This is a genomic window from Actinomadura craniellae (assembly GCF_003289645.1).
Taxonomy (GTDB): Bacteria; Actinomycetota; Actinomycetes; order Streptosporangiales; family Streptosporangiaceae; genus Actinomadura_D; species Actinomadura_D craniellae.
This window is the reverse complement of sequence record NZ_QLYX01000014.1, coordinates 1-57671: the sequence shown is the minus strand read 5'-3', so window position 1 is coordinate 57671 and position 57671 is coordinate 1. Positions and strand designations below refer to the sequence as shown.

General features: G+C 73.4%; 45 protein-coding genes and 1 pseudogene (1 of these 46 running past the window's edge). 26 read left to right on the top strand and 20 right to left on the bottom strand.

Annotated elements, in window-relative coordinates; translation table 11 throughout:
* Positions 1-941: the 5' portion of a helix-turn-helix transcriptional regulator gene (locus tag DPM19_RS26000; protein ID WP_199485287.1), read on the bottom strand. 16 nt of this gene lie to the left of the window's left edge; only the first 941 of its 957 coding nucleotides appear in the window; it begins with the start codon at positions 939-941; the stop codon falls past the left edge of the window.
* 74 nt (positions 942-1015) lie between these two features.
* Here DPM19_RS26000 and DPM19_RS25995 point away from each other — a divergent pair, with 74 nt between their 5' ends.
* The 3 genes from DPM19_RS25995 (at position 1016) to DPM19_RS25985 (ending at position 3505) form a co-directional block, all read left to right on the top strand.
* Entirely contained in the window at positions 1016-1990 is a 975-nt protein-coding gene (locus DPM19_RS25995) for an ATP-binding cassette domain-containing protein (protein WP_111870794.1), read from the top strand.
* A 41-nt stretch (positions 1991-2031) separates the two neighbouring features.
* A complete protein-coding gene (locus DPM19_RS25990) occupies positions 2032-2781 on the top strand; it encodes an ABC transporter permease (RefSeq protein ID WP_199485286.1) in 750 nt (249 codons plus the stop codon).
* 133 nt (positions 2782-2914) lie between these two features.
* A complete protein-coding gene (locus DPM19_RS25985) occupies positions 2915-3505 on the top strand; it encodes a superoxide dismutase family protein (protein ID WP_111870667.1) in 591 nt (196 codons plus the stop codon).
* Between the two features lie 9 nt (positions 3506-3514).
* Here the strand turns inward: DPM19_RS25985 and DPM19_RS25980 are convergent, their stop codons facing one another.
* Positions 3515-5764, bottom strand: coding sequence for a terpene synthase family protein (locus DPM19_RS25980; RefSeq protein ID WP_111870666.1), 2250 nt, complete (start codon positions 5762-5764; stop codon positions 3515-3517).
* A 216-nt stretch (positions 5765-5980) separates the two neighbouring features.
* Between DPM19_RS25980 and DPM19_RS25975 the strand changes: the two genes are divergently transcribed.
* Complete coding sequence (locus DPM19_RS25975) at positions 5981-6262, top strand: SAV_915 family protein (RefSeq protein WP_146778992.1); 282 nt, start codon at positions 5981-5983, stop codon at positions 6260-6262.
* Positions 6259-7578, top strand: a complete 1320-nt coding sequence (gene lysA / locus DPM19_RS25970) for a diaminopimelate decarboxylase (protein ID WP_111870664.1) — start codon at positions 6259-6261, stop codon at positions 7576-7578. Before DPM19_RS25975 ends, lysA begins: the two co-directional genes overlap by 4 nt.
* A gap of 20 nt (positions 7579-7598) precedes the next feature.
* On the opposite strand, the gene DPM19_RS25965 is transcribed toward lysA, so the two are convergent.
* The 4 genes from DPM19_RS25965 to DPM19_RS25950 all read right to left on the bottom strand — a co-directional run bounded on the left by DPM19_RS25965 (position 7599) and on the right by DPM19_RS25950 (position 17665).
* A complete protein-coding gene (locus tag DPM19_RS25965) occupies positions 7599-12173 on the bottom strand; it encodes a tetratricopeptide repeat protein (protein WP_111870663.1) in 4575 nt (1524 codons plus the stop codon).
* A 56-nt stretch (positions 12174-12229) separates the two neighbouring features.
* Entirely contained in the window at positions 12230-12712 is a 483-nt protein-coding gene (locus DPM19_RS25960) for a hypothetical protein (RefSeq protein WP_111870662.1), read from the bottom strand.
* A gap of 134 nt (positions 12713-12846) precedes the next feature.
* The gene (locus tag DPM19_RS25955) at positions 12847-13128 is read right to left on the bottom strand and encodes a hypothetical protein (RefSeq protein ID WP_146778991.1); all 282 of its coding nucleotides are present in this window, start codon (positions 13126-13128) and stop codon (positions 12847-12849) included.
* A 160-nt stretch (positions 13129-13288) separates the two neighbouring features.
* On the bottom strand, positions 13289-17665 hold the full coding sequence (locus DPM19_RS25950; RefSeq protein WP_111870660.1) for an FtsK/SpoIIIE domain-containing protein: 4377 nt from the start codon (positions 17663-17665) through the stop codon (positions 13289-13291).
* Positions 17666-17942: 277 nt separating this feature from the next.
* On the opposite strand from DPM19_RS25950, the gene DPM19_RS25945 reads away from it, so the two are divergent.
* The 9 genes from DPM19_RS25945 to DPM19_RS25905 are packed head-to-tail and all read left to right on the top strand — an operon-like array spanning position 17943 to position 27147.
* Entirely contained in the window at positions 17943-18755 is an 813-nt protein-coding gene (locus tag DPM19_RS25945) for a CpaB family protein (RefSeq protein WP_111870659.1), read from the top strand.
* Positions 18756-18757: 2 nt separating this feature from the next.
* The gene (locus DPM19_RS25940; RefSeq protein WP_111870658.1) at positions 18758-19585 is read left to right on the top strand and encodes a hypothetical protein; all 828 of its coding nucleotides are present in this window, start codon (positions 18758-18760) and stop codon (positions 19583-19585) included.
* A complete protein-coding gene (locus DPM19_RS25935) occupies positions 19586-20896 on the top strand; it encodes a CpaF family protein (protein WP_111870657.1) in 1311 nt (436 codons plus the stop codon).
* Entirely contained in the window at positions 20893-21867 is a 975-nt protein-coding gene (locus tag DPM19_RS25930; protein WP_199485285.1) for a type II secretion system F family protein, read from the top strand. Before DPM19_RS25935 ends, DPM19_RS25930 begins: the two co-directional genes overlap by 4 nt.
* Entirely contained in the window at positions 21864-22769 is a 906-nt protein-coding gene (locus DPM19_RS36825; protein WP_111870655.1) for a type II secretion system F family protein, read from the top strand. The genes DPM19_RS25930 and DPM19_RS36825 overlap by 4 nt, the downstream gene beginning before the upstream one ends.
* A gap of 17 nt (positions 22770-22786) precedes the next feature.
* Entirely contained in the window at positions 22787-23008 is a 222-nt protein-coding gene (locus DPM19_RS25920) for a hypothetical protein (protein WP_111870654.1), read from the top strand.
* A complete protein-coding gene (locus tag DPM19_RS25915; RefSeq protein WP_111870653.1) occupies positions 23009-23434 on the top strand; it encodes a TadE family protein in 426 nt (141 codons plus the stop codon).
* Complete coding sequence (locus DPM19_RS36475) at positions 23419-23994, top strand: TadE family protein (RefSeq protein WP_233510757.1); 576 nt, start codon at positions 23419-23421, stop codon at positions 23992-23994. The genes DPM19_RS25915 and DPM19_RS36475 overlap by 16 nt, the downstream gene beginning before the upstream one ends.
* A 9-nt stretch (positions 23995-24003) precedes the next feature.
* Positions 24004-27147, top strand: coding sequence for a bacterial transcriptional activator domain-containing protein (locus DPM19_RS25905; protein WP_111870651.1), 3144 nt, complete (start codon positions 24004-24006; stop codon positions 27145-27147).
* 86 nt (positions 27148-27233) lie between these two features.
* On the opposite strand, the gene DPM19_RS25900 is transcribed toward DPM19_RS25905, so the two are convergent.
* From DPM19_RS25900 to DPM19_RS25880, 5 genes are all read right to left on the bottom strand, one after another.
* Entirely contained in the window at positions 27234-28418 is a 1185-nt protein-coding gene (locus tag DPM19_RS25900) for a YncE family protein (protein ID WP_146778990.1), read from the bottom strand.
* 78 nt (positions 28419-28496) lie between these two features.
* A complete protein-coding gene (locus tag DPM19_RS25895) occupies positions 28497-30131 on the bottom strand; it encodes an asparagine synthase-related protein (RefSeq protein ID WP_158566893.1) in 1635 nt (544 codons plus the stop codon).
* Between the two features lie 407 nt (positions 30132-30538).
* On the bottom strand, positions 30539-31537 hold the full coding sequence (locus DPM19_RS25890) for an NYN domain-containing protein (protein WP_111870647.1): 999 nt from the start codon (positions 31535-31537) through the stop codon (positions 30539-30541).
* A gap of 66 nt (positions 31538-31603) precedes the next feature.
* A complete protein-coding gene (locus DPM19_RS25885; protein WP_111870645.1) occupies positions 31604-31813 on the bottom strand; it encodes an acyl-CoA carboxylase subunit epsilon in 210 nt (69 codons plus the stop codon).
* Between the two features lie 9 nt (positions 31814-31822).
* Entirely contained in the window at positions 31823-33415 is a 1593-nt protein-coding gene (locus tag DPM19_RS25880) for an acyl-CoA carboxylase subunit beta (protein ID WP_199485284.1), read from the bottom strand.
* Between the two features lie 180 nt (positions 33416-33595).
* Here DPM19_RS25880 and DPM19_RS25875 point away from each other — a divergent pair, with 180 nt between their 5' ends.
* The gene (locus DPM19_RS25875; protein ID WP_111870644.1) at positions 33596-36178 is read left to right on the top strand and encodes a phosphoenolpyruvate carboxylase; all 2583 of its coding nucleotides are present in this window, start codon (positions 33596-33598) and stop codon (positions 36176-36178) included.
* Positions 36179-36235: 57 nt separating this feature from the next.
* Here DPM19_RS25875 and DPM19_RS25870 read toward each other — a convergent pair whose 3' ends face one another.
* From DPM19_RS25870 to DPM19_RS25855, 4 genes are all read right to left on the bottom strand, one after another.
* Positions 36236-37231 (bottom strand): adenylate/guanylate cyclase domain-containing protein, encoded by a 996-nt coding sequence (locus DPM19_RS25870; protein WP_111870790.1) that lies wholly within the window; start codon positions 37229-37231, stop codon positions 36236-36238.
* A gap of 81 nt (positions 37232-37312) precedes the next feature.
* Positions 37313-38158, bottom strand: coding sequence for a biotin--[acetyl-CoA-carboxylase] ligase (locus DPM19_RS25865; RefSeq protein ID WP_111870643.1), 846 nt, complete (start codon positions 38156-38158; stop codon positions 37313-37315).
* A gap of 66 nt (positions 38159-38224) precedes the next feature.
* Entirely contained in the window at positions 38225-38710 is a 486-nt protein-coding gene (gene bfr / locus DPM19_RS25860) for a bacterioferritin (RefSeq protein ID WP_111870641.1), read from the bottom strand.
* 86 nt (positions 38711-38796) lie between these two features.
* Positions 38797-39069, bottom strand: coding sequence for a (2Fe-2S)-binding protein (locus DPM19_RS25855; RefSeq protein WP_111870639.1), 273 nt, complete (start codon positions 39067-39069; stop codon positions 38797-38799).
* Positions 39070-39307: 238 nt separating this feature from the next.
* Between DPM19_RS25855 and glgX the strand changes: the two genes are divergently transcribed.
* Genes glgX through treZ form a run of 3 tightly spaced genes read left to right on the top strand, consistent with a single transcriptional unit; the run spans position 39308 to position 45451 of the window.
* The gene (gene glgX / locus DPM19_RS25850; protein ID WP_111870635.1) at positions 39308-41428 is read left to right on the top strand and encodes a glycogen debranching protein GlgX; all 2121 of its coding nucleotides are present in this window, start codon (positions 39308-39310) and stop codon (positions 41426-41428) included.
* Positions 41421-43715 carry a malto-oligosyltrehalose synthase gene (gene treY, locus DPM19_RS25845; protein WP_111870634.1) on the top strand — a complete coding sequence of 765 codons (2295 nt, stop codon included), beginning with the start codon at positions 41421-41423 and terminating at the stop codon, positions 43713-43715. Before glgX ends, treY begins: the two co-directional genes overlap by 8 nt.
* On the top strand, positions 43712-45451 hold the full coding sequence (gene treZ, locus DPM19_RS25840) for a malto-oligosyltrehalose trehalohydrolase (RefSeq protein WP_111870633.1): 1740 nt from the start codon (positions 43712-43714) through the stop codon (positions 45449-45451). The genes treY and treZ overlap by 4 nt, the downstream gene beginning before the upstream one ends.
* Before the next feature lie 7 nt (positions 45452-45458).
* Here the strand turns inward: treZ and DPM19_RS25835 are convergent, their stop codons facing one another.
* A complete protein-coding gene (locus tag DPM19_RS25835) occupies positions 45459-45911 on the bottom strand; it encodes a hypothetical protein (protein ID WP_111870632.1) in 453 nt (150 codons plus the stop codon).
* A gap of 124 nt (positions 45912-46035) precedes the next feature.
* On the opposite strand from DPM19_RS25835, the gene DPM19_RS25830 reads away from it, so the two are divergent.
* Entirely contained in the window at positions 46036-46707 is a 672-nt protein-coding gene (locus DPM19_RS25830) for a response regulator transcription factor (RefSeq protein WP_111870631.1), read from the top strand.
* Between the two features lie 21 nt (positions 46708-46728).
* Positions 46729-48006 (top strand): ATP-binding protein, encoded by a 1278-nt coding sequence (locus DPM19_RS25825; protein WP_111870630.1) that lies wholly within the window; start codon positions 46729-46731, stop codon positions 48004-48006.
* A 3-nt stretch (positions 48007-48009) separates the two neighbouring features.
* Here DPM19_RS25825 and DPM19_RS25820 read toward each other — a convergent pair whose 3' ends face one another.
* Positions 48010-48522 (bottom strand): GtrA family protein, encoded by a 513-nt coding sequence (locus tag DPM19_RS25820; protein WP_111870629.1) that lies wholly within the window; start codon positions 48520-48522, stop codon positions 48010-48012.
* A gap of 201 nt (positions 48523-48723) precedes the next feature.
* Here DPM19_RS25820 and DPM19_RS25815 point away from each other — a divergent pair, with 201 nt between their 5' ends.
* From DPM19_RS25815 to DPM19_RS25805, 3 genes are all read left to right on the top strand, one after another.
* Positions 48724-49896: a 5-(carboxyamino)imidazole ribonucleotide synthase gene (locus DPM19_RS25815; protein WP_111870789.1), complete on the top strand. Its 1173-nt coding sequence runs from the start codon at positions 48724-48726 to the stop codon at positions 49894-49896.
* A 136-nt stretch (positions 49897-50032) separates the two neighbouring features.
* On the top strand, positions 50033-50536 hold the full coding sequence (gene purE / locus DPM19_RS25810; RefSeq protein ID WP_111870628.1) for a 5-(carboxyamino)imidazole ribonucleotide mutase: 504 nt from the start codon (positions 50033-50035) through the stop codon (positions 50534-50536).
* A gap of 181 nt (positions 50537-50717) precedes the next feature.
* Entirely contained in the window at positions 50718-51137 is a 420-nt protein-coding gene (locus DPM19_RS25805; protein WP_111870627.1) for a CoA-binding protein, read from the top strand.
* A 225-nt stretch (positions 51138-51362) separates the two neighbouring features.
* On the opposite strand, the gene DPM19_RS25800 is transcribed toward DPM19_RS25805, so the two are convergent.
* Positions 51363-52628 (bottom strand): UDP-glucose dehydrogenase family protein, encoded by a 1266-nt coding sequence (locus DPM19_RS25800; protein ID WP_407642571.1) that lies wholly within the window; start codon positions 52626-52628, stop codon positions 51363-51365.
* A 150-nt stretch (positions 52629-52778) separates the two neighbouring features.
* Between DPM19_RS25800 and DPM19_RS25795 the strand changes: the two genes are divergently transcribed.
* Positions 52779-53948 (top strand): acyl-CoA dehydrogenase, encoded by a 1170-nt coding sequence (locus DPM19_RS25795; RefSeq protein WP_111870626.1) that lies wholly within the window; start codon positions 52779-52781, stop codon positions 53946-53948.
* 9 nt (positions 53949-53957) lie between these two features.
* Here the strand turns inward: DPM19_RS25795 and DPM19_RS25790 are convergent, their stop codons facing one another.
* Complete coding sequence (locus DPM19_RS25790; protein WP_111870625.1) at positions 53958-55586, bottom strand: LCP family protein; 1629 nt, start codon at positions 55584-55586, stop codon at positions 53958-53960.
* Positions 55587-55685: 99 nt separating this feature from the next.
* Here DPM19_RS25790 and DPM19_RS25785 point away from each other — a divergent pair, with 99 nt between their 5' ends.
* Both DPM19_RS25785 and DPM19_RS25780 read left to right on the top strand, forming a co-directional pair.
* Positions 55686-56720, top strand: coding sequence for a glycosyltransferase family 2 protein (locus DPM19_RS25785; RefSeq protein ID WP_111870624.1), 1035 nt, complete (start codon positions 55686-55688; stop codon positions 56718-56720).
* 43 nt (positions 56721-56763) lie between these two features.
* Positions 56764-57543 (top strand): hypothetical protein, encoded by a 780-nt coding sequence (locus DPM19_RS25780; protein ID WP_111870623.1) that lies wholly within the window; start codon positions 56764-56766, stop codon positions 57541-57543.
* Here the strand turns inward: DPM19_RS25780 and DPM19_RS25775 are convergent.
* A pseudogene (locus tag DPM19_RS25775) lies at positions 57540-57671 on the bottom strand (integrase core domain-containing protein); the annotation flags it as partial. The gene DPM19_RS25780 and the pseudogene DPM19_RS25775 overlap by 4 nt on opposite strands.

The following is a 57671-nucleotide window of genomic DNA, read 5'->3' as shown; positions in this document are numbered from 1 at the left end:
CGGAGCAGCAGTTCGGCCGTGGCACGCAGGTGGTCGCGCAGCTCGGCGGGGCGCACCACCTCGAAGTCGCGGTTCAGCGTGGTGAGCAGCATGGTCGGCCAGTGCAGCGTGTCGGTGTTCATCAGTAGCCGGCACGACCGGTCGTCGACGGGCTCGACCGTGGCCCAGGGGCGGGCGCCCGGCTCGACCTCGGCGGCGGGTGCCCGCAGCAGCACCTCGACCTGGTACCTGGTCGGGATCGCCGCGATCCGCTCGCGGACGAACTCGGCGGCGTCCCCGCCGGGGAGTTCGCGCTGCCGGAACCGGGTGCCGGTCGGCTCGGGGTCGGCCAGCCGGTCGACCCGGAAGGTGCGCCAGTCGTGCCGCTCGACGTCCCATGCCACCAGGTACCAGCGGCGGCCCCGTGAGACGAGCCGGTGCGGCTCGACCGTCCGGGTCGTCCGCTCGCCGTCGCGGGCGCGGTAGCCGAACCGCAGTCGCTCGTCGTCCCGGCAGGCCAGGGCGATCACGGTCAGCGCCGCCGCGTCGATCGCCGGCTCCCCGCCCAGCGCGGCGGGCACGGTGTAGGTGCGCAGCGCCTCCACCCGGCGGCGCAGCCGGGGCGGCATGACCGAGGCGACCTTGGCCAGCGCGCGCACCGCCGGCTCCTCCATGCCCGCCACGGCGCCGCCGGCGGCCGCCTGGAGCCCGACGGCGATGGCGACCGCCTCCTCGTCGTCGAGGAGCAGCGGCGGCATGGCCGCGCCGGACCGCAGCTGGTAGCCGCCGCCGACCCCGCGGCCCGCGTCGACCGGGTAGCCCAGCTCGCGCAGCCGGTCGACGTCGCGGCGCAGCGTCCGTTCGCTCACCTCCAGCCGCCCGGCCAGTTCCTGTCCCGGCCAGTACCGGTGGGTCTGCAGGAGGGACAGCAACCGCAGCATTCGTTCGCTCGTGCTCGCCATGGATCCAGGCTCCCGCACATTCAGGTCAAAAACTGGCCGGAATCAACTCTAGCGTTGGTCCCATGAACGGCACCATGATTCGTACACGCGGACTGACCAGGCACTTCACCGTCAAGAAGGAGACGGTCGAGGCGGTACGCGGCCTCGACCTGCACGTCGAGGCCGGCGAGCTGGTGGCGCTGCTGGGCCCGAACGGGGCCGGCAAGTCCACCACCCTGCGGATGCTCACCACGCTGCTGCCGCCCACCTCGGGCACGGCCGAGGTCGCCGGGCTCGACGTGACGGCCGACCCGCGCGGCGTGCGCGCCCGGATCGGCTACATCGGCCAGGGCAACGGGGCCGCGCACAGCCAGCGGGGCCGCGACGAACTCGTCAGCCAGGGCCGGGCGTACGGGCTGAGCCGGACGGCGGCGCGCGCCCGGGCGGCCGAGCTGATCGCCTCGCTCGACCTGGAGGGCGTCGCCGACCGGCTGGTGTCGTCGCTGTCCGGCGGCCAGCGGCGGCGGCTGGACATCGCGATGGGCCTGATCCACGCCCCCGACCTGCTGTTCCTGGACGAGCCGTCCACCGGGCTGGACCCGCAGAACCGGGCGAACCTCCAGGAGCACATCGCCGCGCTCCGCGCCGAGCACGGCACCACGATCGTCCTGACCACCCACTACCTCGACGAGGCCGACCAGCTGGCCGAGCGGGTCATCGTGATCGACCACGGGCAGGTGATCGCCGACGACACCCCGGAGCGGCTCAAGGCCGACCATGCCGGCGACCGCATCACCCTGACCCTCGGCCACGAGCGGGACGCGCGGCGTGTGGTGGCCGAACGGCTCGGCGTGGTGGCGGGCGGCCGGGTCGAGCGGGCGGGCGCGCAGGTGGTGATCGAGACCGACGGCGGCGCCCGGCTCGCGCCCAAGCTGCTGCGCGGCCTGGACGAGGCGGGCATCGAGGTGGCCGCCGTCGAAGTCGCCCGGCCCACCCTCGACGACGTCTTCCTCAACCTGACCGGACGCAGCCTCCGCGAGGAGTCCGCCACCACCGGGGAGGCCGCGTGAGCGCCGTCCCGAGCCCCCTGAACGCCCCGAAAGGACGCCCGATGAGCACCAGCATGGTCATGGACACCGCCGTCGTCTTCGGCCGCGAGCTGCGGCCCGTGCTGCGCAACCCGTTCTCGCTGGTCTTCACCATGGTGCAGCCGCTGTTCTTCCTGGCGCTGTTCGGGCCGCTGCTGCCGGACGTGCCTGGCGGCGGGTCCGCGCTGCAGTGGTTCGTCCCCGGCATCATCGTGATGTCCTGCCTGTTCGCCGGCTCGACCACCGGGTCGAACCTGCAGTTCGAGATGCAGACCGGCTCGCACGAGCGGACGCTGGTGTCCCCGCTGCGCCGGTCCGCGCTGATCGTCGGGCGGTCGCTGAAGGAGATCGTCCCGATCGTCGGCCAGGCGGCGCTGATCGTCGCCGCCACCGTTCCGTTCGGCTTCCGGCCGCATCTGGGCGGGGCGGTCGTCGGGCTGCTGATCCTCGGGGTCTTCGGGGTCGGGCTCGGCGCGTTCTCCTACACGCTGGCCCTGGCGTCCAAGGACCAGGAGTGGATGTTCTGGGCGATCCAGCAGACCCTGATCTTCCCGCTGATGCTGCTGGCCGGGATGCTCCTGCCGGTCGACGACGGGCCCGGCTGGATGCAGGTGCTGTCCAAGCTCAACCCGCTGACCTACGTGGTGGACGCCGAACGGGCGCTCTTCGGCGGGGAACTCGCCTCGGCCACCGTGGCGCAGGGCGCCGTCGCGGCCCTGGTGGTGGCGGGCCTGGGGCTGCTCGTCGGCACCCGCGCCATGCGCCGGGCCTGACCCGCGACCGTGCGAGGGCGGCCGGCCGGAACGGGCCGGCCGCCCTTCCGGGTGCGGACGGCATACGTGTGGTGACTTATTGTAGTGTTTCCACTACAGAGAGTGTTAGGGCTCGACGAGTAGTGGGAGAGACATGTTCTACGGTTCCATGCGCCGGGTTGCGGTCGGCGCCGCCGCGGCGGCCCTGGCGGTGCTGGCCGGCGGCTGCGGGCCCTCGGCCGAATCCGCCGCCCCGCAGCCCGCCGCCCCGCAGCCCCGCGACGGGGCGCACGAGCACGGGGCGCCGGCCACCGCACAGGCCACCGCACAGGCCACGGCCAAGCCCCAGGGGTCCGGCAGCCTCAAGGTGAAGAAGGGAACCTTCAAGCCGTTGCCCGGCCGTCCGGCCGGCTACGACAAGGTGAAGGGCACCGCCCGGCTGGAGCAGCGGGGCAACACCAAGGTCACCCTTTCGGTGAGCGGGCTACGGCCCGGCGTGGAGTACACCTCGCACCTGCACGCCAAGAAGTGCTCGGTCGAGAAGGGCGGCCCGCACTTCAAGTTCGACCCCAAGGGCGGCGACGAGCCGCCCAACGAGGTGCACCTGAGGTTCATCGCCGATCCGAAGGGCCAGGCGAAGGCCGAGGCGTACAACAACCGGGAGGTCGGCGACCGAGCGCCCTCGATCGTGATCCACCCGGCCGCCGACATGACGCGGCGGATCGCCTGCGCCGACTTCCGCTGACCCCGCGAATCAGCCGGCGGGCCGCCCCAGCGTGCCCAGGCCGGGCGAGGCCGTGATCCGGGCCGCCGCGGTGCCCAGCCCCATGGGCGCCACCAGGTCGGTGAGCCCGGACCGGCCCGCCCGCCGGCGCAGCGTCGCCTCGGCGTAGCGGTCGGTCTCGCGGTGCCACCTGAGGATCGCGGCCATCCAGTCGCGCAGCGCCGCGACATGCAGCCGGATCGCCTCCCGGGCCCGCTCGTCCAGGTCGAACCGGTCGCACAGCACCGGTAGTTCCGTGGCGGCGAGGTGCTCGAACTGCCGGAGCCGCGAGGTCATCAGGTCGTTGACCACCGCGACGGCCGCGTCGCGGTCACAGCCCAGGAAGTTCTGCACGGCCAGCACGCCGTTGTTGAGCTCGCCCTCGAACTCGATCTCCTTCTGGTAGGAGAAGATGTCGTTCATCAGCCCCCCGTAGTCGGCGGCCGAGTCTTCCAGCCCGCGCATCGTCCGGGTCGCGTAGATCTCGTCGGGAACCGCGTCGCCATGGTCGAGCCTGGCCAGCCTCATGGTGAGCTCCGAACCGAACGTCCGCCGCCGCATCTCGATGTGGTCGATCGGGTCGGGCACCCGGTGCTGGAGGTGGTTGGCCAGCTCCCACAGCCAGCTCTCGGCCATCAGCTCCACCGCCGCGCGGAACCGGGCCCGGGCCGTCGCGGACCTCGGGCCCGCGGTGCGCCGCCACAGGTCGGCCAGCCCGGCCTCCACCGGGTTCGCCGGCGGCGGGACGGCCCCGCAGTCCAGCGGCATGAACTCCGGCAGCCGGGCGTTGAACGCCTTCGCGCCGGCCATGTCCCGGTCGCGGTTGAAGGTCGCCGGGAAGTAGTCGTCGGCGTAGGTGCCCCAGGCGAGCCACTGCGTGGCGAGGTCGAGATCCTCGGCGGACCCGTCGGGGTCGATCGCCCCGGCGCAGACCGCGAAGTCGGTGCCGGCCAGTTGCCGCGCGTCCCAGAGGGGGTGGGGGTGCCGGGCGACCGGGCCGTACATGCCCATCTCGCCGCACCAGCGGACGCAGCCGGCCCGCGCCCGCTCCAGATGCGGGTTCATCCGGGCGGGGTACGGCATGTGGAAGTCGGGCAGCGGGGTCGGCCCCACCCGCTGGTAGGGGATGTGCAGGTGCTTGTTCAGCGCGACGAGCCCCTGCGCCCCGCGCGGTAGCGGGATGCGTGCGGTCGCGGTGCCCAGCCCGGTGGGGCCGCCGAGCGTCCGGCGCGAACCACCCTTGTTCATGTAGCGGCTGGAGGCCAGGTGCCAGTCGTGGCCGCCGGCCTGCCAGTCCTGCAGCCCCTGCACGTAGGCCAGCACGCTCGCCCGCTCGGCCGGCCCCAGCCCGTGCTCCTCGAAGAGCGGCGGAAGCTCGGTCAGCGCGGTGTTCTCGAACTGCTGCAACCGGGAGGTGAGCAACCGGTTGACGGTGTCGGCGGCGTCCTGCGGGCCCAGCCCGAGGAAGCGCTCGACCACCAGCACGCAGTTGTTGATCTCACCCTCGCTCTCGGTCTCGCGCTGGTAGGAGAAGATGTCGTTGCGCAGGTGCACCCCGTCGGAGAAGGCGTCCTTGAGCACCCGGAGCGGCCGGGTGCCGGCCACCTCCTCGGGCACCTCGGCGCCCACGGCGTGCTCCACCAGGTCGGCCGACCACGGCGCGCCGCCGACCTTCCGGCGCATCTCGACGTACTCGATCGGGTTGGGCACCCGGTCGTCGCCGATGTTCGCCAGCTCCCACAGCGACTCGTCGAGCAGGTTGCGGGTGCTGGTGGCGAACCGCCGCCGCCACTGCGCCGACCGCTCGGGCACGGTGCGGGCCCACAGGTCGGCGAGCCCGCGCTCCACCGCGTTGGTCGGCTCGGGCGTCCCGGCCGCCGGGTCGAGGGGCATGAAGGCGGGCAGTCGCGCCAGGTAGGCCTCGGCGCCCGCGTGGTCGCGGGGACGCTTGAAGGTCTCCAGGAAGTGGTCGTCGAAGTAGAACACCCACACGTACCAGTCGGTGATCAGGTCGAGCATCGGGCCGGAGCAGTCGGGGTGGGTGTACGCGCACAGCAGCGCGTAGTCCATCGCCTCCAGCTTCTCGGCGTCCCAGACCTCGGGGGTGCCCGGATCGCGGGTGTCGTCCAGCATGCCCATTTGGCGGGCCCATTCCCGGGTGTGCGCCCGCGCGCCCTCCAGATGCGGATTGATCCGCGCGGGGTGGGGGGTGTAGAAGTCCGGCAGTTCGAACGGCTGCATGACCAGATCAAACCTCTCTCGCGCACTCCGGGTGCTCTCCCGGTGACCCGCTGCAAGTATGTGACCGCCGGTGTTCGATTGGCAACCGTGGGTCAAAAACATGGTCAGCGATCAGAGCGGCGTCAGGGCGCGTAAGGAACGCGTAGAGAAACGGTCCGCCGCCCGCGCGGCGCTTTAGCGTGAATTCCGTCCAAGAGGTCCTAGAAGGGACGAACGGTGCAAGAACTCTTGATCGTTCCGGTGCGGGAGAGCCGCGAAGGCGCGCTCTCCCTGATGACGGCGCGCCTGGACGCGGGGAACGAGCGGGTCGGGCTGGCCTTCACCGGCGAGCCCCGGCTGCGCGAGGCGCTCGGCGACGGCCTGCGCTGGATCCGCCTGTCGGAGCCCGCGCTGCGCGCCATGCTCCGGCCGCTGGGGATCACCCGCATCCAGGTGGACGCGCTCCTCGTCGCCCCCCGGCTTCCGGTGGCGCCCGCACCCGCCCTGGCCACCCGATGACGGCCACCGGAGTCCGGGCCCGGCTCGCCGGCACCGTCTGGCCCGGCACGGCGCACCTGCGCGCCGACGGGGAGCTGACGGTCGGCGGCGTCCCGCTGACCGAGCTCGCCCGCCGGTACGGCACCCCGCTGCACGTCGTGGACGAGGAAGACGTCCGGCGCCGCTGCCGGGCCTTCCTCCGGGCGTTCCCGGACCAGGAGGTCGCCTACGCCGGCAAGGCGTTCCTGTGCCGGGGGATGGCCCGCTGGATCGCCGAGGAGGGCCTGTCGCTCGACGTCTGCTCGGCGGGCGAACTGGCGGTGGCCCGGGCGGCCGGGTTCCCGGCCGAGCGGATCCTCATGCACGGCAACGCCAAGACCCCCGGCGACCTCGGCGCGGCGCTCTCCTACGGGGTGGGCCGGATCGTGGTGGACTCCTTCGGCGAGATCACCCGGCTGGCGGCGACCGTCGCCAGCCCGCGCCCCCGGCTGCTGGTCAGGGTCACCCCCGGGGTGGACGGCCACACCCACGCGGCCGTCACCACCGGCACCGACGGGCAGAAGTTCGGCTTCTCGCTGTCCTCGGGCGCCGCCGCCGAGGCGGTGCGCCGGGTGCTCGGCCAGCGCGGCCTCGACCTGGCGGGCCTGCACTGCCACCTCGGCTCCCAGATCACCGACCTGGACGCCTTCGACCGGGCGGCGCGGCGGATGGTCGCGCTGCTGGCGGCAGTCCGGGACGAGCACGGGGTGACGCTGCCGCAACTCGACCTCGGCGGCGGCTTCGGGATCGCCTACCGGGCCGGCGAGCCGGACCTGGACCCCGGGCCGCTCGCCGAGCGGATGCTCGGCGCGGCCCGCGCGGCCTGCGCCGAGCACCGGCTGCCGGTGCCGCGGATCACGATCGAGCCGGGCCGGGCGATCGTCGCCCGGGCCGGGGTGACGGTGTACCGCGTGGTGAGCGTGAAGCGCGACGCGGCGGGCGGGCCGCTGGTGGCGGTCGACGGGGGGATGAGCGACAACCCCCGCCCGAGCCTGTACGGGGCGCGCTACTCGGTGCGCCTGATCGGCCGCCGCGCGGCCGGTGGTGACCGGGTGGTCACCGTGGTGGGCCGGCACTGCGAGGCCGGCGACGTGCTCGTCCGGGACGCGACGCTGCCCGCGGACGTCCGGCCGGGCGACCTGCTCGCGATGCCGTGCACCGGCGCCTACCACCACTCGATGGCGTCCAACTACAACCTGGTCGGACGGCCCCCGGTGGTGGCCGTCCGGGCCGGCGCGGCACGGCCGCTGGTCCGCCGGGAGACGGAGGAGGACCTGCTCCGCCGCGACGTCGGCTGAGCGGGCGCCCCGCCGCGGGCTCAGGGCTCCGCGGCGACCACCTCGATGTCGGTGCCCCCGCCGGAGCGGGCCCAGTTCCCGGCCTCCCGGGCGGTGCGGGCGTCGGGGAAGGGGCCCATGGACTTCGCGGTCCCGTCGGACGCCCGCCAGCGCAGCATGAAGCCGCCCGCCGGGGCCGCGTCCCGTTCCCGCGCCTTCGCCGGCCTGCTCTCGCTGCGGTAGGCGCCGCGCCGCCGGGGCGGGCTCCGCCAGTGCGCGATGCGCCGGCGGGTGTTCTGGGTGTCGGAGTGGTCCTCGCCCAGCACCCGGGCCTGGTCGGGCAGCAGTTCCTCCAGGGCCGCGGCGGCGTCGGCGCGATCGCCCCGCACCCCCTGCCAGTGCGCGATGCTGCTGCGGGTGAGGAGGGTGTCGCGGCGGTCGGGCCCGAGCGTCCGGATCTGGTCGTCCAGCAGTTCCCGGAGCATGGTGATCGCGCCGTCCCGGTCGCCCCGCACGCCCAGCCAGTGGGCGAGGCGGCTGCGGGTGGCGAGGGTGTTGCGGTGGTCGGGCCCGAGCACCCGGGTCTGACCGTCCAGCAGTTCCCGGAGCATGGTGATCGCGCCGTTCCGGTCGCCCGAGGTGCCCTGCCAGTGGGCGAGGCGGCCCCGGGTGGACAGGGTGTCGCGGTGGTCGGCGCCCAGCGCCCGGGTCTGGTCGGCCAGCACCTCGCCGAGTTCGGCGACGGCCGCGGCGTGGTCGCCGGCCTGCCCGCGCAGGTTGGCGAGCCGGTTGCGCGCGGTGAGGACGTCGGGGTGATCGGCGCTGAGCGTTCTCAGCTGATCGGCGAGCAACGCCCGCAGGGTCGCGGCGGAACCCTCGTGGTCGCCCGAGACGCTCTGCCAGTAGGCGAGCCGGCTGCGCGTGGTGAGGGTGTCGGGGTGGTCGGGGCCCAGCACCCGGGCGCGGTCGGCCAGCAGCTCCTGGAGGGCGGTGATCGCCGCGGCGGGGTCGCCCGTCCGCCCGTGCAGGTTGGCCAGCGAGTTGCGGGTGGTGAAGGTGTCCGGGTGGTCGGCGCCCAGGGCCCGGGTCTGGTCGGTGAGGAACTCCCGGAGCGTGGCGAGCGCGCCGGCCCGGTCGCCCGACAGGGCGATCCGGCCGCGGATGGCCAGGGTGTCGGGGTGGTCGGGGCCCAGCACCCGGGCGCGGTCGGCCAGCAGCTCCTGGAGCGTGGCGAGCGCACCGTCCCGGTCGTCCGCCGCCGCCTGCCAGCCGGCGATCCGGCCGCGGGTGGCGAGGGCGTCCGGGTGGTCGGCCCCCAGCAGGCGGGTCTGGTCGGCCAGCAGTTCCCCCAGCTCGGCGAGGGCCGCGGCGTGGTCGCCGTTCTGCCCGCGCAGGTTGGCCAGGGTGTTGCGGGTGCTCAGAACCTCGGAGTGGTCGGGTCCCAGCAGGCGGGTGCGGTCGGCCAGCAGCTCCTGGAGGGTGGCGATCGCGCTCTGGTAGTCGCCCCGGGACGCCTGCCAGTTGGCGATGTTGTTGCGGGTGGTGAGGGTGTCGGGGTGGTCGGGTCCCAGCAGGCGGGTGCGGTCGGCCAGCAGCTCCCGCAGGGCGTCGATCGCCCCGAGCCGGTCGCCGGCCTCGCCGCGCAGGTTGGCGATCCGGCTGCGGGTGGCCAGGACCTCCATGTGGTCGGCGCCCTGCACGTCGATCTGGCCGGCGAGGAGCCCCTGGAGGGTGGCGATCGCCCCGGCGCGGTCGCCCGCCGCCCCCTGCCAGTTGGCGAGGTTGTTGCGGGTGGTGAGGGTGTCCGGATGATCGAGTCCCAGCAGGCGGAGCTGGTCGGCCAGCAGCTCCCGGAGCGCGTCGATCGCGCCGCTGCGGTCGCCGGTCTCGCCGCGCAGGGTCGCGATCCGGCCGCGGGTGAGGAGGGCGTCGGGGTGGTCGGCGCCCAGCGTCCGGGTCTGCCCCGCGAGCAGTTCCCGGTAGCTGGCGATCGCGCTGTCCCGGTCGCCCGCGGCCACCTGCCAGTGGGCGAGGTTGTTGCGGGTGACGAGCGTGTGCGGGTGGTCGGGGCCCAGCACCTGGATCTGGTCGGCCAGCAGCTCCTCGAACGCCGCGACGGTCGTGACGCGGTTGCCGGTCATCCCGCGCCAGGTGGCGATCCGGCTGCGGGTGGACAGGGTGTCGCGGTGGGTCGTGCCCAGCACCCGGGTCTGGTCGGCCAGCAACTCCTCCAGGTCCTGGACGGCCCCCGCGTGGTCGCCCGACTGCCCGCGCCAGATGGCGAGGTTGTTGCGGGTGACGAGCGTGTTGCGGTGGGTCGTGCCCAGCACCCGGGTCAGGTCGGCCAGCAGCTCCTCCAGCGCCGTGATCGCGGCGGCGGGGTCGCCGGCCGTCCCGCGCCAGTGCGCCAGCTTGCCGCGGAGGGTGAAGGTCTCGACGTGGTCGGCGCCGAGCGCCTTCGTCCGCTCGGCGAGCAGCCGCTCCGTAGCCGTGATGATCTTCGACCAGTCGCCCGCCTGTTCGTACCACTGGGCGAGGCGGGTCTCGGTGGTCAGCGTGACGAGGTGGTCGGTGCCGAGCACCCGGGCCTGGGTGGCGTGCAGCTCCTCCAGGGTGACGACCGCCCCCGCCCGGTCGCCGGCCGAGTTGCGCCAGTGGGCGAGGGTGTTGCGGGTGGCCATGGTGTCGGAGTGGTCGGTGCCCTGGATGCGGGTCCGGTCGGCCAGCAGCGACTCGAGCGCCTTGACCGCGGCGATCCGGTCGCCCATCTGCCCCACCAGGTTGGCCAGGTGACCGCGGGTGGTGAGGACGTCGGGGTGGTCGGTGCCGAGCACCCGGGTCCGGCCGGCGAGCAGGTCCTCCAGCGTCCTGACGGCACCGGTCCGGTCGCCGGCCGCCCCCTGCCAGTTGGAGATGTACGTGAGGGTGGTGAAGGTGTCGGGGTGGTCGGGGCCGAGCGCGCGGGTCTGGTCGGCCAGCAGATTCTGTAGGGCCGCGACGGCGCCGGGCCGGTCGCCCGCGGCCCCCCGCCAGGTGGCCAGGGTGGTGCGGGTGGTGAGGACGTCCGGGTGGTCGGGCCCCAGCACCCGGGTCTGGTCGGCCAGCAGGTCCTCCATGGCCCGGACGGCGCCGGGCGGGTCGCCGGCCGCTCCCTTCCAACCGGCGACGTAGGCGCGGACGGTCAGCGTGTCGGGGTGCTCCGGCCCGAGATGGTGCTCGGCCGCCTGGCGGAACCACTCCCAGTGGGCGCCTGACCGGACGATGAGCCGCTCCTTGGAGAGGCTGCGCCCGACCTGGAACAGCACGGAGTGGGCCCCCGTCTGCCACAGCCGTTCCCCGGCGTGTGTCTGCAGGGCCTCGGTGTTGGCCCGGAGGGCGTCGCCGTCCCCGTCGGCCTCCCAGGTCTCGGTCAGTGCCCGGCCGGCGGCGCGCACCGCCTCGTCGAGCTCCCCGGCCGTCAGCTCGTCGCGGGTGGCCCGCTGGATCAGCCGGTGCACCCGCGCCCCGTTCTCGTCGAGGTCGGTGAGGTTCAGCCGGTGCAGGCAGTGCAGTGCCTCGCGGGCGGAGTCCTCGTCCACCTCGTCCACAGCGCCGCCGTCCCGCGCCCGGGGGCCGGGCCGGGTCCGGTGCGCGGCCAGGTACTCCAGGGCGGGCGGGCCGGTCAGCGCGGAGACCGGGATCCCGTTGGGGCTGAGCAGGCTGGCCAGCTGGAGCACGGGCCGGGCCAGGCCGGCCGGTTCGAGCCGGTCGGCGAGCTCGATCGACAGCGACCAGGTCGCGGCGACGGTGGTGCGCTGCTCGTCGGGCAGCGCGCCGTCCTCGGGCAGCAGCTCGGCCAGGCGCCGGCGGCGGTCGGCCAGCCGCCGCCGGTAGGCGGTGCAGTCCAGGCCGCGGTCGATCATGTAGGCGGCGGCCTGGGCCAGGGCGAGGGGCAGGTGGCCGAGGTCCCGGGCCAGGGCCGCGATCTCGGTGGGGTCGTCGCGCCGGCCGAGGGTGGCGTCCAGGTAGTCGGCGGACTCCGCGGGCTCGAACAGGCCGACCGGGACCGTCCGCCAGCCGTTGCCGGTGAGCGCGGCGTCCCGGCGGCGGGTGGTGACGATCGTCCGGCCAGTGGGGTGCCGGGGCGGCCGCAGGCCCCGCAGGTCGCCCGGGTGGGCGAGGTCGTCCAGGACGACCAGCCAGCGCCGGGACGTGGTCTCCAGCCAGGTCAGGAAACCGTTCGCCGCGTGGACCGGGTCGCTATCGGCGGTGTCGGTGAGTTGCCGGCCCGCGTGGGCGTAGGCGCTGACGATCGCGTCGCGGCTGTCCGCGGTGACCCACAGCAGCAGGTCGATCCGCCCGGCGGCCCGCAGCGCCCGGGCGTGCCGGGCGGCGAGCTGGGTCTTGCCGACCCCGCCGGTTCCGGACAGCACGTGGCAGACCGTGGGCGCCGCGCCGCCGTTCGCCGGCGTCGCGTCGAGGCGGTCGAGCGCGCCGCGCTCCTGGAAGAAGTTGGCCTCGCCCGGGACGACGCCGATCGAGAGCGGCCAGGACACCGCGCGCGGCGCGGTGCCGTGGAACTCCATCCGGTCGACTCGGCCGACGGCGACGCTGCCCTGCGCGGCGGTGGCCGCCACGCTCCCGGCCGGGACGCCCTCCCAGAGCGGATAGGGGCTGGTGGGTACCGGTCCGTCTAGCCCTGGGACGGATCCGGCGTGGGAGGGGTGCCGATGGAGGCCCCTCCCTTGATGACGGCGGCGGCGATCGAGCCCTGGTCGGCGCGGACGTCGATGTTCCCGCCGGCCGCCACACCGCCCGACGACGCGGTCACGCCGCCCGGGGCCGCCGGGGACTCCTCGGCCAGCAGGGCGCGCAGCTCGTCGGCCAACTGCTCGCGCTCGGTGTCGTCCAGGCTCTCCAGCAGCGCCTCGAAGCGGGCCTGCCAGGTCGCCTCCTGCCGGACGCGCACCAGCTCGGCCTGGGCGGGTTCGGCGGCCTCCAGGGCCGCCGCGGTCTGATCCAGTTTCTCCAGTTCGGCGCTCTCGCGTTGCGCGTCTCCCCGGCCCAGCAGCTTGGCCGCCCTGTTCCGGAAACCGATCCACACGTCCGTGCCCGCGGCCTGGATCACCGCGGTACCGGACGCCGCCGCTATCGCCAGCATGGCCTCAGCAAGCATCGACCCCTCCTCGCCCCGACCCCTGTCTTACCGAAGGTATCGCCTGATCCACTCAGACGTAATCTCTTCCCCAAGAAGTAGGGCGTCGCGGGAGGAGATCACCGAAAGCCTTCTTCTCCCCGAAGTGCCGAATTTCATGGACACCGTTGCTGCGGGATCTCCCCGGCGAGCCGCCGGTCCGGTGGCGGGGTGTCCGCGGCCTCCCGCCAGCCGCCGGCGGGGGGCGGTGCCGCGGGAGGCAGGGCCGCCGCGCACGAGCGGCAGGCGTACAGCCGGGCCCCGTCGGGCAGCCGCCCCACGTCCTCCCTGGGGCGTGGCCACGACTTGTGGCACACCACGCAGGAACGGCCCGCCCGCTGCCGCTCGGTTAAAAACGCCGGATCGAAGATCAGTTCCCGTTCGTCGCCAGTGCCCATCGTCGTCCACCCCGTCGTGGGACCCGCGCCCGACATCGCCCGGGAGGCGGGACCCCTTCGTCTCACTCAGTGCCTCTGAGCACCATTCAACGCGGGCCGTACCCGGATAGGTGACTTTTAAATTCCATTGCCTGGTGATCCCGTGGAAATACCGGCGTGATCAGCTGGGATCCCCCTCCGGGGGAAGGGCGACCTGGATCGGCTGGGAGACACCGAGGGCGACGTGCAGCCCACGGCCGAGGGGGCCGGCGGCGGTCGTGTTGCGCGGCAGGCGCAGGCCGAAGAGGTCGCCGTCGTCGGGGGACTCGACCGCCAGCAGCAGCCCCGAGCGGGAGCGGCGGGAGTCGGAGAGGAAGCCCCGGTAGCCGCGGCCGAGGTCCTGGGTGGTGCCCGCCAGGATCACCGCGTGCTCGGCGTCGCGGGCCGAGCGCAGCACCCGGCACAGGGCGTCGTCGAGTTCCGTCTCGTCCAGCAGTTCCGCGTCGTCGACGACCACCACGTAACGGTGCTCGCGCTCCAGCAACTCCAGCAGGTCGTCCTCGGTGGCGGAGGCGTCCAGCGGGCCGAGCACCCCGGGCCGGCCGGCCAGCGCCGACAGCGGGGAGCGGCGCGGGGTCACCAGGACCACCGGGACCAGCCCGCCGCCCACCGCCGGGTCGAGCAGCGACGCCACCATGGTCAGCAGGGTGGTGGAGCGGCCCGAGCGGGGCGGCCCGGCCACCACGTACCCGGGGCCCTCGGCCAGCAGGTCCACCCCGACGGGGGCGAGGGTGTCGCCGCCCACCCCGACCAGGGACCACAGCGGCGACGGGGCCCGGAAGCCGGGCTCCAGCCCGAACGCCTCGGCGTAGGAGACCTGGACCGGCAGCTCGTCCACGTGCAGGGGACGCATCCGGTGCGGCAGCCGGCCGTACCGCTCGGCGGCGGCCCGGGCCAGCGACTGCAGCGCCGCCACCTGCGCCGGGCCGGTGGGGTCGTCCGCCAGCAGGCCGATCTGCGACTCGCGCAGCGGGCGGCCCGGGCCCAGCGTCTCCAGCGCCCGGCCGGGCGGCATCCAGGACGGCACCTGCCGCTCCTGCAGCCCGGCGAACCCGTAGTCGGCGGGGTCGGCCATCCGCAGCACCAGCCGCCGGTCGAACACGGTCGACAGCGGCCCGCCCAGCCCGGACCGGTCGCCGGTGAACACCGCGCGCAGGCCCACCGAGGAGCCCTCCCGCAGCAGGTGCAGCAGCGTGTCGGCCAGCCGCCCGTAGTCGTAGTGCTCGAACGCGGCGAGGAACCCCTCCCACCGGTCGAGCAGCAGCACCATCCAGGGCAGCCGTTCGGTGGCCGGCACCGTGGCGCGCTGCTCGGCCAGCGACGCGAACCCGGCCTCCGCGAGCAGCCGCTGCCGCCGCCCGACCTCGGCGGCCAGCGCCGCCAGCAGCCGCTCCACCCGGTCGAGCTGGTCGCGGCCGACCACCGCGCCGCAGTGCGGCAGCGCCGCCAGCGGCAGCAGCGCGCCGCCCCCGCAGTCGATCGCGTACAGGTGCGCGTCGTAGGGGGAGCAGGCCGCCGCCAGCGCCCCGGCCAGCGACCGCAGCGTGGTGGACCGCCCCGATCCGGGGGAGCCGGCCACGTACAGGTGCCCGCCGCCGACCAGGTCGAGCGCCAGCGGTGCGCGCGACTGCGACTCCGGCAGGTCGGTCACCCCGAACTCGACCGGTGGCACGTCCACCACCGACCCGCCCGCCGCGGTGCGGGCCGACAGCCGCACCCGCTCGGGCAGCGAGTCCAGCCACGGTGGCGGCATCCGGGTCAGCCCCGCCCGCCGGGCCGCCTCGCCGACCGCGCGCACCAGCACGGCCAGGTCCGTCACCGTCCCGCCGTCGTCGGCCGCGCGGCGGGACGACGGCAGCGCCCGGCCCAGCCCCTGCCAGGGCAGCGCCAGCACGGAGGTCTCGCCGGGATCGGCACTACCGGGCCGCCGCCCGCCGATCCGGGCCGACTGCACCGCGGTCACCGCCCCGGCCCCCGAACGGACGTGGCACCGGCCCGGGGTGGACTTGGCGATGCCCGCCGCGGCGGGGTCGTCCAGCACGTCGGTGGACTCGTCGGCGTCGGTGACCCGCAGCGCGATCCGCAGGTTGGTGTTGGCCCGGATCTCGGCGGTCACCACCCCGGCCGGCCGCTGGGTGGCCAGCAGCAGGTGCACCCCGAGCGACCGGCCCCGCCGCCCGATGTCGACCAGCCCGGCCACGAAGTCGGGCAGCTCGGCGACCAGGGTGGCGAACTCGTCGATCACCAGCACCAGCCGGGGCATCGCGGGCAGCGGCTCGCCCCCGTCGCGCAGCTCGTTGTAGTCCTCGACGTCCTTGGCCCCGGCGCCCAGCAGGACTTCCTCGCGCCGGCGCAGCTCGGCGGCCAGCGACTCCAGCGCCCGCTCGGTCAGGTGCCCGTCGAGGTCGGTCACCATGCCCACGGTGTGCGGCAGCGCCGCGCAGTCCTTGAACGCCGCGCCGCCCTTGTAGTCGATCAGTACGAACGTCATCTCGTCGGGCCGGTTGGCCACGGCCAGCGACGCGATCAGCGTCTGTAGCAGCTCCGACTTGCCTGCGCCGGTCGTCCCGGCGACCAGGCCGTGCGGGCCGTCGGCCCGCAGGTCGACGAAGAAGGGGCCGTCGGCGGCCAGCCCGACCGGCACCCGGGTGGACCGGCCGCCCTCCGCCCAGCCGGCCAGCACGCGCTCGGCGGTCGGGTCGGGCGCGTCCAGCAGGTCCAGCAGCCGCACCTGGGCGGGGAGCGCCGCCGTCGAGTCGTCCTCGCGGGAGACGTCGCGGACCGGGGCGAGCGCCCGGGCCAGCCGGTCGCACCACGCGGCGGAGACCTGGTCGGCCAGGACCGTGCCGACGGTGTCGAGGTCGTGCCCGCGCAGCCGCAGCGTCCCGCCCGGTTCCAGGGCCGCCACCGCCGAGCACTCCTCGGGCAGCAGCCGCTCCTCGTCGTCCAGGCAGATCGCGTACAGCCCCAGCTCGGCGCCCCGGGCCAGCACCTGCGGCATGCCCGGCACCCGGCGCAGCATCCGGGCCCCGTCGAGCACCACCAGGATGTTGTAGGGGGACGTTCCGGACCGGCGCCGCTCGGTGATGCGGATCGCCAGTTCGGTGACCCGCTGCGCCACGGACTCGGGGTCGGCGCCCACCAGCGCCACGCACTCCTCGCCCTCGCGCGGCGCGCAGTGCGGCAGCCAGCGCACCCAGTTCCAGTGCTCGGCGCCGTCGTCCTCCGCCGACAGCACCACGATCATCAGGTCGCGCGGGCTGTGCAGCGTCGCCGCCTGCGCGACCAGCCAGCGGGCCAGCCCGCGGGAGGCCGGCCGGGGCCCGGTCAGCCCGACCACCCCCAGCTCCGGCAGCGACAGCGGCAGCGGGACGGTGCGCGCGACCGGCGGCGGGGCACCGTCGGTCAGCTCGATCTCGGCGGGCAGGTCGGCCAGGCCGACGCGCAGGTGCAGGGCGTCGGGATCGGCGGCGCGGCGCTCCCACAGCCGCCGCCGGGGCCCGGTGGCGGTCAGCAGCACCTCGGCGGGATCGGGGGACAGCGACCGCCGGTCGGCCTCGTCGGCCCGCCGCAGCTCCTCCAGCGCGGTGTCGAACTCGGCGCTGCGCCGGAGGTACTCCTTCATCGCCTTCTTGTACGTCTTGCGCCCGTACAGCCGGTCGCCGATCCACTCGCCGACCACCAGCAGCGGCCAGCTCAGTGCGAGCAGCGCCCACCACCACTGGTCCAGCACCACGGCCATGACCAGCCCGAACGCGGAAAACAGCAGCGCACCGAACAGCCGCAGCCGCTCCCGCGGGTTGCGCTCGGGCCGCTCCGGCACCGTCAGCCGGCGGGCCGGGCGGAACGGGTCGATCCGGGGTGGCCGGTTGAACGCCAGCCCGCCGTCGTCCATCGGTTCCAGGTGCGTGTCCGGGACGGTGCTCGGCGCCAGGGTCAGCACCGACGAGCCGACGGCGAGCATCCCGCCGACCGGCCACTCGGCGCTGTCGTCGACCGGCACCCCGTCCAGGACGGCCTCGGTGCGCATCGACGTCTCGACCGTGACGAGGTCGCGCCGCACGGTGATGCGCAGCGACCGCTCCGGGACGCCGGGGTCGGTGAGCCGGATGTCGACGTCCTCGCCGCTACCGAGCGTGGCGGTGCCCAGCCCCAGCCGGTGCACCGCGCCCGCCGCGGGGCCGCCGGCGACCCGGACCTCCACCAGCCCGGTGGGCTCGGCCAGCACGGTCGCGGGAGCGGATCTGGACTCCACGGTGACCACGGCGCCGTCACGCAGCTCACGCACCACCCGGGCCTGGGGGTCGAGCATCCGGCCGTCCGTCCACAACCGGAAAGCAGGCTTGACCTGGGTCAATTGTCCGATTTCAGTGCGGGAATCGTCGTTCAACACCCGGAATAGCGACTGCGCCATGGTCCCGACGGTCAAATCGGAATCGGCATTGATCACGATGTCCCGTGGCCCCTGACCGGTCAGCGCGGTGAGCGAGATGCGCATTCACCCCTCCGTTTTCGCGCCGTTACCGAAACCCGCTCCGCCAGCTTAGAGACTGCGCGCCGACCGCGTGCGGCACGGCGGTTACGGAGTTACGGCCGTGACTGTCAGTTTCCACCGTGACCGGTGTCAGGGGGCAGGTGATCGTCGAATCGGCTGGTCACCGGCATACACCGGGTTACGGCATGGCTTCACCTCACCGAATCCATTGACGGGGCGTCGCAGACCCGGCAAGCATGGGTCGCTGCGGCCGTACGCGCACCTCGGAGTTGCCTCAGCGATGAAAAGCAGTCAAACGACCGCCCCGGGCAATCCGGCGGCACTCGGACGCACCGGGCTGGGGTCCGGCGCCGGGCAGCGGTTGCCCGTCCCGCCGCGCGAGCGCAAGCCCGCGCTGGCGGCCCTCGCCGTGCTACTCATCATCGGCGGCGCCCTCGCCAGCGCCTACCTGGTGATGGCGAGCGGGCAGCGGGTCTCGGCGGTGCGGATCGCCCAGCCGGTGGCGGCCGGGCAGCAGATCCCGGCGAGCGCCCTGGAAGAGGTGCAGATCGGTGACACCGGCATCGCGTACATCCGCTGGTCCGAGCGGCACAAGGTCACCCAGGCGTACGCGGCCGTCCCGCTGGTGCGGGGGGCGCTGCTGACCAACGGGATGGTCAGCGGCACCAACGACGCGATCCGGGGCCGGCTGATCGTCGGACTGGCCCTCAAGCCCGGGCAGATGCCCGCCAACGGGCTGCGGCCCGGCCTGCGGGTCAGCCTGTACGCGGTGGGCACCGCCGCCAGCGGTGGGCCGCGCCCCGGAGCGGTGCTCGCCGAGGAGGCGATCGTCTACGACGTCGGCGGGGACGGGCGCGAGGGCACGGTGCGCGGCGAGCAGGTGACCGTCTCGGTGGCGGTGCCGCCCGCCCAGGCGCCGCTGGTGACCCAGGCGGCGTCCGCGGGCGCGATCGCGGTCGCGGTGATCCCCACCGGGACGACGGTGCCGCCCGCCGGCCAGCAGCCACCGGCGCAGCAGCCCCCGGTCCAGCAGGCCCCGCGGCAGCCCGTCTCACCGAGCCCCGGCCTGTCCTCGCCGCCGGTGGGGGGCTGACCGTGGCACTCATCGCGCTCGCGGCCGACAAGGGGGCGCCCGGCGTCACCACGGCGGCCGTCGCGCTGGGCGCGGTCTGGCCCCGCCCGGTGCTGGTCGCCGAGTGCGACCAGTCGGGCGGCGACCTGGTCTACCGGCTGCCCGCCGAGGGCGCCGGCAACCAGTCGGGCGGCGTGCTCAACCCGGCCCGGGGCCTGCTCAGCCTGGCCGCGACGGCCCGCCGCGGGCTGCGCCCCGACCAGATCGGCGAGCACTGCCAGCGGCTGGTCGGCGGTCTCGACGTGCTGATCGGCACCACCAACGCCGAGCAGGCCCACGCGATGACCTGGCTGTGGGGCCCGCTGGGCCGGGCGTTCGCCGGGCTGGCCCCGGTCGACGTGCTGGCCGACTGCGGGCGGCTCGGCGCGGGCGGCTCGGCCCTGGACCTGCTGCGCTCGGCCGACCTGGTCGTGCTGTTCACCCGGCCGACCCTCGAACAGGTCGCCCACCTGCGCGAACGCGTCTCGGCGCTGCAGGAGGAACTGCGCGGGACCCCGCCGATCGGAGTGGTGGTGATCGCCGACCCGCGCGACTTCCGCGGTTCGATCGCCGAAGTCGAGCGCATCGTGACCAACGCCCAGCTCTCCGCGACCGTGCTCGGCGGGTTCGCGCTCGACCCCAAGGGCGCCGAGATGCTGCGCGGCCAGTGGGGCGGGCGGCTCGACCGGTCACTGCTGATCAGGTCGGCGCGCGAGCTGGCCGGGAACATCGCCGCCCGGATGGCCCCGCTGCACACCGCCAACGGCCGGGTACCCGGCCGCTCCCTGTACGCGCCGGAAAGGGAGCGGTAAGTGGACCACGGTCTCGTCAAGCGGCTCCGCCAGGAGGTCGGTGACCGGCTCGCCCAGCAGCGGCGGCTGGACGCCGGCGCCGGGTTGCCGCCCATGTCCGGCGAGGACGAGCGGCAGTTCGCCCGCGCCCTGATCGCCCAGGTGCTGGAGGAGTTCGCCCGGGGCGAGATCACCGCCGGCCGCCGCCCGCCCAACGCCGAAGAGGAGGAGGCGCTGGCGGCCGGGGTGCACGCCGCGCTGTTCGGCGTGGGGCGGTTGCAGCCGCTGCTGGAGGACTCCGAGATCGAGAACATCGACGTCAACGGCTGCGACCGGGTGTTCATCGGCTACGCCGACGGCCGGGAGGTGATGGGCGAGCCGGTCGCCGAGAGCGACGAGGAACTGGTCGAGCTCATCCAGATCCTGGCGGCCTACAGCGGCCTGTCGTCCCGCCCGTTCGACACCGCCAACCCCGAGCTGGACCTGCGGCTGCCCGACGGCTCCCGGCTCTCCGCGGTGATGGACGTGACCATGCGGCCCGCGCTGTCGATCAGGCGGGCCCGGCTGGGCAAGGTCTTCCTCGCCGACCTGATCGGCAACGGCACGCTCAGCCCCGAGCTCGGCCAGTTCTTCAAGGCGGCCGTCGCGGCCCGCAAGAACATCATGCTCGCCGGCGCCACCAACGCGGGCAAGACGACCCTGCTGCGCGCCCTGGCCAACGAGATTCCGCCGGGCGAACGGCTCATCACCGTCGAGCGGGCGCTGGAACTCGGCCTCGACCAGTTCCCCGAACTGCACCCCAACTGCGTGGCGTTCGAGCAGCGGCTGCCCAACTCCGAGGGCGAGGGCGCCATCTCGATGGCCGACCTGGTCCGCCGGTCGCTGCGGATGAACCCGTCCCGGGTGATCGTCGGCGAGGTGCTGGGCGACGAGATCGTCACCATGCTGAACGCGATGACGCAGGGCAACGACGGGTCGCTGTCCACGATCCACGCCAACTCCTCCTCCGAGGTGTTCAACCGGGTCGCCACCTACGCCATCCAGTCCGAGGAACGGCTGCCGATCGAGGCCACCCACATGCTGATCGCGGGCGCGATCGACTTCGTGGTCTTCATCGAGAAGCGCAACGACTACCAGCGCGGCGGCCGGCTGCTGCGCTACGTGTCGAGCGTGCGCGAGGTCACCGGGGTGGACGGCCGGGTGCTGTCCAGCGAGGTGTTCGTCACCGGGCCGACCGGCCACGCGGTGCCCGGGGCGCCGATCTCCTGCCTGGACGACCTCGCCGAGTTCGGCTACCACCCGGCCGGTCCGGGGGCGGTGATGTGGCAGTGAACCCCCAGACCACGCCCGACGTCCTGCTGGCCGTGCTCGCCGGAGCCCTGGTAGGGGGCGGGCTGTTACTGCTGGTCGTGGCCCTGCGCGGGCTGCCCGCCCGGCCCGGGAAGCCGACCCCCCGGCGCAGCCGCGAGGAGATCGTGCGCTCGCTCGGCACCCGCGGGACGGCCGCGATCGGGGTCGGCGCCGGAGTGCTGGTGATCACCCGGTGGCCGGTCGCCGCGATCGGCGCCGGTCTGCTCGTCTTCGCCTGGAACACCATCGGCGGCGGCGCGGCCGAGGAGCGCAAGGCGATGGCCCGGCTGGAGGCGCTGGCCGCCTGGACCGAGTCGCTGCGCGACACCATCGCCGGCGCGGTCGGCCTGGAACAGGCGATCCCGGCCTCGCTGCGCGCCGCGGCCCCGGTGCTCCAGCCGGACCTGCGCACCCTGGTCGACCGGATGCACACCCGGATGCCGCTGCCGGAGGCGCTGCGCCGGTTCGCCGACGACCTCGACGACTCCTCCGCCGACCTGGTGATCGGCGCGCTGATGCTCAACGCCCGGCTGCGCGGCCCCGGCCTGCGCGACATGCTGGGCGCGCTGGCCGGCTCCGCCCGGGCCGAGCTCGACATGCGCCGCCGGGTCGAGGCCGACCGCCGGACCACCCGGCGCAGCGTGCAGATCGTCGTGGGCTTCTCCGCGGGGGTGGCGCTGCTGCTGGCGGTGTTCAACCCCGAATACGTCGAGCCGTACGACAGCGTGCTCGGCCAGGCGGTGCTGGTCGGCGTGATCGCCCTGTACACCGCCGGGTTCCTGTGGCTGCGCCGGCTGGCCCGGTACGACCTGCCGCAACGGATCATGGGTACGCCCCGGGACCAGCCGGGCGTTCCGGCCCAGGTGCCGGCCACGGTGGCGAGCTGGCAGGGCACGGGCGCCCCGCCGCTGCGCGGCCGGCACGCCATGGACGCGGGCGGTGGTACCTCGTGAACGCCGCGCTGATCGCCGGAGGTCTGGTCGGGCTGGGCGTCTTCGCCCTGGTGCGGGCGCTGTTCCCGTCCCGTCCCGGGCTGGCCTCCCGGCTGGCGGCGTTCGACGCCCGGGCCAGCCGCCAGGAGGACGCCCCGCGACCCGGCGGTACCACCTCGGAGCGGTTCGGCGGCCTGCGGGCGCGGCTGGGCACGGCACTGGCCCGGTTCTACGCGTCCCAGGGCTGGGAGCAGCGGACGGTCCGCGCCGACCTGGCGCTGCTCGACCGGTCGTTCGAGGCGTTCCTGGCCACCAAGTTCCTGCTGCCGGCCGGGGTGCTGGTGCTGATGCCGCTGCTGGCGGCGTACTGCGCGCTGCTGGGCATCCCGGTGGTGGTCCCGGTGTGGCTGGGCCTGGTGCTGGCGGGCGTGTTCTTCTTCTTCCCGGACATGCAGTTGCGGCAGGAGGCGGCGGTCCGCCGCCGCGACTTCCGGCACGTGGTGGGCGCCTTCCTCGACCTGGTGGCGATGAACCTGTCCGGCGGGCGCGGGGTGCCCGAAGCGCTGATGACCGCCTCGCAGATCGGCGACAGCTGGCCGCTGCGGCGCATCCGTGAGGCGCTGACCAACGCCCGGATCACCGGCCAGACCCCCTGGCAGGCGCTGGGCACGCTGGGCGACGAGGTCAACGTGGCGGAACTGCGCGACCTCGCGGCGGCGCTGACGCTGGTGGCCGACGACGGAGCCAAGATCCGCCAGTCGCTGACCGCCCGGGCGGCGTCCATGCGCAGCCGGGAGGTCTCCGAGCTGGAGGGCAAGGCCGGCGAGCGCTCCCAGTCGATGCTGGTCGCCCAGTTGCTGCTGTGCGCGGCCTTTCTGATCTTCCTGACCTATCCCGCCGTGACGAGGTTGCTCACGGCATGAGAACCGCAAGGAGAGCCATGAATCCGCTCAACGACCCGGTGATCTTCTATCTGCGGGCCATGCTGGGGGCCCGCATCCACGCGCTGCGCACCGAGGACCGCAGCCGGGGCGCGTCCGCCCTGGAGTGGGCCATCATCTCCGGCATCCTGGTGATCATCGCGCTGGCGGTGTACGCCACGATCCGGGGCCGGGTGCAGAAGGCGCAGACCGACATCAACAAAGACACCCCCGCTTTCTGAATGTCGCGGAACCCGCGGAGACCCGCAGATCGGGGGGCGAGCAGCCTGGAACTGGCCATGCTCACCCCGCTGCTCGTGGCCGTCATCCTGCTGGTCGTCCAGTTCGCGCTGGTCTACCACGCCCAGCACGTCGCCCTGGCCGCAGCCCAGGACGGGGCCCGGGTGGCACGCGGCGACGACACCGCGGGTTGGCAGACCTCGGCCGAGCAGCGGGCCCGTAAGTCCGTGCTGAACTACGGGCCGCGGCTGCTGGGCGAGCCGCAGGTGACCGTGGGCGGTGACGGCTACCAGCGGTGGGTGGAGGTCCGCGGCAAGGCGGTCGAGGTGATCCCCGGGTTCAAGTTCAACGTCACCAAGCGGGCCGGGGGGCCGCGCGAGTGCTTCCGTCCCGACGTGGGAGAGGGGACGCAGTGCGAGAACCCGTGATGGGGGGCCGGGAGCGCGGCTCGCTGTCCCTGGAGTTCGTGCTGCTGGCCCCGCTGTTCATCGTCTTCATGATGTTCCTGGTGGCGGTGGGCCGGGTGGTCGACGTGCAGAGCCAGATCAACGGTGCCGCGCGGGACGCCGCCCGGGCGGCGTCCACCGGGCGCAGCCCCGAGGCGGCGGCCAGCCTCGCCCGGGAGGCCGTGGAGTACTCGATCGGCGGCACGAGCTGGTGCAAGGGCGGGCCGCAGGTCACCCCGGACGTCAGTGAATTTGGGCCCGGCGGACAGGTGACCGTCACCGTCCAGTGCGACGCCGACCTGAGCGGGGTGGCGTTCAGCATGCCGGTGGCCAAGGCGATGCGCGGCCGGGCCCTCGCGTTCCTGGACGAGTACCCCGACGAACTCGAGGGGACGCCGCTGTGCCGCTACCCCGGCGGCGACGAGGTCGAGGTGACGGTGACCATCGCGGTACAACCGCAGTTGCTCAACCTGCTCCCCGGCTTCAGCGAGTTTAAGATGACGTCGACGGCGTCCGCCCATCCCGATGACGGCAACCCCTAGGGGCGCGCGATGGCAGCTAGAGAGCCTGTGAAGATCCGGGGCCGGCGCAGCGCGGGCGACGTGCTCGCGGGCGTGGCGGCCACCGTCCTGCTTGCGGCCCTGGTGGTCGGGGTGCCGGTCCTGCTGCTGGCCGTCTTCGGGTCGCCGCTGCCCGACCGGCCGCCCGCGCTCGACGACTTCACCCAGCAGATCGGGCCGAGCACGCTGCTCACGATCCTGGCCGCGCTGGTCTGGCTGGCCTGGCTGCAACTGCTCGTCTGCGTGGCCGTCGAGGTGCACGCGGGGATCCGCGGGATCGGCGTGCCCGCCCGGGTCCCGCTGGCCGGCGGCACCCAGTCCCTGGTGCACCGGCTGGTGGTGACCGCGCTGCTGCTGTTCACCGCCACCACCGCGATCGTGCCGGCGTTCGCCGCCGGCCGGGGCCTGCAGCCGGCCCAGGCGGTCGCCACCGAGGCCCCGCAGTTCCGCCAGATGGCGGCGACCGCCCCCGCGGAGACGCCCCCGCCGGCGGCGGCCGACCTGCCCACCGAGCAGCCCACCCAGAAGGCGCTGACCACGAAGATCTACCGGGTGCAGCCGCCCGAGGGACGGCACCACGAGAGCCTGTGGGAGATCGCCGAGAAGTGCCTCGGCGACGGCCGCCGCTACAAGGAGATCTACGCGCTGAACAAGGGCCGGGAGCAGCCCGACGGGTCCAAGCTCTCCATCGCCAGCCTGATCCGGCCCGGCTGGATCCTGGAGATGCCCGCCGACGCGGCGAACGCCCGGGTGGTCCCCGTGGACGACCTCGACGAGTACTTCCAGTACGGCAAGGCCAAACCCGACCCGGCGCCCGAACCACCCGTCCAGGCCCCACCGGCCGAGGAGCCGCCGTCCGCGCAGCCCGCGCCACCGGCCGAGCCGCCGTCCGCGCAACCCACCCCGCCGGCCGAGCCACCGGCCACCCAGCCGGCCGAGCCGCCGTCCGCCCAGCCCGCCCCGGCTCCGCCGCCGACCCGGGCCACGCCGACGAAGCCCGCGCAGCCCACCCGGCCTCCCGCAGAGCCGCCGTCCGCCCAGCCCGTCCCGCCGCCGGCCCGGGCCACGCCGACGGAGCCCGGCGCCGCCGCGCCGGCACCCAAGCCGTCCGCAGAACGCCCCGCGGAGCGCCCGGCCGAGACGAGCCGCCCGCGCACCCCGACCGAACTCGGCGGCGAGGCCGGCACCGGCGGGGCGCAGGTGCCGGGCGGCGGGCAGCCGTCCGAGCGGCCCGAACAGCCCGCGGCCGACGTCGATCTCGTGCCGGTCGACATCGGCTGGCCGCAGAGCCTGGCGGCGGGCGCGCTACTGGCCGCGGGCCTGCTGGCCGCGCTGGGCCGGCGCCGCCGCGAGCAGCGCTGGCACCGCGGCTTCGGCGAGATGATCGCCCGGCCCGAGGGGGCGGCGGCCGCCGCCGAGCAGGCGCTACGCATCGGCTCCGACGAGGACGCGGTCAGGCTGCTGGACCTGGGGCTGCGGCAGCTCTCCCAGAGCCTGGCGGCCGACGACCGCACCCTGCCCACCGTGTACGGCGTGCACCTGGGGGCCGAAAGCCTCGACCTGTGGATCGCCCCGGCCGACCGGCACCCGCCCGCCCCCTGGGAGGCCCACGACGACGGCCAGGTCTGGCGGCTGCACGCCACCGCGCTGCCCGAACTGGAGGCCGCCGACCTCGGCGAGGTGCTGGCCCCTTACCCCGGGCTGGTCTCGATCGGCACCAACGACACCGGCCGCATCCTGGTCGACCTGGAGGCCGCGCACGGGCTGATCGCGCTGCGCGGCCCGGCCGACACCCGGCGCGCGGTGCTGGCGGCGGTCGCCCTGGAACTGGCCACCAACCGCTGGTCCGACCACATGCGGATCACCCTGGTCGGCTTCGGCTCCGAACTGGTCCAGGTCGCCCCCGACCGGATCCGCGCCGTGCACACGCTGGCCGACGCGCTGCCCGAACTGGAGGGACGCACCGAGGAGGTGCGGCAGGCGCTGGCCGCCTCCGGCGCCGACTCCGTGCTCACCGGCCGCTGCCGGGGCGTGTTCGGCGAGGCGTGGATGCCGCACTACCTGATCATGGCCGACGAGCCCACGCCGGACGAGGCCGCCCGGCTGGGCGCGCTGGCCCGTACCGGGCGCCGGATGGCCGCCGGCTACCTGGTGCCCGGCGACGTTTCCAGCGCCGCCTGGACCTGGGAGGTCACCCCCGAGGGTGCGCTGCACGCCGGGGTGCTGGGCTTCGACGTCGAGGCGCAGCTCATCCCGGACGAGCAGTACCGGGCGGTCGTCGACCTCTTCCACACCGCCGGCCGGCTGGACGCCGCGGCGCTACCCGACCCCCGGGCCGCGCTGGGCGACGAGCCGCCCGCCGCGGTCGACGACCGGCCCGCCGCGGACATCCGGCTGCTGGGCTCCGTCGAGGTGGACGCCCCGGGCCCCATGGACGACAGCCGGCGCCCGCTCTGCACCGAGGTGCTGGTCTACCTGGCCGCGCATCCCGGTGGCGTGCACCCGACCGTGCTGGGCGGTGCCGTCTGGCCGCGCGGCGTCACCGCCGGGGTGCGCGACGCCACCATCGCCCGGGTCTCCGACTGGCTGGGCCGCGACTCGCGCGGCCGGCCGAACCTGTACTACGACGAGCGGGGACGCATCCGGCTCGGTTCGGAGGTCCGGATCGACTGGTCGGTGTTCCGCTGGCTGGTCTGGCGGTCGGCGGCCGAGCCGGACTCCGAGGCGGCGTACATGGCGTACGCCCTCGACCTGGTTCGCGGCCCGCTACTGGCCGACCGGCCGCGCGGGCGGTACGGCTGGCTGGCCGCCGACGACCTGGAGTACGAGGCCACCGCCCGGGTGATCGACGTCTCCCACCGGCTGGTGCTGATCAGGTTGGACGACGGTGACGCCCGGGGCGCGGTTGAGGCCGCCCGGGCGGGGCTGCGGCTGGTCCCCGACGAGGAGGTGCTCTGGCGCGACCTGTTGCGCGCCACCCACGCCGCGGGGGATCTCACCCAGGTCGAGGTCGTCGCCGACGAGCTCCGCGCCTACCTCGGCCACGACCCCCTCCTGGACCAGATCCAGCCCGAAACCGAGGCCCTGATCGAGGAACTGCTCCCGCGCCACCGCATCCCCGCCCACGGCATCTGACGCGGCCGCCCCTCCGCTGATCCTTCAGCTTTCGGTGCGTTATGGCGCCCTGAACCCTGAAGGATCAGTGAAGGTGCGGGGCGGGGTCAGCGGGTGTGGCCGGTGGGGCCCAGGGAGCGGGTGCCCGGCTGGGGGTAGACAGCCAGGCCGTAGGGGGCGGCGCCGCCGGTCCACAGGGTGCGCAGCAGGTGGCCGGTGTGGGTGGAGACGACGTGTACGGCGCCCCGGCCCGACAGCCAGAGCGTGCCGCCGTCAGCGGACATCCCCACGACCTGGGGGGCGGCGCCCGGCGGGAGCCACCAGCGGCCGACCACCCGGCGGGCGGCGAAGTCGATCAGGGTGACGGAGTCGTCGTCGCGCCCGGCCGCGTACAGCAGCCGGCCGTCGCGGCCGGGGTGCAGGCCGTGCGCCCCGGCCCCGGTGGGCACGAAGCCCGCCCGCCGGAACCGGGCGGCGTCGATCAGCCAGACCCCGCCCTGCGCCGCGTCCGCCACGTAGAACATCCGGCCGTCGGGGGAGAGCCGGATCTGCTGTGGCCGGGAGCCGGCGCCCAGCGGGAGCCGGCCGGTGACCTTGCGCCGCACCGGGTCGACCCGGACCAGTTCACCCGACGGCGGGCAACCGATCACCAACTGGGCGCCGTCGGCGGAGAAGTCGGCGTGCTCCGGCTCGGAACAGGGCACCCGCAGCGAGCCCAGCCCGCGCAGCAGGGCGGGGTCGTAGAAGTCGACCCGCGGCGGGCCGTCGGCCAGGACCAGCGCGGCGCCGCCGTCGGGACGGAAGTAGAGGCCGCGCGGATCGGCCAGCGGTACCCGCCGGCCGCGCCGCCCGTTCCGCGGGTCGATCGCGGTCAGCCCGCCGGAGTGGCTGACCCACAGGGTCCGGCCGTCCCAGGAGGGCGTCACGTACCGGGGCCGCGGCCCCACCCACAGCCGGCCGACGATCTGGTACGTCCGCTGGTCGATGACGTCGACGGTGGCGTGCCCGGCGTTCGGCACGTACACCATGGGCGGGTAGGGCCGCCCGCCGAGCAGCCGCCCCCGGGTGCCCGCGTAGACGTCGAGCGGCCGCTCCATCGGCTCGGCGGTGGCCGTCCGGTCCGGTGGGCCGGCGACGTAGGGGGCCGGGCCGCCGAGTGCCACCACGGCGGCGCCGGGGCCGCCCGTGCCGGTGCGGTAGAACGGCGCCGGGGAACGGCACGCCGTGAGCGCCGCCAGGGTGAGCACGCCCACCCCGACGGCGCCGACGAATCCTTTCCGCGCCCCGACCACGCCCGGACTGTATCGACACTGCGACGCTTTGTGTCGGCGTAATCACAAAACGCGTAGGTCGTTGCCGGGCGTTTCCGGCTAGCGGGGCTGGGCGGAGGGGATCGGGATGTCGAGCCCGGGCAGGTCCGGCGGCAGAGGTTCACGCCACCGGCCCGACAGCAGCACGCTGAGGGTGTAGACGTGCCAGCGCTGCATCGCCCATCCCTGGGCTCCCGGGGTGAGCGTCTCGTCGATCCGAGCCCGGTCCACCAGGTCGAACAGCTCGGCCGGACCATCCATGATCTGCTCCCGCATGACGCCGAGGAGCGGTTCGACGGCCTGCTTGCGCCAGTTGAAGCCCGAGGTGCGCCCGCTCGGCAGGAGCGCGGCGCGGGCGTGCCAGCGGCCGCGGTTGAGTATCCGGCGCGGACGGGTGCGCTCGAACCCCCAGCGCTTGCCCTCCAGCGGCAGGTCCCGCAGCTGCGGGGTGAGCGTCTCGATGATCCGGAAGACCACTTCTTCGCTCCGGCGCCAGGTCGCCGGCAGTTCCAGCGCGGCGCGCACCACCCGGTTGTCGAGGAAGGGGTGGTAGAAGGGCCAGTTCATCACCGTGGCGGTGTGCGATCCGACCAGCCAGCGCCCGGTGCGGTAGTGCAGGTAGAGGGTGTCGAGGACGCCGGGTCCGTCGGCGCGCGCCCGTTCGGCCCATTCCTCGTGGTGCGGGCGGGACCGCTCGCGGGCTTCGGGGGTCAGGAACTCGTCCGCGGAGCAGAAGATCGTTTTCACCCGGCGCCGGATTCCCTCCGGGCTGATGTCGTTCTGGTCGTAGAGGAAGCCGCCGCGCAGCGTCTCCCCGCCGGAACCGGAGGTCTTGGGGGTCATCGTGTACGGGGCGAAGCCGTTGACGCTCTCGTAGGCCGACGTCATGCCCTCGCACATCCGGATGACGTGGTGGGCCCGGTGCAGCGGGTGCCCGACCTGCTGGAACCGGCCTCCGGAGTCCTCCCGGGGCAGCGCCACCTCGTGCGGCACGCCGAGGATGCCGGCGATGCGGGTCGCCAGGACGACGTCGGGGTCGTCGGAGAAGCCGCGGGTCCGGGCGGTGAAGGGAACCCCGGCCGTGTGCAGGAGGGCGGCCATGATCCGGCTGTCGCGGCCGCCCGTCAGGCCGAGCATGATCGGCTCGCCGTGCCGGCCCAGGGGCCGTGCCGCCTCCAGCAGGGCCTCGGCGAGGGCCGTCACCCCCTGCCGCGCGGCGCGGCCGCGGGCCGGTCGCCCGCCGGCCTCGGGAGCCGGGCGCCGGTCGATCCGGACGGGCTTGCCGGGGCGGGCCGTGAGCGTCGCCGCCGCCGGCAGGGCGCGCACGTCCCGGAAGGGCGTCTCGTCGTTGGTGTAGAACCCGTGCCGCACCATCACCTGGAGGCCGAGGAGGTCGATGTCCGGCCGGGGCCGGGTCTGCCCGGTCCGTGCGGCCCGGGCCGTCAGGTGGACGGGCAGGGCCCGGCTCCCGGCGATCGCGAGGTCGGCGGTCTCCGTGTGGTAGACGGGGCACACCCGGGCGATCGAGGTGGCGGCCTCGAACCCGGTGCCGTCCGCCCGGAACACCGAGAAGACCCCGCCGAACGCGTCGAGCCGCGTGTCCAGCCGGTCGGCGGCGGCCAGCAGTTCCTCCTCGGCCGGGTCGCCGAGGTACCCGCAGTATCCGACCACGCCCGCGCCCGAATCAATCAGCATGGGGGGAAGAAGTTCGTGTTTCGGTTCGTTCGACCAGGCCAGTAATGCGATATCGCCGTGCGGGCTGATCCACTCCTGTCTTTTCAGGTTTTCGGCCGGAACGGGTAACCCTTCGACGGTCGCGGTCCGGGCGGTCGCCAGTACGGGCGGAGCGATTCGCCGCCCGGGGTGTTTGGCCACGATGGCCAGGTAGCTGCGCATGAGGGCCTTTGTCTGATCGCTGTACGGGTCGTCTGGACGGGACAGCGCACCAGAGGGTTGTGGACCGCCGGTTAACCTCGGCGAAATATCAGACGAAGTCACTCAAGGTAGCAATTCCGGAAAATCCGGATTAATAACATCTGGTCGATTTCACCTGCAAAGACGCAGGGGCGTGCCGCGGAACGCGGCCTCATCCGGTCATCCGGTCAGTCGGACTTGCCGACGCCGATGCCGAACTCGCGGTACACCCGCTCCCAGAAGCCGTCGCGCAGCCAGGTACGGGCCTCCTGGTACGGGCGGAGGGAACGGCCCAGCTCCTTCTCGGCCTCGATCAGCAGTTCCTTGTCGATGACCGGCGGCAGGATCGGGCCGGGCAGCAGGTCGCGGATGTTGTCGCGCCCCCGCTCGAACAGCCACTTCTGCGCCACGTGCTCGCCGATCTCCAGCATCTGGTGCCGGTCGGGACCGAGCTTGCCGTCGCCCGCCGCGACCGGGAGCGGGGTGGTGGCCCGGCCGGCGGCCACGACGGGCTTGACGGCCGGCGGCCGGCCGGCGAACACCTGCGACGGCGAGGGCACCGCCGGGGCCTTGGGCGTGACCGCGGGGCTCGGGGCCGGCACCGTCACCGGCTTGGCCTTGGTGAAGTAGGGCCGCAGGAAGTCGGCGGCCAGCACCTCGACCGTGTCGGACTCCCAGACCAGCCACTCGGCCTGGTTGGAGCCGTGCGTGGGCTCGACGCCCCACAGGTGCACCCGCACCCCGTACCGCTGGGCGGCCTCGACGGCGGGCAGCATGTCCTCGTCGCCGGCCAGCAGGACCGCATCGGTGATCGCCCGGTACCGGGCGAGCGCCTCCAGGTCGGCGCGCAACTGGGCGTCCACGCCCTTCTGCTGGCCCTGCGCGTTGAGGTTGCCGAGCCGCAGCTTGACGTGCGGCAGGTTGGCGATGACCCGCTGGTCCACGGTCGGCTGCCGCTTGGGCGCGGCGTCGTACCAGTACACCCGGAGCAGATCGCCGCGGACGGGCTCGCCGCCCATGCTCTTGGAGTGCTCGGTCAGCGCCTTGATGAGTTTCTCGGCCGCCACCCGGTACTCGCGGCGGGAACTGGCCTCCAGCAGCAACGCTCCCGAGGCCGCGTAGAGGTACCCCGCGTCCACGAAGAGTGCGTAGCGGGCGGGCTGGGGAACGAGCTCCGAGGTGGCCATGAGGTTTCACCTTATTCCCGCCCCGGCCCTCCCGGGCGTGAACCGCCGGTCAGATGTCGGCGGCCGTCACCGGGGGAGCGCGCTCGCCCGCCACGCGCCGGGGCCGGCCGCGACGGGCGCGCGCACGCCGCGGGACCTGGCCGTCCACTCGGATGTGCGGCGGGGCGGCGGTCCGGCGGCGGCCCGGGCCCGGGCGGTCAGCACGGCCACCAGCGCGGCGATCTCCTCCGGTGTGGGATCGCCGCGCACGATCTGCAGGAACGGCTGGGCCGTCATGGGGCTCTCCTAAAGGGGGATGTTGCCGTGCTTCTTGGGCGGCAGGGTGCGGCGCTTCTCCCGTAGCGCCCGCAATGCCCGGATGACCTGACCCCGGGTCTCGGACGGCTTGATCACCGCGTCCACGTAGCCGCGCTCGGCCGCGATGTAGGGGTTGGCGAGCGTGTCCTCGTACTCGCTGATCAGCTCGGCCCGCCGGGTGTCGGGGTCGTCGGCCGCGGCGAGTTCCCGCCGGTACAGGATGTTCACCGCGCCCTGCGCGCCCATCACCGCGATCTGCGCGGTCGGCCAGGCCAGGTTGATGTCGGCGCCCAGGTGCTTGGAGCCCATGACGTCGTACGCCCCGCCGTACGCCTTGCGGGTGATCACGGTGACCAGCGGGACGGTGGCCTCGGCGTAGGCGTACAGCAGCTTGGCGCCGCGCCGGATGATGCCGCCGAACTCCTGGTCGGTGCCGGGCAGGAAGCCGGGTACGTCGACGAAGGTCAGCACCGGGATGTTGAACGCGTCGCAGGTCCGGACGAACCGCGCGGCCTTCTCGGAGGCGTCGATGTCGAGCGTCCCGGCGAACTGCATCGGCTGGTTGGCCACGACGCCGACCGACCGCCCCTCGACCCGGCCGTAGCCGATGACGATGTTCGGCGCGAACAGCGGCTGGACCTCCAGGAACTCGCCGTCGTCCAGCACGTGCTCGATCACGGTGTGCATGTCGTAGGGCTGGTTCGGGGAGTCGGGGATCAGCGTGTCGAGCTCTTCGACGAGGGCTTCGGCGTCCACCGGGACCTCGAACGCCGGCGGGTCGGAGAGGTTGTTGGACGGCAGGTACGACAGCAGCGCCTTGACGTACTCCATCGCGTCGTCCTCGTCGGACGCCTGGTAGTGCGCCACCCCGGACTTGGTGTTGTGCGAGTGCGCCCCGCCCAGCTCCTCCATCGTGACCTCTTCACCGGTGACGGTCTTGATGACGTCGGGCCCGGTGATGAACATGTGCGAGGTCTGGTCGACCATGACGATGAAGTCGGTGATCGCGGGCGAGTAGACCGCGCCGCCCGCGCACGGCCCCATGATCAGCGAGATCTGCGGGATCACGCCGGAGGCGTGCACGTTCCGCTTGAAGATCTCCGCGTACAGGCCGAGCGCGACCACGCCCTCCTGGATCCGCGCGCCGCCGGAGTCGTTGATGCCGATCACCGGGCAGCCGGTCTTCAGCGCGTGGTCCATGACCTTGCAGATCTTCTCGCCGAACACCTCGCCCAGCGAGCCGCCCGACACGGTGAAGTCCTGGCTGAACACGGCGACCTGGCGGCCGTCGATCGTGCCGTGCCCGGTCACCACGCCGTCGCCGTACGGCCGGTTCTTCTCCATGCCGAAGTTGGTGGACCGGTGCCGGGCGAGTCCGTCGAACTCCACGAACGAGCCGGGGTCGAGCAGCGCGTCGATCCGCTCGCGCGCCGTCATCTTGCCCTTGGCGTGCTGTTTCTCGACCGCGCGCGCGGAGCCCGCGTGCACGGTCTCGTAGCGCCGCCGTTCCAGGTCCGCGATCTTTCCCGCGGTGGTGTGGATGTCGATATCGATCGCCGGTTCGGGAGCTTCCATCGCCATGGCGAAAGGGTAACCACGCCCTTTCGCCCGCATGGCGACCGGGGTGGGTAAGGATGGTCTAGACCACAAGGCGTGCCTCCGGGGCGGTGCGGTCCGGGGGGTGCTGGCTACGCTGGGCGGGTGGCTACCGACACGCATGACTCCGCCCCTGTCCAGGGGCGCGGCTCCGCCCGGGAAGAGATGCCCGAATCCCTGCGCCGGGACGTGAAGCTGCTGGGCGCGATGCTCGGCGAGAGCCTGGTCGAGTACGGCGGCCAGGGCCTGCTGGACGACGTCGAATGGCTGCGCCGGGCGGTCATCCTGGCGCGTCGCGGCGAGATGTCCATCGAGGCGGTGGCCGAGATCGTCGAGGGCTGGCCGTTGGAACGCGCCGAACTGGTCGCCCGCGCCTTCACCGTCTACTTCCACCTGGCCAACCTGGCCGAGGAGCACCACCGCATCCGGACGCTGCGCGAGCGCGACACCGGCGGCCCCGTGTCCGGTTCGGTCGCGGCGGCGGTCGCCGAGATCAAGGACATGGGCGACGACCGGCTGGACGCCGTGCTCGGCGACCTGGAACTGCGCCCGGTCTTCACCGCGCACCCCACCGAGGCCCGCCGCCGCGCCGTGGTCACCGCGATCATGCGGATCAGCGGGCTGCTCGACGCGCTGCGCGACCCCCAGGCGGGCGCGGGCGAGCGGGCGTCCACCGAGCGCCGGCTGCGCGAGGAGATCGACCTGCTGTGGCGCACCGCGCTGCGCCGGCACACCCAGATGGACCCGCTGGACGAGGTCCGCACCGCCATGGCCGCGTTCGACGAGACGATCTTCCGGGCGGTGCCCGAGATCTACCGCGACCTCGACACCGCGCTGGACCCCGCGGGCACCGGGGCGCGCCCGCCGCGGGCCCGGCCCTACCTGCGGTTCGGCAGCTGGATCGGCGGCGACCGCGACGGTAACCCCTATGTCACCGCGCAGGTCACCCGGGAGGCCGTGAGCATCCAGGCCGACCACGTGCTGCGCGCCCTGGAGAACGTCTGCACCCGGATCGGCCGCCGGCTCACCGCGCACGAGTCCACCACCCCGCCGTCCGCCGAACTGCGCAACGCGCTGGCGGCGGCCGGCATCGCCCGGCCCGCCCGGTTCACCGAGATCGCCGACCGCTCGCCCGGCGAGCCGCACCGGCAACTGCTGCTGTTCGCGGCCGAGCGCGTCGCCGCCACCCGGCAGCGCGACGCCGACCTGGCCTACGCCGCCCCGGACGAGCTGCTGGCCGACCTGCGCCTGGTGCAGGAGTCACTGGCCGGAGCGGGCGCGCTGCGGCAGGCCTACGGCGAGCTCCAGCACCTGATCTGGCAGGTCGAGACGTTCGGTTTCCACCTGGCCGAGCTGGAGATCCGCCAGCACTCGCAGGTGCACGAGAAGGCGCTGGCCGAGGTGCGCGCGGGTGGCCCGCGCAGCGAGATGACCGAGGAGGTCCTCGACACGCTACGGGTGGTCTCCTGGATCCAGCGGCGGTTCGGGGTGCGGGCGTGCAGCCGGTACGTGGTGTCGTTCACCCGGTCGGCCACCGACATCGCCAACGTCTACGAGCTGGCGGCCTCGCTCGGCGACCGGGCCCCGGTGCTGGACGTGGTGCCGCTGTTCGAGACGGGCGAGGACCTGGAGCGGGCCCCCGAGGTGCTGGAGGGCATGCTCGCCCAGCCCGCGGTGCGGCGCCGGCTGGCCGAGACCGGGCGGCGGCTGGAGATCATGCTCGGTTACTCCGACTCGGCCAAGCAGCTCGGCCCCACCAGCGCCACCCTGCGGCTGTACGACACCCAGGAGGCGCTGGCCGCCTGGGCGGCCCGCAACGACGTCAAGCTGACCATGTTCCACGGCCGGGGCGGCTCGCTGGGCCGCGGCGGCGGCCCGGCCAACCGGGCGATCCTGGCCCAGGCCCCCGGGTCGGTGGCCGGCCGGTTCAAGGTCACCGAGCAGGGCGAGGTCATCTTCGCCCGGTACGGGCACCCGCGGATCGCCCGGCGCCATGTCGAGCAGGTCACCAACGCGGTGCTGCTGGCCTCGACCCCCGCCGTGGAGGAGCGGGCGCGGGCCGCCGCCGCCCGGTTCCGCCCGCTGGCCGACAAGATCAGCGACGCCGCGCGGGCCGCCTTCACCGCGCTGATCGAGACCGAGGGCTTCGCCGGGTGGTTCGCCCGGGTCAGCCCGCTGGAGGAGATCTCCGAGCTGCGCATCGGCTCGCGCCCGTCCCGCCGCACCGCGGCCCGCGGGCTGGGCGACCTGCGCGCGATCCCGTGGGTGTTCGCCTGGACGCAGACGCGGGTCAACCTGCCGGGCTGGTACGGCCTGGGCAGCGGGCTGGCGGCCGTGTCGGACGACGCCGGGGAACTGCGCGAGGCGTACCGGTCGTGGCCGCTGTTCGCCGCGCTGCTGGACAACGCGGAGATGAGCCTGGCCAAGTCCGACCGGGCGATCGCCGAGCGCTACCTGGCGCTGGGCGGGCGGGCCGACCTGACCGAGACGGTCCTGGCCGAGTACGACCGGACGCGCTCCCTGGTGCTGGCCGTCACCGGCCACGAGCGCCTGCTGGAGAACCGTAGGGTGCTCTCCCGCGCGGTCGAGCTGCGCAACCCCTACGTGGACGCGCTGTCCCACCTGCAGCTACGGGCGCTCACCGCGCTCCGCGCCGGTGACGCCACCGACGAGGAGCGCGCCCGGCTGGAGGAACTGCTGCTGCTGTCGGTCAACGGGGTGGCCGCCGGCCTGCAGAACACCGGCTGAGGGCCGTATCTCCCGGGGGCGGGCCGGGTCGATCCTCGCTCCGGTCGGCCGGGCCGGTCAGGAGGTGCGGCGCAGCACGTAGGGCTGGATGATCCCCAGGCCGCGGGCGGGCCGCCGGACGATACGGGTGATGTCGTACTGCTTCATGCCGTCCAGCTCCGCGGCCAGCTCGGAGTCGATCACGACCGAGCCGGGCCGGGCGATGGAGGTGAGCCGGGCGGCCAGGTTGACCGTGGTGCCGAAGACGTCGCCCATCAGCGGCAGCACCGGGCCGTACGCCACGCCGACCCGGACGTCGGGCATCTCGGTCTCGTCCTTGACGCCCTCGGCCACCCGCAGCGCGATCTCGGCGCCCAGGCCGGGGGAGTCGGCGCTGAACAGCACCTCGTCGCCGAGCGTCTTGACCAGCCGCCCGCCGCAGGAGGCGATCACGTCGGAGGCGGTCTCCTCGAACCGCTCCACGACCCGGGCCAGCGCGAGCTCGTCGAGTTCCCGGCTGAGCTGGGTGAACGACACCATGTCGGCGAACCCCACGGTGGCCTGCACCCGGCTCGGGATGGAGTCCTCGCTGGTGGCGGCCACCGCCATCCGCCGCGTCCCGGCCTGGGCGAGCTGCCGCCGCCAGGCGTGCACGATGAGCGGCTCGAAGTCGTTGATGTGCTGCTCGGCCACGTCGACGACCATCTGCACGGCCTCGGCGCTGGGCTGCTCCTGCCCCCCGTTGCCGACCAGCCGCGCGGTGAGCAGTTCGACCTGCCACTCGGCCAGCCGGGTCATGGTCTGGCCGACGGCGCGGACCATCCGGATCACGCTGTCCTCGTCGAGGACGTCCTCCTCCATCAGCCGGCGCAGCCGGCCCAGGGCGGCCAGGTCACCCTCGGTGAACGCCACGGCGTCGTCGCTCATGTGCGGGTAGCCGAAGGCGCGCCACAGCCGCTCGGAGAACTCCTTGGTCACCCCGGACAGCCGGACGGCGTCGACACGGGTGTAGCGCAGCTCACCTCCGAGCAGGATCTCCTCGATCCGTTTCGGGTCCGGCATCTGAGCCGACATCTCCACCCCCAGGGGACGCCTCACGCGGCATATCGTGGCAGAAACCATGCCGCAAGGTGCTCCGGCGAGTAAAGTCCGCCATCACCGTACGTGTACGACGTCTCCCGCGCTGATGATCTCATCGGCCACGATCAGGCAGCCCGCGGGATCGATGTCCGTGGCCACTCCGGTCAGCGTCCGGTCACCGGGCAGGTGCACCTGGACCTCGCGGCCGAGGGTGGCGCACAGCCCCCGGTAGGTGGCCGCCAGCCCGCTCGCCTCCGGGTCGCCGCCGGCCGCCGTCCAGTCGCGGTAGCCGGTGTCGAAACCGCGCAGCACGGCGCGCAGCAGGAGTTCCCGGTCGGTCGTCGCGGAGTGCTCGATCGCCAGCGAGGTGGCGGTGGGGACCGGCAGTTCGGCGGCGCGCAGCACCACGTTCAGCCCGACCCCGACGACCACGGCGTCGCCGGCGCGCTCGGCCAGCACCCCGGCCAGTTTCCGCTCGCCGACCAGTACGTCGTTGGGCCACTTCAGCCGGGCGTCCACCTGCTCGCCGGGGACGGGCTCGCCGAAGTCTCCGGCCTGGGCGCGGGCGCTCATCCGGCGCACCGCGGTGGCCACCGCCACCCCGGTCAGCAGCGGGATCCAGCCCTGTCGCGCCACCGGTACCTCGGGCCGCAGCAGGATCGAGAACAGCAGGCCCGACCGCGGCGGCGCCGCCCAGGTCCGGCCGAGCCGGCCCCGCCCGGCCGTCTGTTCCTCGGCGACCAGGATGGTCCCCTCGGGCGCGCCGGTGAGCGCCGCGGCGGCCAGGTCGGCGTTGGTGGAGCCGGTCCGCCGCACCACCCGGATCTCGCGCCAGAGGGTGCCCGGGCGCACCAGGGCCCGGGTGAGCGTCCGCTCGTTCAGCGGCGGCCGGTCGAGGTCGGCGTAGGGAGAGTCGGTCACCGGTCCATCAAACAGGAGAGGCGGCCCGTCCCCCTCGGCCGGAGGGGAACGGGCGCGTGGGGCGCGTCAGTCGTCGTCGCCGGGAGTGCCGGACACCCGCTGCAGGTAGTTGTGCTCGCCGAGGGAGCGCACCAGGGACAGCTCGGTCTCCAGGTAGTCGATGTGCTCCTCCTCGTCCGCGAGGATCTCCTCGAAGATGCGGGCCGAGGTCACGTCGCCGCGCGAGCGCATGAGCTCGATGCCGGGCCGTAGCCGGGCCACGGCCTCCATCTCGACCGTGAGGTCGGATTCGAGCTGCTCGACGAGGGTCTGGCCGATGCGCAGCGTGCCGAGCCGCTGGTAGTTGGGCAGACCCTCCAGGAAGAGGATGCGGTCGGTCAGCGTCTCCGCGTGCCGCATCTCGTCGATCGACTCGTCACGGGTGTGTTTGGCAATGCGGGTGAAGCCCCAGTTCTGCTGCATCTTCGCGTGCAGGAAGTACTGGTTGATGGCGGTCAGTTCCGCGGTGAGCTGCTCGTTGAGCAGGTTGATGATGTCCTTGTCGCCTTCCATATCGACCAATCGTCGCATGGAACACCGACAAAGGACAACGCAACATGCCCGGTCCGCAGTGGCGGCCGGGATGATCAGGCGTTATGTCAGGCTGCGGTGAGCGGTGCCTGCCTCCTCTCGCTGACCAGGTCGCCCCGGAGGTCGGGTGCCGCCAGCAGCGGCGGGCCGCTGACGGCGGCGTCGATCGCCTCCAGGGCGGTGCGCCGTTCGCCGACGAGGTCGCACAGCCGCCGGGTGCACGAACCACAGGCGGGCTTCATACCGACCGCCGCCCGGACCTCCTTGATGCTGCGGGCCCCGTCGGCCACGCAGCGGTGTACGGCGTCCTCGGTGACGGCGTTGCAGATGCAGACGTACATCCGGTGGACACCTTTCGGAGGGTTCTCGGGGCGACCCCATTAGGTAAGGCTCTCCTAAGGTAGCGGATGGATGTCCGGATTGACCAGTGGGGTGGGATGTGCAGGGCCGATCCAGGTCAGCACCCCCACACCGGCGCGCCGGTGTGGAGATCGCCGTTCGGGGAAGGGGCCCCAGGGACCAGGGGCAGGGGTCGTCGGGCGCGGCGGTCCTCGACCTGCTCGATCCGGGAGGACGAGAGTGGCGAATGTCTGGCCGGGCGACGCCTACCCGCTCGGCGCCCATTTCGACGGCGCCGGAACGAACTTCGCAGTGTTCTCCGAGGCCGCGGAACAGGTGGAGCTGTGCCTGTTCGACGGCCCCGGGCCGAAGGCCAAGGAGACCCGTTACCCGCTGACCGAGACCGACGCGTTCGTCTGGCACGGCTACCTGCCCGGGGTGATGCCCGGCCGCCGTTACGGATACCGGATGCACGGCCCGTACGACCCCCGCCGCGGCGCCCGGTGCAACCCGTCCAAGCTGCTGCTCGACCCCTACGCCCAGGCGATCGAAGGGGAGATCGACTGGCACCAGGCGTGCTTCGGCTACGACTTCGGCGACCCCTGGTCGCGCAACGACCTCGACTCGGCGCCGCACATGATGCGCTCGGTCGTCGTCAACCCCTACTTCGACTGGGACGTCGACCGCCCGCCGCGCACCCCGTACCACGAGACGGTGATCTACGAGGCGCACGTCAAGGGCCTGACGATCCAGCATCCCGACATCCCCGAGGAGCTGCGCGGCACCTACGCCGGCCTGGGCCATCCGGCGATGGTCGACTACCTCACCGGGCTGGGCGTGACCGCGGTGGAGCTGATGCCCGTCCACCAGTTCGTGCACGACGACATGCTGGTCAAGCGGGGGTTGCGGAACTACTGGGGCTACAACACCATCGGCTACTTCGCCCCGCACAACGCCTACAGCTCCTCGGGCCAGGCCGGCGAGCAGGTGCTGGAGTTCAAGGCGATGGTGAAGGCGCTGCACGCGGCCGGCATCGAGGTGATCCTCGACGTGGTCTACAACCACACCGCCGAGGGCAACCACCTGGGGCCGACGCTGTCGTTCCGCGGCATCGACAACGCCTCCTACTACCGGCTGGTGGAGAACGACCGCCGCTACTACATGGACACCACCGGCACCGGCAACAGCCTGCTGATGCGGTCGCCGCACGTACTCCAGCTGATCATGGACTCGCTGCGGTACTGGGTGACCGAGATGCACGTGGACGGGTTCCGGTTCGACCTCGCCGCCACCCTCGCCCGGGAACTGCACGAGGTGGACCGGTTGGCGGCGTTCTTCGATCTGGTGCAGCAGGATCCGGTGGTCTCGCAGGTGAAGCTGATCGCCGAGCCGTGGGATGTGGGTGAGGGCGGGTACCAGGTGGGGAACTTCCCGCCGTTGTGGACCGAGTGGAACGGCAAGTACCGCGACACCGTGCGGGACTTCTGGCGGGGCCGGCCGGCCACGATGCCGGAGTTCGCCTCCCGGCTGACCGGCTCCAGCGACCTGTACGCCGACGACGGCCGCCGCCCCATCGCCTCGATCAACTTCGTGACCTGCCACGACGGGTTCACGCTGGGCGACCTGGTGTCCTACAACACCAAGCACAACGAGGCCAACGGCGAGCACAACCGCGACGGCACCGACGACAACCGCTCCTGGAACTGCGGCGTCGAGGGCCCCACCCGCGACCTCGACGTGGTCTCGCTGCGCGAGCGGCAAAAGCGCAACCTGCTCGCCACGCTGTTCCTGTCGCAGGGCGTGCCGATGCTCTCTCACGGCGACGAACTGGGCCGCACCCAGCACGGCAACAACAACGTCTACTGCCAGGACAGCGAGCTGGCCTGGGTCGACTGGTCGGCGCTCCAGGACAACTGGCCGCTGCTCGACTTCGTCCAGCGGCTGTCACGGCTGCGCGCCCAGCACCCGGTGTTCCGCCGGCGCCGGTTCTTCCGCGGCCGGGCCCGCGACGGGTCCGACCTCAGCGACATCATGTGGTTCACCCCGGACGGCCGGGAGATGGCGGACACCGACTGGCGGACCCACTTCGCCAAGTCCTTCAACGTCTTCCTGAACGGCGACGCGATCACCGAGCCCGACCCGCGGGGCCGCCCGGTGCGCGACGACTCGTTCCTGCTGCTGATCAACGCGCACGACGGCGACCTGTGGTTCACCCTGCCGCCGGCCCGCTACGGCAGCCTGTGGACCAAGGTGCTCGACACCGGCGACCCGCTGCTGGCGGAGGAGGAGACACCCACCTACAAGCCGGCCGAGACGGTGCTGGTGGAGGCCCGGGCGGTGCAGGTGCTACGCCGTGTCTGAGCCGCCCACCGGCACGTACCGCCTGCAACTGCGCCCGGAGTTCGGATTCGCCGAGGCCGCCGCGCTGGCCGGCTACCTGGCCGGGCTGGGTGTCTCCCACGTCTACCTGTCGCCGATCCTGCAAGCCGCTCCCGGCTCCGCGCACGGGTACGACGTGGTCGACCACTCCCGGATCTCCGCCGAACTCGGCGGCGAGGACGGCTTCCGGGCGATGGCCGCCCGGTTCCACGAGCACGGGCTGAAGATCGTCGTGGACGTGGTGCCCAACCACATGGCCGTCCCCGCCCCCGAGCCGCTGAACCGGCAGCTGTGGTCGGTGCTGCGGGCGGGCCGGGAGTCGCCGGACGCCCGCTGGTTCGACGTCGACTGGGAGCACGGCGGCGGCCGGATCCTGCTGCCGGTGCTGGGCGACCCGGACGACCGGCCGGTCCCGGACGGCGACGTGCTGCGCTACCACGACCACGTCTTCCCGCTGCCCGCCGAGCACCACCGGCCGGTGTACTGGCGCGAGGGCCCCAACTACCGCCGGTTCTTCGAGATCTCCACGCTGATCGGGCTGCGCCCCGAGGACCCCGAGGTGTTCGCCGCCACCCACGCCGTGCCGCTGCGCCTGATCGAGGAGGGCCTGGTCCACGGGCTGCGGGTGGACCACCCCGACGGCCTGGCCGACCCGCGGGGCTACCTGCGCGTCCTGGCCGGGCGGGCGGGCGTCTGGACGGTCGTGGAGAAGATCCTCACCGGCGACGAGCGGCTGCCGGCCGACTGGCCCTGCGCGGGCACCACCGGCTACGACGCGCTGGGCGAGATCGGTGGGCTGTTCCTGGACCCCGCCGGGGAACGCCCGCTCACCGAGCTCTACACCGACTTCACCGGCGGCCCGGCCGACTTCGCCGAGGTCGAGCACGCCGCCCGGCGGGAGGCCGCCCGGCACGGGCTGCGCCCCGAGACGGCGCGCCTGCACCGGGCGCTGTGCCGGCTGCTGCCCTCCCACGACGAGCGCGCGCTGGAGACCGTCCTCGACGAACTGCTGTACGCGGTGCCGGTCTACCGGGCGTACGTGGTCCCGGGCGAGGAGCCGCCCGCGGAGTCCCTGAAGATCCTTTCGGCGTCCGCGGAGCAGGCCGCCGACCGGCTGCCCGCCGAGCTGCGGCCGGTGCTCGACACGGTGCTGGGGATCGTCACCGGGCGGCTGGGGGACGGCCCCCTGGCCCGCGAGTTCGTGGTGCGTTTCCAGCAGACCACGGCCCCGCTGATGGCCAAGGGGGTGGAGGACACCGCGTTCTACCGGTGGTCGCGGCTGGCGTCGCTGAACGAGGTGGGCGGCGACCCCACCCGGTTCGCGGTGAGCCGGAGCGACTTCCACGCCTACTGCGCCCGGCAGGCCCGCGACCGGCCCGCCGCCATGACCACGCTGTCCACCCACGACACCAAGCGCCAGGAGGACGTCCGGGCGGCGTTGGCGGTGCTGGCGGAGCTGCCGGCGGAGTGGTCCGCCGCGGTGACCGCCTGGTCGCGCCGGGCCCGCGAGCTGACCCCGGCCCGGCCCGAACCGGACCTGGAGTACCTGCTGTGGCAGACCCTGGCGGGCGCCTGGCCGCTGCCGGCCGACCGGCTCGCCGAGTACGCCCGCAAGGCGATGCGGGAGGCCAAGACCCGGACGTCCTGGACCGATCCGGACCCGGAGTACGAGCGTGCGGTGCTGGAGTTCGCGGCGGTCGCCGCGTCCGACCCCGAGATCACCGCCGGGCTGGCCGCCTTCGCCGAACTGGTCGCCCCGCACGCCCGGGTCAACGCGCTGGGCCAGAAGCTGGTGCAGCTCGCCATGCCCGGAGTGCCCGACGTCTACCAGGGGTGCGAGCTGACCGGCCGGGCGCTGGTGGACCCCGACAACCGCCGCCCGGTCGACTACGAGCACCGCAGGCAACTGCTCGCCCGGCTCGACGCGGGCGAACCGCCGCGCACCCTGGACGAGGAGAAACTGCTGGTCACCGTGCGGACGATGCGCCTGCGCCGGCGGCGTCCCGACTGGTTCCGCGCCGACCACGAGCCGGTGCCGGCGCGCGGGGCGAGCAGCCACGTGGTGGCCTTCCGCCGGGGCGGGGCGATCGCGGTGGCCACCCGCCTGCCGGTGGGCCTGGCCCGGATCGGCGGCTGGGGCGACACCGTGCTCGATCTCGCCGGGCCGGCCTGGCGCGACCTGCTCACCGGGCGGCTGCACCTGCGGCCGCGCCCGGCCGACATCCTGGACCGGTTGCCGGTCGCCCTGCTGGTGGAGGAGCGTGGATGAGGTTCGAGGTCTGGGCCCCCCGGGCCGACCGGGTCGAGATCGAGGCCGCCGGGGCGCGGCACGAGATGCGCCCGGCCGGGCGCCCGGGCCGCTGGGCCGCCGAGGTGCCGGAAGCCGGGCACGGCACCGACTACGGGTTCGTCCTCGACGGTGCCGGCCCGCTGCCCGACCCCCGCTCGCGCTGGCAGCCGGACGGGGTGCACGCGCCCAGCCGGGTCTACGAACACGACCGGTTCGCCTGGACGGACCAGGGCTGGCGGGGCCGCCCGCTGGCCGGCTCGGTGCTCTACGAGCTGCACGTCGGGACGTTCACCCCCGAGGGCACGTTCGACGCGGCCATCGACCGCCTCGACCACCTGGTCTCGCTGGGCGTCGACACGGTCGAGCTGCTGCCGGTGGCGGCGTTCCCCGGCCGGCACGGGTGGGGCTACGACGGGGTGCACCCGTGGGCCGTCCACCACCCCTACGGCGGCCCGGACGGGCTCAAGCGCTTCGTGGACGCCTGCCACGGCCGGGGGCTGGCGGTGCTGCTCGACGTCGTCTACAACCATCTGGGCCCCAGCGGGAACTACCTGGCCCGGTACGGGCCGTACTTCACGCCGGTGTACACCACCCCCTGGGGCGAGGCGGTCAACTTCGACCAGCCCGGCTCCGACGAGGTGCGCGCCTACGTCGTGGAGAACGCGCTGAGCTGGTTGCGTGACTTCCACCTGGACGGGCTGCGGCTGGACGCGGTGCACGCCATCGACGACGGCTGCGCGGTGCACGTCCTGGAGGAACTGGCCGGCGAGGTCGGCGCGCTGCGGGCGCACCTGGGCCGGGAACTCGTCCTGATCGCCGAGTCGGACCTCAACGACCCGGCGCTGGTCGCCCCCCGGGAGGCCGGCGGGTACGGGCTGGACGGGCAGTGGAGCGACGACTTCCACCACGCGCTGCACGCCGCGCTGACCGGGGAGCGCCAGGGCTACTACTGCGACTTCGGCCCGCTGCCGGTGCTGGCCAAGGCGCTGACGAGGGTGTTCGTCCACGACGGGACGTATTCCACGTTCCGCGGCCGGCGACACGGCCGCCCGGTGGACGTCTCCCGTGTCTCCGGCCACCGGTTCCTGGGCTACCTGCAGAACCACGACCAGGTGGGCAACCGCGCGGTCGGCGACCGGCTGTCGGCCTCGCTGCCGCCGGGCCGGCTGAAGGTGGGCGCCGCGCTGATGCTGACCGCGCCGTTCACGCCGATGCTGTTCATGGGGGAGGAGTGGGGCGCCCGGACGCCCTGGTGCTACTTCACCGACCACGCGGAGCCGGACCTGGCCCAGGCGGTGCGGGACGGCCGGCGGCGCGAGTTCGCCCGGCACGGCTGGGCGGCGGAGGAGGTGCCCGATCCGCAGGCGGCCGAGACGGTCCGGCGGTCGGTGCTCGACTGGTCGGAGCCGGCCGAGTCCGACCGGCGCGACCTGCTGGAGTGGTACCGGGCGCTGATCGCGCTGCGCCGCGCCCGGCCGGAGCTGACCGACGCGCGGCTGGACCGGGTGGCGGCCGAGGTGGACGAGGCGGCCGGGTGGATCGTGGTGCGCCGGAGCGGGCTGCGGATCGCGGCCAACCTGGGCACCGAGAAGGCGGTCGTCCCGGTCGGCGACGGCCGGGTGCTGCTGGCCTCCGACCCCGCGGTCGAGCCGGCCCCGGGCGGGCTGTCGCTGCCGCCCGACACGGTGGCCATCACGGTGGCCGGCACGGCCTGAAGTAGCCCTACACCCGCAGGTGGGCGGTGCGTCGGGCGCGTTCCCGGGCCGAGGTCACCGGATCGTCCGTGCGCGGCCGTCCTCCCCGGTGCCGGAGGACGAGGGTCGCGCCGGCCAGCAGGGCGGTCACCGCGCCGAGGAAGGCCAGGCCCAGGCAGTGCGGCAGCAGCCGGTCGGCGGTGACGCGGTGCTCGACGAGAGGCAGGCCGGTGGCCAGGACGGCCAGGGGGCCGAGGGCGCTCAGCAGCCCCACTCCCAGCGTGTAGCCCCATGCGGCGTTCCGGTCCGTGACGATGTGGACGAACCCGGCGCCGAGGGCCAGCCCGCAACCAATGATCATCATGACGCCGACATACGGCTCGGCCCCGAATCCGACCGGCAACATCAGGAAGTAGACCATGGCGAGCCCGATGAGGGCGATCGACGTGACGGGCCGGGCGACGAGGGGTGCGGGGATCACAGCCGGATACCTCCAACTTCACTGTGATAAAGCCGTATTCGAGGATGTACTACGAGTGGCAAACCACAGGTCAAGAGCCTCGCACCAAGCGGGAAACGTTCCTGAATGGTCCTACGATCGCTCTATGACCTCAGTACTGCTCGCCGAGGACGACACGTCCATCTCCGAGCCCCTCGCCCGCGCACTGCGCCGAGAGGGCTACACCGTCGAAGTCAGCCCGGACGGGCCGCAGGCCCTGGAACGGGCGCTCGGCGGCGGCGTGGACCTCATCGTGCTGGACCTCGGGCTGCCTGAACTCGACGGCCTGGAGGTGGCGCGCCGGGTCCGCGCCGAAGGGCACGGAGTACCCATATTGATCTTGACAGCCCGCGCCGACGAGGTCGACACCGTCGTCGGGCTCGACGCGGGTGCCGACGACTACGTGACCAAGCCGTTCCGCCTCGCCGAACTGCTCGCCCGGGTCCGGGCGCTGCTGCGGCGGGGCAGCACCGAGACACCCATCGTCCAGGGCGTGCGCATCGACGCCGAGTCGCGCCGCGCCTGGATGGGGGAGCAGGAGTTGCAGCTCACCACCAAGGAGTTCGACCTGCTGCGGGTCCTGGTGCGCGACGCCGGAAAGGTGGTGACCCGCGAGCAGATCATGCGCGAAGTGTGGGACACCAACTGGTGGGGGTCGACCAAGACCCTCGACATGCACATCTCCTGGCTGCGCCGCAAGCTCGGCGACGACGCGGCGAACCCGCGCTACATCACCACGGTCCGAGGGGTCGGGTTCCGCTTCGAACGCGGTGACTGAACGGATCCCGGAGGAGTTCTGATGAGGCGCCGGCTGCTGCTGTCGACGCTCGCCGTGGCGGTCGTCGCGATCCTGCTGCTCGGCATTCCCCTGGCCTACACCACGCACCGGCTCATCTACGGGGAGGCCCAGCAGTTCCTCGACCGCCAGGCGGCGGCCATCCTGGCCGGCGTGCAGTTCGTCCGCGCCTCCGGGCAGGCCGTTCCCACCCAGAAGATCCAGAACGAGTACCCGGGCCGGCACATCGTGGTGACGCTGCCGGACAACTCGGTGCACCGGATCGGGGAGACGCAGCCGCCCGGCACACCGATGCTCAGCGCCACGCGCACCGCCGGGGGCATCCGGGTGGAGATCTTCCAGCCCGCGGCCATGGTGGCCAACGCCGCGCTGCGCCAGTTGCTGCTGATCGGCAGCCTCGTCGCGCTGGGCATGGCGGTGACCGTGGCGCTGGCCATGGTCCAGGCCCGAAGACTCACGCTGCCACTGGTCGACCTGGCCGAGACGGCCGAGCGGCTGGGCTCGGGCACGGCCCGGCCGCGCCGCCGTCGGTACGGCATCCAGGAGGTCGACCAGGTGGCCGAGGTACTCGACGGCAGCGCGATGCGCATCGCCGACCTGCTGGCGGCCAGCCGCGAGTTCGCCTCCGACGCCAGCCACCAGCTCCGCACCCCGCTCACCGCGCTGTCGATGCGGCTGGAGGAGATGGTCGAGGCCGCCGACTACCCCGACGTGGTCCGCGAGGAGGGGGCGGCCGCCCTGGCGCAGACTGAACGGCTGGTCGCCGTCGTGGAGCAACTGCTCGCCCGCGCCCGGCACGACCGGACGGGCGAGGCGATCCCGGTCCGCGTCGACGAAGTCATCACCCAGCAGGTCGAGGAGTGGCAGCCGATCTTCCAGCGGGCCGACCGGACGATCGAGCTGAGGGGCGAGCGCGGCCTGGTCGGCATCGTCAACCCCGCGGGGCTCTCCCAGATGATCGCCACCCTGCTGGACAACTCCCTGGTGCACGGCGCCGGGACGGTGACCATCGCCACCAAGTACGCGACCGGCTCGGTGGCGATCGAGATCGGCGACGAGGGGGCGGGCGTCCCCGCCGGGCTGGAACGCCGGCTGTTCGAGCGCAGCGTCAGCGGCGGCGAGGGGACCGGCCTGGGCCTCTACCTGGCCCGATCCCTGGCCGCGGTGGACGGCGGCCGGCTGGAGCTGATCCAGGCCCGGCCCGCGGTCTTCGGGATCTTCCTGCGCAAGGCCACCGAGGCCACCCTGGCCGTCGAGCGGGTCGTCGTGGGACCCGCCTGAACGTCAGCGACCGCGCTGGGCCGCGGCGACGCCGCGGAACTCCACGGCGTCGGCCATCGGCTGCGGCAGCGGCTCGGCGGGCACCTCGACCGCCAGGAACACCCACTTCTTGTACGACCAGAACCGGAACAGCGTCGCGATGCCGGTGCCGAGGAGCAGGGCCGCGTTGGAGGCGATCGGGTCCTCCAGCCGCAGCACGTACGTGGTGAAGCCGATCACTAGTGAAGTGAACACCAGGCCGACGCCGTTGAGCAGGAAGAACAGCACGTACTCGCGGCCCAGACCGGTGCGGTCGCGGTGCCGGAACGTCCAGAACCGGTTGCCGAAGTAGGCGAACGTGGCGGAGGCCACGGTGGCGATCGCGTTCGACGAGATCGGCCCCATCTCCAGCACGGTGTGCAGCAGGTTGAAGACCCCGAGAGTGATCACGAAGGCGAGGGCACCGACGCTGCCGAACTTCGCCACCTCGCGCACGAGATGTTCGAACCGCCGGTAGAGCTTGTCGACAAGGCTCACGAAGTCGGACCGTCCCTTCGAGATCGTGACGCACCTGGCATAAAACACCTGGGCATATAGAGGATAGGGGCATGCCCAGGTCCCGGGGCCGGGAAGCAGATCTTTCAGCGACCAGTGAGCATTCCCCGAACGCGTCTACTGATTCTGACGCGCAAGAACGGCCCGGCGTTCGCTCCGCACCGGGGCGGATAGCCTGTGGCCGTGAAAGACGCAGGTAACTTCCCGATCGTGGGCATGGTCGGAGGCGGCCAGCTCGCCCGGATGACCTACCAGGCCGCGATCGGTCTCGGCGTGTCGCTACGGGTGCTGAGCGCGTCCGGGGACGACTCGGCCGCCCTGGTGGGCGCCGACGTCCGCATCGGCTCCCACGAGTCCCTCGACGACCTGCTGGCCTTCGCCAAGGGCTGCGACGTGGTGACGTTCGACCACGAGCACGTGCCGGGCGAGCACATGCTGTCGATGTGGACCGCCGGGGTGGTCTGCAGACCCGGCCCGGACGCCCTGGCGCTCACCCAGAACAAGCTGCTGATGCGCGAGCTGCTGACCGGGCTGGGCATGCCGTGCCCGCGGTTCGCCGAGGTGCCGGCCGCCGCACCGCTGCGCTTCCTGGAGTCCTTCGCCGAGGAGAGCGGATGGCCGGTGGTGCTCAAGGCGGTCCGCGGCGGCTATGACGGCAAGGGCGTGTGGGTGCTCGACACGCTGAACCGGGAGACCGCCGAGCTGGTCCAGGGCCTGCTCGCGCGGGGCGCCGAGCTCATGGTCGAGGAGCACGTGCCGTTCCGCCGGGAACTGGCCGCCCTGGTGGCCCGCTCGCCGCACGGGCAGGGCGCCGCGTATCCCGTGGTGGAGACCGTCCAGCAGGACGGCATCTGCGTCGAGGTGATCTCGCCGGCCCCCGGGCTGGACGACGCCCTCGCGCTCCGGGCGCAGGGCCTCGCCCTGGAGTTGGCCGACCGGCTCGGCGTGGTCGGCCTGCTGGCGGTCGAGCTGTTCGAGACGGAGTCCGGGCTGCTGGTCAACGAGCTCGCGATGCGCCCGCACAACTCCGGGCACTGGACGATCGAGGGCGCCCGCACGTCCCAGTTCGAGCAGCACCTGCGCGCCGTGCTCGACCTGCCGCTGGGCGACACCGCCCCGGCCGCGCCGTACACGGTGATGGCGAACCTGCTGGGCGGCACCGACCCGGACGTCTACTCCCGGTACGTTCACGTGATGGCCCACGACCCGGCCGTCAAGGTGCACTTCTACGGCAAGTCCGTGCGCCCCGGACGCAAGATCGGCCACGTGACGGCCCTGGGGCACGACCTCGACGAGGTCCGCGCCCGCGCCCGGTACGCCGCGGACCACCTCCGCGGCCCCGTGCCGGACGCGTGAACCCGCGCAGCGGACCCGCGGGACGGGTGGGGGCACGAGGATCAGCGGGATGCTCCGCTCCCCGGGAGGAGAGCCGAGTGCGTGAGCCTTGTCGGGAAGGAGCGCGGACATGGGGCGGGCGAAAGGAAGGGAACCGATGACGGCACCGGTGGTCGGTGTGGTGATGGGCAGCGACTCCGACTGGCCGGTGATGCGGGCCGCGGCCGAGGCGCTGGAGGAGTTCGAGGTGCCCTACGAGGCCGATGTGGTCTCGGCGCACCGGATGCCCCACGACATGATCGCGTACGGATCTGAGGCGGCCGGCCGGGGACTGCGTGCGATCATCGCCGGAGCGGGTGGTGCGGCGCACCTGCCGGGCATGCTCGCCTCGGTCACCCCGCTCCCGGTGATCGGCGTGCCGGTGCCGCTGAAGTATCTCGACGGCATGGACTCGCTGCTGTCGATCGTGCAGATGCCGGCCGGAGTGCCGGTCGCCACGGTCGCGGTCGGAGCGGCCCGCAACGCCGGCCTGCTGGCGGTCCGCATCCTGGCGGCGGCGGACGAGCCCCTGCGCACCCGCATGGAAGCCTTCCAGCGGGACCTGCACGCCCAGGCCAAGGCCAAGGGCGCCCGCCTGCGCGAGCACCGCTCCCACCCGTGACCCTTCCCACCGGCTGATCCTTCGGCTCCGAGCACGCCATGGCGCCTCGAATGCCGAAGGATCAGGGTCGCAGGCTCCCACCAGCTGATCCTTCAGCTTTCGGTGCGCCATGGCGCCCTGGGTGCTGAAGGATCAGCGGAGGAGCCGGAACGAACGGGCCGGGTCCGCTGTTGTGCGATGCATGAGCGATCGGTATGCGGACCAGGACGTGATCGAGCGACTGCTCGGCGACTCGCGGGTGTGGGCGTTCGTCGGGCTGGCGGACAACCCGCACCGGACCGTGTACGACCAGGCGATGCTGCTCCAGCACCGGGGGAAGCGGATCATCCCGGTACATCCCGCGCGGGAGCCCGTGCTGGGCGAGCCCGCCTACGCCTCCCTGACCGACGTGCCCGGTGACGTCCAGATCGACGTCGTCGGGGTCTACCGGCGCTCCGAACATGCCGGCGGGGTGATCGACGAGGCCATCACCAGGGGCGCCAAGGCCGTCTGGCTCCCGCTCGGCGTGATCGACGAGGCCGCCGCCGAGCGCGCCCTGGCCGCCGGCCTCGACGTCGTCATGGACCGCTGCCCCGCCGTCGAATGGTCCCTCCGCCGCTGACGTCCCGTGATCCTTCGGCATCCGGTGCGCCATGACGCCCTGGATGTTGAAGGATCACGGCCGCATGCGCCCTCACCAGGTGATCCTTCGGCATTCGGTGTGCCATGGCGCCCTGGATGCTGAAGGATCAGCGAACGCCGACGCCTGCGCGTGATTGCCGGTGTGGGGTGCGTGGTGCCCCGGGCCGGAGGGGCGGCGGTCAGGGGTGGTGGCCGGGACCGGTTGTCAGGGGCGGCCGAGGGCGCGGTAGGTCCAGCCGGCGGTGCGCCAGCGGTCGGGGTCGAGGGCGTTGCGGCCGTCGACGATGTTGCGTTCCGTGACGACGGAGCCCAGCGTGTCCGGGTCCATGTCGCGGAACTCGGGCCACTCGGTGAGCAGCAGCACGGCGTGCGCGTCCCGGGCCGCGTCCAGCGCGGACCCGCCGTAGGCCAGGTCGGGGTGGACGCGCCGGGCGTTGTCGAGCGCCCGGGGGTCGTACACGGTGACGTGCGCGCCCTGGGTGCGGATGGCCGCGGCGACGTCGAGGGCGGGTGAGTCGCGCACGTCGTCGGAGTTCGGCTTGAAGGCGGCGCCCAGCACCCCGACCGTGCGGCCGCGGAAGGAGCCGCCGAGCTGTTCCCGGGCCAGATCGACCATGCGGACCCGGCGCCGGGTGTTGATCGCGTCCACCTCGTGCAGGAAGGACAGTGCCTGGTCGACGCCGAGCTCGCCGGCCCGCGCCATGAACGCGCGGATGTCCTTGGGCAGGCAGCCGCCGCCGAAACCCAGCCCGGCGCCGAGGAACTTGCCGCCGATCCGGTCGTCGTGGGCCAGCGCCTCCGACAGCTTGGTCACGTCGGCGCCCGTGGCCTCGCACACCTCGGCCATCGCGTTGATGAACGAGATCTTGGTGGCGAGGAAGGCGTTGGCCGACACCTTGACCAGCTCGGCCGTCGCGTAGTCGGTGACGAGGAACGGCGTCCCCGCGGCGGTCATCGGCGCGTAGACCTCGCGCAGCGCCTTGGTCGCCCGGTCCGCGCCGAGCGGCGCGCCGACGACGATCCGGTCGGGGTGCAGCGTGTCCTGGACGGCGAAGCCCTCGCGCAGGAACTCGGGGTTCCAGGCGAGTTCGGCGTCCTCGCCCACGGGTGACAGTTCGGCCAGCCGGCCGGCCAGCCGCCGGGCGGTGCCGACCGGGACGGTGGACTTGCCCACCACCAGGCAGGGCCGGCGCAGCCGGGGGGCGAGGGCGTCGACGGCGGCGTCCAGGTAGCCGAGGTCCGCGGCGTACTCGCCGGCCCGCTGGGGGGTGCCCACGCACAGGAAGTGCACGTCCCCGAACCCGGCGACCTCGTCGAAGGAGGTGGTGAAGCGCAGCCGCCCGGTGGCGAGGTTGCGCCGCAGCAGCGGTTCGAGCTCCGGCTCGTAGAAGGGGAGGTCGCCGGCGGAGAGCCGATCGATCTTCGTCCGGTCGACGTCGAGGCCGAGCACTTCGTAGCCGAGTTCGGCCATGCAGGCGGCATGGGTGGCGCCTAGATAGCCGGTCCCGATCACCGTCAGCCGGTGCGTCACGATCACACTCCTCTCCGTGGTGTCAGGCGCGGCATGATGACCATGGCCCCTTGCCGCCGGCGAAGTCTACTGCTAGGTAGCATTCGGGGCATGAGTGCCGACTTCCCCGCGTATTCCCCCTCCGAGGAGCATGAACTCCTCCGCCGGACGGTCCGGGACCTCGCCGACGCCAAGATCGCCCCTGGTGCGGCGGAGGTGGACGAGACCGCCGACTTCCCGCAGGAGGCGCATGACGCGCTGGTACAGAACGACCTGCACGCGGTGCACATCCCCGAGGCGTACGGCGGGGCGGGCGCGGACGCGCTGGCCACGGTGATCGTGATCGAGGAGGTGGCGCGCGCCTGCGCGTCCTCGTCCCTGATCCCGGCCGTGAACAAGCTGGGCACGGTGCCGCTGCTGCTGTCGGGCTCGGAGGAGCTGAAGAAGCGGTACCTGGCGCCGCTGGCGCGCGGCGAGGCGATGTTCTCCTACGCCCTGTCGGAGGCCGAGGCGGGTTCGGACGCCGCGAGCATGCGGACCCGGGCGGTGCGCGACGGCGACGACTACGTGCTCAACGGCGCCAAGATGTGGATCACCAATGCCGGCGTGTCGGAGTACTACACGGTGATGGCGGTGACCGACCCGGAGCAGGGCGCCAAGGGCATCTCCGCGTTCGTGGTGGAGAAATCCGACCCGGGCGTGTCGTTCGGCCCCAAGGAGCGCAAGCTCGGCATCAAGGGCTCGCCGACCCGCCAGGTCATCCTGGAGGACGTGCGGATCCCCGCCAGTCGGATGGTCGGCGCCGAGGGCACCGGCTTCAAGACCGCCCTGGCCACCCTGGACCACACCCGGATCACCATCGCCGCCCAGGCCCTCGGCATCGCGCAGGGGGCGCTGGACTACGCGATCGGCTACGTCAAGGAGCGCCGCCAGTTCGGCCGCCCGGTCGCCGACTTCCAGGGCGTCCAGTTCATGATCGCCGACATGGCGATGAAGCTGGAGGGCGCCCGGCAGCTCACCTACCACGCCGCGATCAAGTCCGAGCGGGCCATGCTGGGCGAGCGCATCCCCGACCTGACCTTCATCTCCTCGGCCTGCAAGTGCCTGGCCTCGGATGTGGCGATGGAGATCACCACCGACGCCGTCCAACTGCTGGGCGGCTACGGCTACACCCGCGACTTCCCGGTCGAGCGGATGATGCGCGACGCCAAGATCACCCAGATCTACGAGGGCACCAACCAGATCCAGCGCGTCGTCATGTCCCGCCAGCTGCTGAAGTAGCCGCCGAGCTCACTTGCAGACGTTCTGGGTGGCGGTGCGCGGCTCGGAGCGCGGGCTGGCGCTCGGCGTGGGGGTGGCCCCGGCGACGGTGACCTTCCGGGCGCCCTTCCAGTCGGAGCCGACGAGGACCTGGATGCGGTCGCCGAGGGCGGGCAGTTGCTTCAGCCTGGCGCCGGGGATGGCGGCGGCCAGGGTCCTGGCGGAGTCGGCGCGGCCGGGGCCGTACTGGATCGTGGTGGTGGTGAGGCCGCGGCGGGCGACCCCCGGGGCGACGGTGACCGGGAAGCCCACCTCGCGCAGGTCGCCGCCGGCCCGCGCGGCCAGCCCGACCGTGCCGTGGGCGTTGCGGACCACCACCGGGATCCGGGCCGGCGGCACGGTGGGCGTGTTGGGGTCCCTGGTGGGGGTGGGCGTCGGGGTCGCCGCCCGCTCGACCAGCGGCTCATCCCGGTTGATCTTGCGGAACAGGTCGTAGGCCCGGGTCTGGTCCCACAGCACCGTGGACTGCGGGGCCGACCCGGCGATCGACGTCATGTGGTTCTCGTCCGACAGCGGGACGGTCGTGAAGGTCACGTTGTCGGTGGACAGGTTCTTCATCTGCTTGGCCAGGTCGGGCAGCTCGTCGGCGAGTTTCTCGTCGATCCGGATCGCGCCGAGCGTGGCGTTCAGGAACCGGGTCGCCTTGACCGGGTCGCTGAGCGTCGACGTGCTCAGCGCCTGCTTCATCATCGAGGCCAGGAACCGCTGCTGCCGCTCCACCCGGCCCAGGTCGCTGCCGCCGGGCAGGGTGTACCGGGCCCGCGCGTACGCCAGCGCCTGCTCGCCGTTCACGTGGGTGGTCCCGGCGTTGAGCACCAGGCCGCTCTTGGGGTCGTTGACGGGCTGCTCGGTGCAGACGTCGACGCCGCCGAGGGTGTCGACCATCTTCAGGAAGCCGAGGAAGTTCACCTCGACGTAGTGGTCGATCCGGATGCCGGTCGAGCGCTCCACGGTCTCGATGGCCAGCTGGGGCCCGCCGTAGGTGTAAGCCCAGTTGAGCTTGCCCTGCCGGGCGCCGACCCGGGTGCCCTTGGCGCCTTCGGTGCCGTTCGACCGGTGCGACGGGATGGTGACGAGCGAGTCGCGGGGGAAGCTCACCACCGAGACCTTGTCGCGGTCACGGGAGACGTGCACGAGCATCAGCGTGTCGGAGCGCTCGCCCTCGAACCTGCCCAGCTTGAGCCGCCTGATCTGCGACTGGGACAGGCCCGCCCGCCGGTCGACCCCGGCCACCAGGATGTTCATCGTGCCCTTGGGCCCGCCGTCCGGCCGGTCGTCACCGAGCCCGGCAAACGGGTTGATCTTGTCCAGCGAGCCGAGCACGTACCCCTGGAAGGCCCAGGCGCCGCCCGAGGTCAGCAGGACGAACGCGGACATCGCCCCGGTCACCATCAGGAACCGGCGCTGCCGCCGGGCGCCCGCGACCGAGGAGCGGGTCCCGGGGCGCCGCCGGGCGGACCGCGCGTCGACGGCCACCCGCGGCGCCGGCACGCCGTCGACCGAGACCCCTTCGGGCCGCTCGTCCACCGGGACCTCCGCCCCGGGCGCGGACTCCGGCCGCGGCCGGAAAAAGCGTTCGACGTCGTCTTCGCCTGCCATCTGGCCGCCGCCTCCCGTGCCCGCCCCGACCCCGGGACGCGGAAAAACCGTACGTTCGTTGCCTGAGATCTGGTGTCGGTACAGTAACGTGGCGCCGTCATGAATCCGTCCCCCAACGCGCAGAGCACAGGAAACGACGCCACCGAACGCCGGACATGGCCGGCCGTGTCGGTGGTGATGCCGGTGCTGAACGAACAGCGACATCTGGCCGACGCGGTCAGGCACATCCTGACGCAGGAGTACCCGGGCGAGCTGGAGCTGGTGCTCGCCGTCGGCCCCTCCCGCGACCGCACTCAGGAGATCGCCGACAAACTCGCCACCGAGGATCCCCGGGTCATCGTGGTGCCCAACCCCACCGGCCGCACGCCGCAGGGCCTGAACATCGCGATCAAGGCCTCGCAGTACTCGATCGTGGTGCGGGTGGACGGGCACTCGCTGCTGCCCGCCGACTACGTGCGGGCCGCGGTCGAGACGATGGAGGCAACCGGCGCCGACAACGTCGGCGGGATCATGGCGGCCGAGGGCGTGACCTCCTTCGAGCAGGCGGTCGCCCGGGCGATGACCTCCAAGCTGGGGGTCGGCAACGCCCGCTTCCACACCGGCGGTGAGGCAGGCGAGGTCGAGACCGTCTACCTCGGCACGTTCCGCCGCAGCGCGCTGGAGCGGGTCGGGGGCTACGACGAGACGTTCGTCCGGGCCCAGGACTGGGAGATGAACCACCGCATCCGGCAGAGCGGCGGGAAGGTCTTCTTCACCCCGCGGATGCAGGTCACCTACCGGCCCCGGCCCAACCTGCGGCAGCTCGCCAAGCAGTACTTCCACACCGGCCGCTGGCGCCGGGTGGTCGGCCGCGAGCACCAGGGCACGCTCAACCTGCGCTACCTGGCGCCGCCGCTCGCGGTGCTGGCGATGGCGGTGGGCGCCCTGGCCGGGGCCCTCGGCTTCTGGCCGGGCTGGATCCTGCCGGCGGGGTACGCGGCGGGCGTCGTGGCCGGCGGGGCGGTCACCGGCCGCGGGCTGCCGCTCGGGGCCTGGGCGCGGCTGCCGCTGGTGTACGCGACCATGCACATCTCCTGGGGGTTGGGCTTCCTGACCAGCCCGCCCGGTTTGGGACGCCTGGATCCTCCCAAGTAGGGCGGATCGGCGTTAGCCTCGTGCCCACAGGCGAGGAGGCGCGATGTCCAACGGTGCACGGCATGGGCTGGGAATCGTCGTAGGGCTGCTGATCACACCCGTGCTGTTCGCCGGGCTGGCGTACGGGGGCGAGCGGGCGACGAGGGGCGTCCGGATGTTCGACTCCGGCGCCAAGTGGACGGCGCTGGCGGTGTTCCTCCTGGTCGCGCTGCTGCTCGGGCTGCTCGCCGGGTCCCGGGTCTCCCCGCTGGCCGCCCTGATCCCCGGCCTGAGCCTGCTGTCCGTGGGGTACCTGTGGTTCGACGGGCACCTCGGGCGGGTGCTGCGGGACGGCCCGCTGGGCGACTACACGCTGTCCCTGTGGAACCTCGGCCTCCAGGGGGTCCTCCTGCTGCTGGGGCTGGCGTTGGTCGCCTCCGCGCTGCCGCCGTCGCGCTGGCAGGCCAGGACGCCGCGGCTCGCCCCGCCGCCACCCGCTCCGTTCGGGCCGTCCCTGTCCGGCGGCGGCGCTCCGCCGCTGCCGTACGAGCAGGGATCCGCCCCGGCCCGGCCCTACGGCCCGGGCGGTGCCGCGCCCGCGCCGTCCGGCCCTCCGCCCGCCCCGTCCGGGCCTTCGCCGTCCTACGAGCCGCCGTCCTATGAGCCGCCGCCCGCGCCGTCCGCACCCGGCGGCCCGCCCGCGTTCGGGCACGGCTCGTCGGCACCGTCTCCGGAGCCCGCGCAGCAGTCCGAGCGGCCCAAGCCACCCCCCGGCGACGACGACGGCGGCGGCGAGTGGACCCGGATGTTCGGCGGCGGCGACCAGCCGCGGCGGCCGGGCTAGGTGTTCTGTCCTGACAGGTTGGTGACGCGGCTGGCGGGTGGTTGGCCGTCCAGGGCGGTGTGGCCGCGGTGGTGGTTGTAGGTGTGGAGCCAGGTGGGGAGTGCTTGGCGGCGTTGGGTTTCTGAGGT

Bases quoted from the DNA above. Each gene is read 5' to 3' on its own strand.
- DPM19_RS25960 (WP_111870662.1), bottom strand. From the start codon at position 12,712: ATGCTTGCTGAGGCCATGCTGGCGATAGCGGCGGCGTCCGGTACCGCG.
- DPM19_RS25880 (WP_199485284.1), bottom strand. From the start codon at position 33,415: ATGGCGATGGAAGCTCCCGAACCGGCGATCGATATCGACATCCACACC.
- treZ (WP_111870633.1), top strand. From the start codon at position 43,712: ATGAGGTTCGAGGTCTGGGCCCCCCGGGCCGACCGGGTCGAGATCGAG.
- DPM19_RS25875 (WP_111870644.1), top strand. From the start codon at position 33,596: ATGCCCGAATCCCTGCGCCGGGACGTGAAGCTGCTGGGCGCGATGCTC.
- lysA (WP_111870664.1), top strand. From the start codon at position 6,259: ATGACGGCCACCGGAGTCCGGGCCCGGCTCGCCGGCACCGTCTGGCCC.
- DPM19_RS25905 (WP_111870651.1), top strand. From the start codon at position 24,004: ATGGCAGCTAGAGAGCCTGTGAAGATCCGGGGCCGGCGCAGCGCGGGC.
- DPM19_RS25890 (WP_111870647.1), bottom strand. From the start codon at position 31,537: ATGGCCACCTCGGAGCTCGTTCCCCAGCCCGCCCGCTACGCACTCTTC.
- DPM19_RS25990 (WP_199485286.1), top strand. From the start codon at position 2,032: ATGAGCACCAGCATGGTCATGGACACCGCCGTCGTCTTCGGCCGCGAG.
- DPM19_RS25785 (WP_111870624.1), top strand. From the start codon at position 55,686: ATGAATCCGTCCCCCAACGCGCAGAGCACAGGAAACGACGCCACCGAA.
- DPM19_RS25920 (WP_111870654.1), top strand. From the start codon at position 22,787: ATGAATCCGCTCAACGACCCGGTGATCTTCTATCTGCGGGCCATGCTG.
- DPM19_RS25995 (WP_111870794.1), top strand. From the start codon at position 1,016: ATGATTCGTACACGCGGACTGACCAGGCACTTCACCGTCAAGAAGGAG.
- DPM19_RS25800 (WP_407642571.1), bottom strand. From the start codon at position 52,628: ATGGCCGAACTCGGCTACGAAGTGCTCGGCCTCGACGTCGACCGGACG.
- DPM19_RS25795 (WP_111870626.1), top strand. From the start codon at position 52,779: ATGAGTGCCGACTTCCCCGCGTATTCCCCCTCCGAGGAGCATGAACTC.
- DPM19_RS25825 (WP_111870630.1), top strand. From the start codon at position 46,729: ATGAGGCGCCGGCTGCTGCTGTCGACGCTCGCCGTGGCGGTCGTCGCG.
- DPM19_RS25915 (WP_111870653.1), top strand. From the start codon at position 23,009: ATGTCGCGGAACCCGCGGAGACCCGCAGATCGGGGGGCGAGCAGCCTG.
- DPM19_RS25790 (WP_111870625.1), bottom strand. From the start codon at position 55,586: ATGGCAGGCGAAGACGACGTCGAACGCTTTTTCCGGCCGCGGCCGGAG.
- DPM19_RS25895 (WP_158566893.1), bottom strand. From the start codon at position 30,131: ATGCTGATTGATTCGGGCGCGGGCGTGGTCGGATACTGCGGGTACCTC.
- DPM19_RS25955 (WP_146778991.1), bottom strand. From the start codon at position 13,128: ATGGGCACTGGCGACGAACGGGAACTGATCTTCGATCCGGCGTTTTTA.
- DPM19_RS25885 (WP_111870645.1), bottom strand. From the start codon at position 31,813: ATGACGGCCCAGCCGTTCCTGCAGATCGTGCGCGGCGATCCCACACCG.
- DPM19_RS25805 (WP_111870627.1), top strand. From the start codon at position 50,718: ATGAGCGATCGGTATGCGGACCAGGACGTGATCGAGCGACTGCTCGGC.
- DPM19_RS25780 (WP_111870623.1), top strand. From the start codon at position 56,764: ATGTCCAACGGTGCACGGCATGGGCTGGGAATCGTCGTAGGGCTGCTG.
- purE (WP_111870628.1), top strand. From the start codon at position 50,033: ATGACGGCACCGGTGGTCGGTGTGGTGATGGGCAGCGACTCCGACTGG.
- DPM19_RS25985 (WP_111870667.1), top strand. From the start codon at position 2,915: ATGTTCTACGGTTCCATGCGCCGGGTTGCGGTCGGCGCCGCCGCGGCG.
- DPM19_RS25830 (WP_111870631.1), top strand. From the start codon at position 46,036: ATGACCTCAGTACTGCTCGCCGAGGACGACACGTCCATCTCCGAGCCC.
- DPM19_RS25980 (WP_111870666.1), bottom strand. From the start codon at position 5,764: ATGCAGCCGTTCGAACTGCCGGACTTCTACACCCCCCACCCCGCGCGG.
- DPM19_RS25855 (WP_111870639.1), bottom strand. From the start codon at position 39,069: ATGTACGTCTGCATCTGCAACGCCGTCACCGAGGACGCCGTACACCGC.
- DPM19_RS25870 (WP_111870790.1), bottom strand. From the start codon at position 37,231: ATGTCGGCTCAGATGCCGGACCCGAAACGGATCGAGGAGATCCTGCTC.
- DPM19_RS25950 (WP_111870660.1), bottom strand. From the start codon at position 17,665: ATGCGCATCTCGCTCACCGCGCTGACCGGTCAGGGGCCACGGGACATC.
- bfr (WP_111870641.1), bottom strand. From the start codon at position 38,710: ATGGAAGGCGACAAGGACATCATCAACCTGCTCAACGAGCAGCTCACC.
- DPM19_RS25945 (WP_111870659.1), top strand. From the start codon at position 17,943: ATGAAAAGCAGTCAAACGACCGCCCCGGGCAATCCGGCGGCACTCGGA.